This is a genomic window from Saccharopolyspora halophila (assembly GCF_039531955.1).
Lineage (GTDB): Bacteria > Actinomycetota > Actinomycetes > Mycobacteriales > Pseudonocardiaceae > Saccharopolyspora > Saccharopolyspora halophila.
On sequence record NZ_BAAARA010000010.1, the window covers coordinates 282,373 to 339,118 of the forward strand.

Sequence of the window (56,746 nt, forward strand, 5' to 3'; positions counted from 1 at the left end):
CGTGCACCACGACGTCCTCGCGGGTTGCTCCCATGGTGCGGAACGCCCGCGCGACCACCTCGGTCCAGGTCGCCGCGTCGCGGCGCGAGACGCCCACCCAGCTGGGCCTTCCGGTGGTTCCGGTCGAGGCGTGCACCCGGATGATCTCGTCGGTGCCGATCCCGGCGTGCCTGCCCAGCGGTGCCTGGGCGGCCTGCGACGCGCGCAGCATCGGCTTGTCGGTGAACGGGAACTTGCTGAGGTCGTCCAGGGAGTCGAACGCCGCCGGGGTGATCCCGTGCTCGGCGAACAGGTCGGCGTAGAAGGGCGAGCGCGCGCCCAAGCCCTCGAGCTGAGCGCGCAGCAGCTCGTAGACGGGTTCGCGATCCCCGGGCGAGACGAAGCTCGGCGTGGCCACGGAATCCTCCAAATCTCCGGACGCGGCGCGACTGGGCCTGGTCGGGAATGCGGCGGAGCCGCTGTTTCGGGTGTTGGACTCGGCCGGTACCGCAGCGGTCCTCCGCGGCGTCCTGGCCAGTGCGCCGCCACGCCGGCGCGCATCGACGTGCACGAGCGGCGGCGCGGGCCCACTGCTGGACAGCTGCTAGTTCTCGTGCACCACGACACCGCGGATGTTCTTGCCCTCGGCCAAGTCGCGGTAGGCGTCGTTGATCTCGTCGAGCCGGTACTTGCGGGTGATCAGCTCGTCGAGCTTGAGGTCCCCGGAGCGGTAGAGCCCGAACAGCCGCGGGATGTCGTAGAGCGGGTTCGAGTCGCCGAACAGCGCGCCCCGGATCTGGCGCTGGTAGCTGATGGTCTGGCCCGCGTGCACGTGCACGGTGTTCTCGCCGAGCCTGCCGACGGCGGTCATGGTGACCTTGCCGCCCTTGCCGACGACCTGGACGGCGTTGTTGACCACTTCCTCGGTGAGCACCCCGGGAGTGCAGATGGCGTGGTCGGCCAGCTGCCCCCAGGTGGTCTCCACGACGAAGTCGTGGGCCTCCCGCGCGTCCGCGAACACGTGCGTGGCCCCGAAAACCTTGGCCATGTCCCGCTTGAACCCCACCGGATCGACCACGACCACGTTCTTCGCTCCCGCGTAGCGAGCGCCCTGCACGGCGTTGCTGCCCACTCCGCCGGAGCCGTAGATCACCACCGTCTCCCCGGCCCGCACACCCGCCGCGTGCACCGCCGAGCCCCACCCCGTCGGCACCCCGCAGCCGACGAGCGCGGCGATCTCGAACGGGATGTCGTCGGCGAGCGGCACGCAGGCCCACTCGGAGACCACCGCGGACTGCGCGAAGGTGCCCAGGGTGCAGAACCCGCCGAGGTCCTCCTCGCCGAGGTGGAACCGGAAGGTGCCGTCCAGGAACATGCCGGTTCCGGCGTTGAGGCCCTTGACGCACATGTTCTGGTGCCCGGTCGAGCACGGCCTGCATGCCCCGCACGCGGGGATGTAGGAGCACACGACGCGGTCACCGGGTTTCACCCGGCGCACGTCCGGTCCGACCGATTCGACGACGCCCGCGCCCTCGTGCCCGCCGACGACCGGGAAGCGCACCGGGGCGTCGCCCTCGGTGATGTGGGCGTCGGAGTGACACAGCCCCGCGGCGTGGAACCGCACTCGCACCTCGTGCGATCGGGGTTCGTCGAGGGTCAGTTCGGCCAGTTGCCAACCGGTGTGCGGTTCGCGGGCGATGGCCCCTCGGATGGTGATGGTCATGACGTGACCCCCGTTTCATGCCGGGCCGCACCTTGCACGTGCGGCAGCACCTCGGCGCCGATGAGCGCGATCTGGTCGAGGTCGTGGATGTCGTAGACGTGCAGGTAGACCGTGTCCGCGCCGATCTCGGCGAGTTCACCGATCCCGTCGGTGAGCCGCGCCGGCGTTCCGATGGCGGCGTTGGAGCGCATGAACTCCGACCCGATCACCGCTGCGCGACGGTCGATCTCGGCGCGGTCGGTGCCGCAGGCGACCGGCAGCACCGCGGAATAGCGCGGCTCCGCGGGGTCGCGGCCGATCGCCTCGCAGGCCCGGCCGAAGATCGCGTAGCGCTCGCCGAGATCACCGCCCAGCGCCCCGTTGAACTCGGCGGCGTAGCGGGCGGCGATGGCCGGGGTGCGCTTGGGCCCGGCCCCACCGATGATGATCGGCGGGTGCGGGTGCTGCGCGGTGCGCGGCGGTGTCCGGTTGTCCTCGACGCGGAAGTGCGTTCCGGTGAAGCTGAATCCGGGATCTGCCCCCGGTTCACCGGTCCACAGCCCGGTGAGCACGGCCAGCACCTCTTCGAACCGGTCGAAGCGCTGCCCGGTGGACGGGAAATCGATGCCGAATGCCTCGTGCTCGCGGCCGTACCAGCCGGTTCCGATGCCCAGCTCCACCCGTCCACCGCTCATCTCGTCGGCCGTGGCGACGATCGCGGCGAGCAACCCCGGCGGCCGGAAGGTTCCCGCGGTCACCAGCGACCCGAGCCGCACCCGGCCGGTCTCGCGAGCGAGACCCGCGAGGGTCGTCCAGCAGTCGGTGGGCAGGTACTCCGGGTCGGAGGGGTCCACGCCGAGCAGGTGGTCGGAGCGGAAGAACGCCTCGAAACCCGCGTCCTCGGTCGCGCGGGCCAGGGCCAGGACGTCGTCGTAGCGGGCTCCGTGCCGCGGCTCCATGAGCACCCGCACGCGCAACCCGCGGCCCTCACGCGGCGCCACGGAGCGCCACCGTCTTGACCTGGGTGTAGTCCTGCACGGCGTCGGCGCCCATGGTGCGGCCGAAACCGCTGCGCTTGTAGCCGCCGAACGGTCCGCCGATGACTCCGGCACCGAGCGCCGCGTTGACCGCGACCTGCCCGGCCTGCAACCCGCGCGACATCCGCACCGCCCGGCCCACGTCCGCGGTCCACACCGAGGCGACCAATCCGTAGTCCGTGCCGTTGGCGACCTCCAGCGCCTCCTGCTCGCCGTCGACCGGGACGACCGACAGCACCGGCCCGAAGATCTCCTCCTGCGCGATGCGCATGTCCGGCCGCACCCGGTCGAACAGGGTGGGTTGCACGAAGTAGCCGCGTTCGAGCCCGTCCGGAATCCCGCCGCCGACGACGAGTTCGGCGCCCTCCTCGCACCCGCTCCGCACGTAGTCCAGGACCCGCCGGTGCTGGGCGGCGTTGATCAGCGGCCCCATCCGCACCTTCTGGTGCCACGGTCCGATCGAGACCTGCCGCATCTCCTCGGCGAGGCGGCGCACCACCTCGTCGTGCATCGAGCGCTGCACGACCACGCGAGAGCCCGCGGCGCAGATCTGGCCGGTGTTGAGGGTGATCCCGCTGACCATCTGCGGGATGGCGCTGTCCAGGTCCGCGTCGTCGAAGACGACCTGCGGGGACTTGCCGCCGAGCTCCAGGTGCAGCGGTATCAGGTTGCGCGCGCAGGCCCGCATCACCGCGGAACCGGTGGCCGGCGATCCGGTGAAGCTCATCCGGCGAATGCCCGGGTGCTCCGGGATCGCGGCCCCCGCTTCGGTGCCGTAACCGGTGACGACGTTGACCACGCCCGGTGGGATTCCCGCCCGCTCGGCGAGCCGGGCCAGCAGCAGCGGGGTCAGCGGGGCGTCCTCGGCGGGCTTGATGACGATGGTGTTGCCCGCGGCGATCGCCGCGCCGACGTCGTTGACGAACATCGGGCCGGGCGCGTTCCACGGGATCACGCTGCCGACCACGCCGTAGGGCTCGCGCAGCGTCAGGCCGATGGAGTCGGACGTGTGGGTCGGCAGCGACAGGCCCGCGACCTTGTCGGCCTGACCGGCGATGAACTTCAGGATGCGCGCCATCGGTGGCGGTCCCCAGTGCGGGCGGCCGACCTCGCGGGATTCGAGCTCGTCGATGTCGGTCTCGTGCTGCTCGATCAGCCGCGCCCAGGCGGTGATCAGCTCACCGCGCGCGGTCGCGCTGAGCTCCCGCCACTCCGGCAGGGCGGCTTCGGCGGCCTGCACGGCCCGGTCCACGTCGGCCGCACCACCGCGCGGCACCCGGGCGAGCACCTCGCAGCTGGCCGGATCGATCACCTCCACGTGCTCGCCGCCGGCCGCGGGCTGCCACTGCCCTCCGATCAAGCAGGATTCGGCGGGCAGCAGGGCGCCGGGATCATTCGGGGCAATCGTCATCGATCCACTCCTCGCTTCGCGTTCAGAGACCGTGGACGACGACGCCGCGCACGTTCTTGCCGTCCAACATGTCCTGGTAGCCCTGGTTGACGTCCTCCAGGCGGTACTTGCGGGTGATCAGCTCGTCGAGCTTGAGGTCGCCGGAGCAGTAGAGACCGAGCAGCCGGGGCACGTCGTGCAGCGGGTTGCAGGCGCCGAAGATGGCGCCCTGCACGCGCCGCTGGTAGCCGATGAACATCCCGGCGGGCGCGTCGACGGATCCGTCGCCGACGGCGGTGACAGTCACCTGCCCGCTCTTGCCGACCACCTGCAGAGCCCGGTCGATGACCTCGTCGTGCAGCACGCCGACGGTGATGATGGCGTGGTCGGCCAGCTCGCCCCAGGTGGTCTCCACGACGAAGTCGTGGGCCTCCCGCGCGTCCGCGAACACGTGCGTGGCCCCGAAAACCTTGGCCATGTCGCGCTTGAACTCCACCGGATCGACCACCACGACGTTCTTGGCACCGGCCAGCCGGGCGCCCTGCACGGCGTTGCTGCCGACCCCGCCGGAGCCGTAGATCACCACGGTGTCTCCCGCCCGCACACCCGCCGCGTGCACCGCCGAGCCCCACCCCGTCGGCACCCCGCAGCTGACCAGCGCGGCCACCTCGAACGGGATCTCCTCGGCGATCTTGATGCAGGAGTACTCGGAGATCACGGCGTATTCGGCGAAGGTGCCCAGCACGCACAGACCGCCGAGATCGGCCCCCTCGTGGTGGAACCGGAACGTCCCGTCGGGGAACTCGCCGGTGGCGGCGTTCTTGCCCGCGTCGCAGAGGTTCTGCCGCCCGGTGGAGCAGTAGCGGCAGGACCCGCAGGCCGGGATGAACGAGCACACCACGTGGTCGCCCGGCGACACTCGCGTCACGCCGGCACCCACCGCGTCCACCACACCGGCGCCCTCGTGCCCGCCGACCACGGGAAAGCGCATGAACGCGTCGCCCTTCTGGATGTGATCGTCGGAGTGGCACAGTCCCGCAGCGTGGAACCGCACCCGCACCTCGTTGGCCTTCGGTTCGTCCAGCTCGACCTCCGTGATCTCCCACGGGCGACCGGGCTCCCGGCAGATTGCGGCACGCGTGGACATGCTCATGTGGGCCCCGTTCCTCGGCGATCGGCACGACGCATCCGCGGGGACCTCGCGCACCTCGGGAGGTGACCGCGCTCACCCGCAGCACGATTCACGATGCCCCGCCGACGACCACCGCGGCGAGACTGCTTTCACCGCGCGGAACGTCGGCCTCCGGTGGAACTGGTCGGGCGCGAAAAAGACCGGGACCGCGCGAAAAACGAGCGGTCCCGGTCCGGCTGGCGCCGTTATCAGGCGTTGTTTCGGCAAGCGGCGGTAGCCGCTGTTTCAGGTGGGGACTCAGCACGCAGCGCTGCCCAGGTCGCTGCTCGGGCCGGTACCGCAGTCCGACGGCGTCCGAGGTTCCGCTTCCGGCACCGCCACGCGCACCGCAAACCGATCTCCCTAGCCCGGGTCGACGTACTCCGCGTTGCGGTCGACGGAGCGGTAGATGTCTCCGGCGACCGGATCGCGCATCTCCTCGGCGATGTGGCCGAGCAGTCCCGCCGCGCGGGCGAGCAGGGCGTAGCCGCGGAGCAGCTCCGCGGGAAGCCCGAGGTCGGCGAGCGCCGCGCCGCAGACTCCCGCGCCGTTGAGCGGCAACGTCTTGCCGAGCACCTCCGGCGCCACACGCCCGATCGCTTCGAACAGCGCCAGATGCGCGCCGTAGGTGCCGGACTCGCGGGCGATGCGGATCAGCACCGGTGTGCGGGGATCCTGCTGCTTGTGCACCGGGTGGCCGAGTCCGGGCACGAACCCGCCCGCTTCGCGCCTGCGCCGCACGGCCTCCCGAGCCAGGTCGTTCCAGCCCGGTTCGTCCGAAGGCGTCTCGGACTCGGCGAGGACTTCGGCGAGGAACCCGGCGGTGTCCTCGGTGACGCCGAGGAACCGGGAACCACCGCCGAGCAGACCCGCGGCCATCGCGCCCTGGACCGATTCCGGCGCCGAGTGCAGGGTCAGCCGGGACGCGATCGCGGTCGGGGTGAAGCCGTGGTCGGCCAGCGCCACCAGAACCGCCTCGAAGACCTTGAGCTGCCCGGGTGTGGGCGTGCGCCGGGTGGTCAGGCGGAAGGCGAGTTCACCGAAGGAGATCTCGCCCATCAGTTCCCCGGCCAAGTCCTGGCCGAGGAGGGTGATCGTCGTCGGGTCGGAGGTACCGATCGAGGTGGGGTATCGCGGTTGTTCATCGCTCACGCCGCACTGCTCCTGGTCGTCTCGACGCTGCTCGCGCTTCCGAGGCTTTCACGTCGAATAGTCGGGATGGGGCAGCTCGTGGTGCCCGAGCGCGTCGGCGTAGGCGCGCTGGTAGCTCAGCGGTTCGGGGTGGTCGCGCTCGTACAGGGCGATGAACAGCGTCAGGGTCAGGAACGGGTGGGCGCCGGGCTCGACGAGCTTGACGTGGTCGTGGGTGGCGAGCGCCTCGCGCTCGGCAGCGGTGAACGACAACCAGCTGCTGCGCTCCGCCGAGTGGCAGCCGAGGATCGCGTTGGCGCGCTCGCTCTCCCACCACCGCACGGTGCCGCGCGGGTCCGCGCGGTAGCTCTCGACGAGGTCCGGGTCGCGATCAACCGTGTAGAGGAACTTGTTCAGCAGGTACTTGCTCACGCTCCCTCCCCGTTCGGGTACCAGGTGAAGTACGCCTCCATGGTGTGGAACAGGTCCAGGTCGTCGGCGTAGTCCGCGGGCACCGCGCCCGCCATGCCCATCATGAGCATGAAGTCCATGAAGCCGTGCGTGGCGTTGCCCGGCCCGTGCAGGCTCTCCAGCGTCACCTCCCGCAGGCAGCCCTCCAGGTCGCCCTTCCCGATCCACTCCACGGCCTTGGCGGCGAACTCCGGATCCGGCCCGTGCGGCCCGAACTGCCTGGGTCCGCCCAGCTCCAGCGACAGGTGCCCGGTGCCCGATCGCGGCGACCCGCAGGTCCGCGGGCCACGACTCGATGAGTTCCCGCAGCGTCCTGCCCAGCTGCACGAACCGCTCGGGGCGCGGCAGCGGCGGGGCGAAGATGTTGGTGTGGCCCGGCACGATCGGAAGGTCGTTCGCCGGCCGCACGGTGAAGATCGGGCAGGTGATGCTGTGATCGACGCGCAGCTCGTTGGTGAAGGCCAGGTCGAATCCCGCGTCGATGCCGCCGCGCAGGATGTGCGCCGCGAAGCCCTCGTGCCCCTGCAGCACCAGCCTCGGCAGTCCGAATTCGCGCTGCTCGTTGTAGTAGTTCGCGTCGTAGAACGGCGCCTTGCCGACCAGGAACTGCGGCATGTTTTCCAGCCACAGCTGGTGGAAGTGGTCGGCTCCGACCATCACCAGCACGTCCGGGCGCGCCCGCGTGAGCGTTTCGCGATACGCCTCGACCTTGCGCACCCACACGGCGGCGAACTCGGGGCGGTCCTGCTCCGGCATCGTGCTGGTTCGGTAGTAGAACGGGTGATGGGTCGTGGCCAGCACGGCCACCAGTTTCGCCATACCTGCGCTCCCGCCCCGACGGGAACGGCCGAGATTCACGTTCGTCTGATGAACATCCGGGTGTCAACGCCACTTCCGCGCTACGAACGTGGTCGGCACGGATACCGCGTTGGTTCAGGAGCGTGAATTGGGCGAGCAGCGAGCGAATCAGGATTTCCGGCCCGGTCGCCCGGTGCTGTTCCGCGGCGCGACCGTGCTGACCATGGACCCCGCCCACGGCGTCGTCGAAGGCGGTGACGTGCTGGTGCGCGGCGAGAGCATCGAGGCGGTCGGCACCGGGCTGGTAGCACCGCAGGACGCACTCGTGATCGACGCAGCGGGCGGGATCCTGCTGCCGGGCATGATCGACACGCATCGGCACATGTGGCAGACGGCGATGCGCGGGTTCGGCGCGGATTGGACGCTGTCGCAGTACTTCGTCTTCTACTACCTCAACTGGGGCAAGAGCTTCCGCCCGGAGGACGTCGGCACCGGCAACCTGCTATCGGCCATCGAGGCCCTCGACGCGGGCGTGACCACCAGCGTCGACTGGTCGCACGGCCTGCGCACCGTCGATCACGGCGAGGCCGCGCTGCAGGCGCTGCGAGAGGTCCCGGGCCGGTACGTGCTCGCCTACGGCAACATCTTCGACGCCCCGTGGAACTGGGCGAACGCACCGGAGTTCCGCGACTTCGTCACCCGCAACTTCAACGCGCCCGACGAGAAGGTCCGGCTGCAACTGGCCTTCGACGTCACCGGGGACGAGCGATTCCCGGAGAAGGCCGCGTTCGAGGCCGCCCGCGAGCTGGCCGTCCCGGTGACCACGCACGCCGGCGTGTGGGGCGCGACCGGCGACGACGGCATCCGGTTGATGTGGGACCACGGGTTCATGGACCCGACGGTCACCTACGTGCACGCCGCGACGCTGTCGACCGACTCCTACCAGCGCATCGCCGCCTCCGGCGGGACCGCGTCGGTGTCCACCGAGAGCGAGCAGAACGCCGGGCAGGGCTACCCGCCCACCTGGCGGCTCCGCAAGCACGGCATCGAGGTCTCGCTGTCGATGGACACCGGGGCGTGGTGGAGCGCGGACCTGTTCTCGGCGATGCGCGCGACGCTCTCGGCCGACCGCGCGCGGGAGCACTTGCAGGCGCACGCCGCCGGTGAAACGGTGGTGCACAACAGGCTTCGCGCCCGCGACGTGGTGGAGTGGGCGACCATCGGCGGCGCCCGCGCGCTCGGCATCGACGATCTGACCGGATCGCTGACACCGGGCAAGCAGGCCGATCTGGTACTGCTCAAGAACGAGCACGGCCCCGCCATGTTCCCGATCCTCAACCCGTTCGGTCACGTGGTGTTCCAAGCCGGGCGCGGTGACGTGCACACCGTGCTGGTCGGCGGCAGGCCGGCGAAGTACCGGCACGAGCTGGTCGGCATCGACCTCGAGCGCGCCCGCCGCGCCTCCGAGTCCACTGTGGAGCACCTGCGCGACGCGCTGGGCGAGCAGGCCTGGCAGGACAACCTCTCCCCCGAGATCCCCGCCGAAGAACCGATTCCCAATCCCTACACCTACACCGAACCGACGTCCTGACGGCTACTGCCGGTGCCGAGCGTTGGTCAGCCGCGAAGCCAGCGGCGGATCTCGGCACCGTGCTCGTCCAGATCAGGTGGCGGCAGCTGGTGGCCCGAAGGGGTGGCGCTGAAGCCGATCGGGTTGCGGATCATCGGGACCGCGTCGGCGCCCTCGCCGACTTGCACGACCGGGTCCAGGCCGAGCTCGTCGGCAACGGCCACGCCGCCGTCGACCGTGTTGATCGGGCCGCACGCGACCCCGGCCGCGCTGAGCTCTCGCCACCACTCGAGGGCGCCGCGCTGCGCGAGCTCGGCCACCAGCAGCGGGCGCAGCTGGTCGCGGTTGGCGGTGCGGTCGGCGTTGTGCCGGAAGCGCTCGTCGTCGGCCAGCTCCGGCACGCCCAGCGCCGCGCACAGCGCGCGGAACTGGGCATCGTTGGCCGCGATGACGATCAGGTCGTTGTCGGCGGTGGGCAGCGGCTCGTACGGGAACACGCTCGGGTGCGCGTTCCCCATCCGGTAGGGCACGGTGTCGCCCGCGACGTAGCCCGTGCTGTGGTTGACCAGCCCGGACAACGCCGAGGACAGCAGGTTCACCTCGACGTGCTGGCCCTGGCCGGTGCTGCCGCGGTGCTGCAGCGCCGACAGGATGCCGATGGCCGCGTGCATGCCGGTCATGATGTCGAACACCGAGATGCCCGCCCGGTAGGCGGGCCCATCGGCACCACCGGTCAGGCTCATCAGCCCGGACATGGCCTGCACCAGCAGGTCGTAGCCCGCCAACGACTTGCCCTGCGCGGTGCCGAACCCGCTGATCGAGGCGTAGATCAAACCGGGGTTGGCCGAACTGGCGGTGTCGTAGTCCAGCCCGAACCGGACCAGGCCCCCGGGCTTGAAGTTCTCGATCATCACATCCGCCCGGCGCGCGAGCTCCTGCGCGGTCGCCAGGTCCTCCGGGTCCTTGAGATCCAGCGCGATCGATCGCTTGTTGCGGTTGATCGCCAGGTAGTAGGTGGAAACGCCATCGCGATCCGGTGGGGTCCACGAGCGCGTGTCGTCCCCGCCGGGACTCTCCACCTTGATCACCTCGGCCCCCAGGTCGGCCAGCAGCATGGTCGCGTAGGGGCCCGCGAGGATCCGGGAGAAATCGGCGATCACCAACCCGGCCAGCGGACCGGAGTTCTCGGTGTTGGCACTGCCCACGAACATCACCCCGACGGTTCGCGATCCGATCTGGCCGTCATCGACTGTGGTCCGCCCGACACGGGGTGTCAACGCCGCCTCCGCCTGGCGGACGGCCCCGCCGCCACCCGAGCGCGGCCCGGTAACCTGGGGCGACGGATTCTCGATGGCGGGAGTGGCAACGTATGGCAGCGAGCGAGTGGCTGCTCCGGTACGCGCGCGTACCGTTCGCCGCCGACCCGGAGCACGTCCAGGAACAGTTGTGCGCGCCGCACCCCTACTCGTTCTGGCTGGACAGCAGCCGGACCATGCCGGGAACGGGCCGCTTCTCCTTCCTCGGATTCCCAGGTGGCGCGCACGGCGAGGTGCTGCGCTACCGGGTCGGTTCCGGCGCCGTGCAGGTCCTCGACGGCGCGGGCGAATCCGCAGGTGAACTTCCCGGCGACATCTTCGCGGCGCTCCGCCGCAGGCTCGCCGAGCGGCACGTCTCCGCCGCGGAGCTGCCCTTCGATCTCAAGGGCGGCTACGTCGGCTACTTCGGTTACGAGCTCAAGGGCGACTGCGGTTCCCCGAGCACCCACCGCTCCCCCACTCCGGATGCGGTGTGGGTCGCGGCCACCCGCATGGTGGCCATCGATCACGAGCTGGGCGAGACCTGGTTGGTGGCGTTGTGCCGCGACGACGAGGCCGAGGCGCGGCGCTGGCTGGCCACCACCAGCGACCACCTCGCGGGCCAGGCGCCACCCGCACGTCCCGATGCGGCCGAGGAACTCGACTTCTCCGATCTCCTGCGGGTGTCCCGGGACGACTACCTGGCCGATGTCGAGTCCTGCCTGGAACAGCTGCGCGCGGGCGAGAGCTACGAGATCTGCCTGACCAACGAGGTCGCCCTCGGCTTCGCCGGGGACCCCGCCGCCGCGTACCGGCGGCAGCGCAGGCACAATCCCGCGCCGTACGCTGCCTACCTCGGTCTCGGCGACGTGCAGGTGCTGTGCTCGTCACCGGAGCGGTTCCTGCGCGTGCGGGAGGACGGGACCTGCGAGTCCCGGCCGATCAAGGGCACGGCGCCGCGCCAGGACGACCCGGCGGCCGACGACGTGGTCCGCAAGGAGCTCGCGGCCTCGGAGAAGACCCGCGCCGAGAACGTGATGATCGTGGACCTGCTGCGCAACGACTTCGGCCGCGTCTGCCGGATGGGCAGCGTGCACGTTCCCTCGTTCCTGGCCGTGGAGAGCTACGCGACCGTGCACCAGCTGGTGTCCACCGTGCGCGGGCGGTTGCCCGCGGGCACCGACGCGGTCGAGCTGACCCGCGCGTGCTTTCCCGGCGGGTCGATGACCGGGGCACCCAAGCCGCGCACGATGGAGATCATCGACGAGCTCGAGGACCGCCCGCGCGGCGTGTACTCCGGGGCGCTGGGCTACTTCGGGCTCAGCGGGGCCGCGGACCTCAACATCGTCATCCGCACCGCGGTCGCCCAGGACGGCGAACTCCGCGTCGGGGCCGGTGGTGCGATCGTGCTCGACTCGGACCCGGTCGAGGAGTACGAGGAGATGCTGCTCAAGCTGCACGCCCCGCTGCGCGGGCTCACCACCGACGACCTCGGCTGACGCGCCGCCGCGGTCAGGAACGCAGGTCGCGGCGCTCCAGCGCCCAGCCCGCCAACGCCGCCAGGAGCAGGCTCGCGCCCCACAGCGCGGCGAGTCCGGGCAGGTCCCAGCCGTCCTTGAGCGGCGTCCCGTTCCAGGCCCACGCGTACGGCGAGAGCACGCGCAGCCATTCGACATCGGGAGCCTGGTTGGCGACCGCGTTGAAGGCGTACCCGGCCACGGCGACCAGCGCGCCCCCGGCGGTGGCCCAGGTATTCCTGCCCGTCGCCGCACCGACGGCCAGCGAGGTCGTCCCGGCCAGCAGGCCCAGTCCGGCCAGCGCAGCACCGGCGGCGACCACGTTGCTCGCGGCCAGCCCCAGCTCGGACGGCCCGTTGAGCGCGAGCACCAGCAGCACGGCCAGCAACACCAGCGCGACCACCCGCACCAGCAGCGACAGCGCCGCCTCGACCACCTGGCGAGTGCGGCTGACGCCGTGCGCCAGGGTCAGCTCCAGGGAACCGGACTCCTCGGCTCCTGCGATCGCGGCCGCGCCCCAGGTCACGGCTGCGATGGTGACCAGCACGAACGCCATCAGACCGAAGTAGGTGCTCTGGGTGTACCCGGCGCCGGAGACGATGTCCTCGTAGCCGAGGGTCTTGACCAGCGCGGGCGGCAGGTTGTCCATGAGCTCGGCGAACTGGCTGTTCGCGCCCCCGAAGGTCGGGAACAGCGGGAGGTACAGCAAGGCGACCGCGGTCAGGCCGATCGCCCAGCCGAGCAGGCCCCGCCAGGATTCGAGGACGCTGCGGCGGAACAGCGGCAGCGCGCTAGGCATGATCGGCCTCCGGCCCGTAGAGCGCGAGCACGGACTCCTCCAAGTCCGGTTCCTCGACGACGAGATCCAGAACGCGGTGCTCGGCCAGCACCTTCAGCAGCGGATCCGGCGAACCGTCCAGCACGGCCGAAAACCGCCCGCTGTCGGCCACTTCCAGCTCGCGCACCTGCGGCAGCGCGTCCAACTCCGCCTTCAGTTCCCGGGCGGTGGCGGAGTCGACGGCTCCCCGGACGTGCCGCACCGCGGTCAGGCGCAGATCCGCCACGCTGCCCTCGGCGACCACGCTTCCCGCCGAGAGCACCGCGACCCTGTCGGCCGCCTGCTGGATCTCGCTGAGCACGTGCGAACTCAGCAGCACCGTTTGGCCCGCGTCCCGCGCTTCGCGGACCAGCTGCAGGAACTCCCGCTGCACCAGCGGGTCCAGCCCGCTGGTGGGTTCGTCGAGCACCAGGAGCTCCGGCCGGTGCATGAAGGCCTGCACCAGTCCCAGCTTCTGCTTGTTGCCCTTCGACAGCGCCCGGACGGGACGGGTGAGGTCCAGATCGAGGCGCCCGGCGAACTCCTCCGCGGCGCCCGGCGCGACCACTCCGCTGATCTCGGCGTAGTGCCGCAGCAGGTTCCGACCGGTGACGCGCCCTTCGAGCCGCAGCTCACCGGGCAGGTACCCGATCCGGCGCCGCAACCCGGGTCCGCCGCGACGCGGGCTGCTGCCGAGCACCCGGATCTCGCCCGAGGTCGGGCGGATGATGTCCAGCAGCATCCGCAGGGTGGTCGTCTTGCCCGCACCGTTCGGGCCGATCAGGCCGTGCACGGTGCCGGGCTCGACGGCCAGGTTCAGCCCGCGCACCGCGGTGCGCCGGCCGTAGTCCTTGCGCAGCGCGTCCGTTCGAACGGCAGGCGTCATCGCCCCGTCATCAGCCGAGAGCACGAACGGGACGATACACATGATCGCCTCAACCCGTGACCTCTCCCGTGATGCAGGTGACCGTACCGCCGCCGACCCAGACCGTGCCGTCGTCGTCGTTGCTGATGTGCACCCGGCCGTTGCGGCCGAGCGCGGTGCCCTGCCGAGCCGTGTAGGGGGCCTGCGCGCGGCCGCTGCCCAGCAGCCATTGCGCCAGCGAGGCGTTGAAGCTGCCCGTGACCGGGTCCTCGGTGCAGCTGCCTCCGCCCAGTGGCGCGAAGGCGCGGACCTCGTAGTCGGCGGGCCCGCCCGCCGGGTGGGGTCCGGCGACGCCGATCTTGAGGTCCTCCGAGTAGGCCGGCGCGAGCGAGAGGACGGCCTCGGCGTCGGCGAGCAGCACTGCCACCCAGCCCGGCCCGTTGTCGGCCCACTGCGCGTCGACGATCTCGTCGCCGTCGATCCCGAGCGCCCGCGCGAGCCGTTCGCGCAGCTCGGGGTCAATGTCTCCGGAGCGCAGCAGCGGTGGCGCGGCGAAGGCGAGTCCGTTCTCCCGGCGGCGGATGGAGATCAGCCCGGCACCGCATTCCTGCACCACCTCGTCGCGCTCCTGTCCGCGCAACCAGGCGTGGCAGGTACCGAGGGTGGGGTGCCCGGCGAAGGGCAGTTCCTCACCAGGGGTGAAGATCCGGACCCGGTAGTCGGCCCCCGGCCGGGTCGGGGGCAGCACGAAGGTCGTCTCGGAGAGGTTCGTCCAGGCGGCGAAGCGCCGCATCTCCTCGTCGGAGAGTCCTTCGGCGTCCAGGACGACCGCGACCGGGTTGCCCCGGAAGGGCTCGGTGGTGAACACGTCGATCTGCTGGAACTCGCGCATGCCCGCAAGCCTATGCCGCGGCCCCGCGGGGAACGAGATCCGATCCGGACACCGCGGACCTCTCCACTGTGGAGCGGTGTGTGCCGGAGAGCACCGAATCGAAAGGTGTCGAGCTGGAATGCTGCTCGCCCGCCGCTGGTTGTGATCAATATGCGAGTCATTGGCGTCACCGAGTTCGGCGATCCGGAAGTCCTGCGCGTGCACGAGGTGCCGGCGCAGCACGCGGCGGCCGGCGAGGTGCGGCTGCGCGTGGAGGCCGCCACCGTGAACCCGACCGACACGGCACTGCGCGCCGGCTGGTTCAAGGAGCGGCAGGAGGGTTACGAGCCCCCGTACGTTCCGGGCATGGACGCGGCCGGTGTGGTCGACGAGATCGGGCCGGGCACCGAAACCGACCTCGAGGTCGGCGACCGGGTGATGGCCATCGTGGTGCCGCGGGGTGACTACGGCGCCTACTCCGAGCACTTGGTGCTGCCCGCCGCGTCGGTCGTCCGAGTGCCTTCGGGCGTGGACACCGCGACCGCCTCGACGCTGCCGATGAACGGCCTGACCGCGCGTCTCGCGCTCGACGAGCTCGCCCTCGAGCCAGGCTCGACCCTCGCGGTGACCGGCGCAGCCGGTGCACTCGGCGGTTACGTGATCCAGTTGGCGAAGGCCGATGGCCTGCGAGTCATCGCCGACGCGGCCGACCGCGACCGCGAGCTCGTCGAGTCGCTGGGCGCGGACGTCGTCGTGGCCCGCGGTGACGATTTCGCCGTCCGGGTCCGCGAGGTCGAGCCCGGAGGCGTGCACGGCGCGGTGGACGCGGCGCTGCTCAACGACAAGGTCGAGCCCGCGGTCCGCGACGGCGGCGGCATCGCCACCGTCCGAGGCTTCTCCACCGACGCGGAGCGCGGTCTGCGCTACTTCCCCGTGCTGGTGGTCAACTACGCGGAGGAGAAGGCCAAGCTGGATCGGCTCCGCGAGCAGGTCGAGGACGACACGCTCACGTTGCGGGTGGCCGACACCTATCCAGCCGAGCGTGCTTCCGAGGCGCACCGGCGGCTCGAGGCCGGCGGCGTCCGAGGCCGCCTGGTGCTCACCTTCTGACACCCTTTCGCGCGTGCGGGACACCGAGCTGGGTGTCCCGCACCACCGCTACTTGCGCAGCCGCAACGCCTGCATCCCGCCGTCGACCGCGAGCGAGGTGCCGGTGGTGGCCCCGGATTCCGGACCGGCCAGGTAGGCGATCGCTCCCGCGACCTCTGCTGCGGTGACGAGACGGCCCGACGGCTGCCGGGCGTTGAGCGCCTCGAGTTCCCGATCGGGATCCTCGGCCGTCGCCAGCAGGCGCCGGATCCACGGGGTGTCCGCAGTACCGGGGTTGACGCAGTTGACGCGGATCCCCTCCGCGAGGTGGTCTGCGGCCATGGCCTGGGTCAGCGACAGCACCGCACCCTTGCTCGCGCTGTAGAGCGCGCGATCCGGGAGCCCGGCGGTGGCCGCGATCGAGCAGGTGTTGACGATCGCCGCAGCGGCCGAACGGCGCAGCAGCGGCAGCGCGGCCCTGGTCACGCGAACGATGCCGATGACGTTGACGTCGAAGACCCCGTGCCACTCGTCGTAGGAGTTGGTCTCCACCGTTCCCTGAGCGCCGATGCCCGCGTTGTTGATCACGATGTCCACGCCGTCATGGCGGTTGCCCGCCTGCCGCACGGCTTCCCGCACCGAGTCCTCGTCGGTGACATCGCACCGCAGGCCGAGGAGCTCCGCCGGAACGCCGCTCGGATCGAGGTCGAGACAGGCGACCCGGGCCCCGCGTTCGGCCAGCGTCGTCGCCGCCGCGAGACCGATCCCCGATCCACCACCGGTCACGACAGCGGAAAGACCCTCGTATTCCGTTGTGCTCACGCGTCCGCCCTTCATCGCCGGAACTGCCCAGGCCGTGCTAGCAGCCCGAACGCACGCGTGCCAAGGCTCGCCGCCCGCGCGGCCTACTCGCCGGGTTCGCGGCGCTGCCGCGGGATCTCCGAGCCGGGACCGCTCAGCACCTCGCCGTCGATCACGGTCGGGGTGATCGTCTCGAACCACGGGAACCCGGTCGCAGGAGCGGCTTCGGCTCGCGGACGGTTGCGAAGCCCGCGGGCGGACGGCAACGCCGACGGGGCGCGTCTGCTCGGCGACGTCGGATCGAACACGCTCGCTCCGTGGGTTTGCGGTACTGGGGCGCGATTCGGTTGAAGCGATGTTGATCTTAAGCGCGCGCGGGTTGCGAGCTTTGGGCGGGTTGCGGTTTCAGCCCGAACGCCGCGCCGACGGGACACGCGGCCCGTCGCGCCCGGTGGGGGCACGAAAAACCGGGGGCGACGCGGATTTCCGCGTCGCCCCCGGCTCGAGAGAGCCGAGGAGAGCGAAGGATCAGCTCATTTCCTCGAGCGTGCGCCCCTTCGTCTCCGGGATCCACTTCCACACGAAGTAGATCGACAAGGCGGCGAACGCGGTGTAGCCGATGTAGGCACCGGTCAGGCTCAGCTCCGACAGGCTCGGGAAGCTGACGGTCACCAGCCAGTTGGTCAGCCACTGGGCGGCGGCGGCCACCGCCAGCGCGGCGGCGCGAATGCGGTTCGGGAACATCTCGCCGAGCAACACCCACACGACCGGACCCCACGAGATCGCGAAGAAGAACACGAAGGCGTGCGCGGAGACCAGCGCGATCATGCCGTACGGGTCGGGCATGGCGGGCTCGCCGTTGACCACGCCCGCGTGGCTGAAGGCGAAGGCCGCGGCTCCCAGCGTCAGGGTCATGCCTACCGAGCCGGTCAGCAGCAGCGGACGACGGCCGGCGCGGTCCAGCAGCGCCAGAGCGACCAGGGTGCCCGCGATGTTGAAGACCTGAGTGGACAGGCTCAGCAGCAGCGAGCTGTCCTCGTTGATGCCGACGGACTGCCACAGCGCCGACGAGTAGTAGAAGATCACGTTGATGCCGACCAGCTGCTGCAGCATCGACAGCACGATCCCGATCCACACCAGCGGCAGCAGCACCGTCGCCTTGTTCCGCAGGTCGGCCAACCGCGGCTTGCGCTCGCGGTCGAGCGAGTCCTGGATCTCCGACAGGCGCAGCTCCGCGTCATCGGGCTCGATCGAGCGCAGGATGGCGTGCGCGTCCTCGCTCTTGCCGTTGGCAACCAGGTGTCGCGGCGACTCCGGGATCGTGAAGGTGAGGACCCCGAAGATGATGGCGGGAACGGCCTCAGCCAGCAGCATCCACTGCCAGGCGTCCAGCGGCCCCAGCGCCGACCCGGCGCCACCGGCGGCACGCGCGATCGCCCAGTTGGCGACCTGGGACAGCGCGATGCCCAGCACGATCGCGAGCTGCTGCAAGGTGCCGAGGCGACCGCGCCGCTCGGCGGGCGCGATCTCGGCGATGTAGGCCGGGGCGATCACCGATGCCATGCCGACGGCCACACCGCCGACCAGGCGCCACCAGCTCATGTCCCATGCGGTGAACGGCACGGCCGAGCCGATCGCGCTCACTAAGAACAGGATCGCCGCCAGGCGCATCGCGAAAAGTCGGCCGAACCTGTCGGCCAGCGTGCCCGCCCACCAGGCACCGGCGGCCGATCCCAGCAGTGCGATCGCCACGGTCACACCAGTGGCGACTGCATCGATCTGGAAGTGCTCCTGAATCGCGGTCACGGCGCCGTTGATCACGGCCGTGTCGTAACCGAAGAGGAAGCCGCCCAATGCCGCGACGGACGCGAAGTGAAGTGCCTTCAGACGCCCCGGACCAGCTCTTTTGCCGCTGCCGTGGATAGCAGCATTGGCACTTTCTGACATGCCTTGCTCCGTTGCAGTGCGTTGACTCTTGCGCCGCTCGCCGCGGCGCGGTTAGTAAAGGGGACATACGAACTGACCGTCAAGGGAGACGGCGATAAAAATGGACACAAACCTGCAACGGCATACTTCACGTGTGTCCCCGACAGGCCCGCAGATGGTGCGCCAGCTCAACCGCCGGCTCGTGCTGGATCTGTTCCGCGACGGCGAGGAGCGCTCGCGCGCTGACATCGCCAGGCAAACCGGCCTGACCAAGCCGTCGGCTTCGGCCATCACCGACGAACTGCTCGCCGAGGAGCTGCTCGTCCCGACCGGGGTCGGTTCGGTCGGTGCCACCGGCGGTCGCCGCCCGAACCTGCTGCGCTACAACTCGCGCTGTCGCGCCTACGTCGGTGTCTACTTCGGGGTGCAGCGCACGGTGGTGTCCATCGCCGACGCGCTCGGCCGCCCGCTCGCGCGAGCGGCCGCGGCCAGCTCGGTGGGTGATCCCGAGCGCGGCGTGCGCGCAGTGCGGGCCCTGGTCACGCGAGCGAGCGCGCGGGCCGAGATCTCCCTGGAGCGGCTGGCTTCGGTCGGTGTCGCGGTCGCCGGGCTGGTGGACCACCGGTCCGGGACCTGCCTGCTGGCGCCGAACCTGGGATGGCGCGACGTCGCGCTCCGGGAACGGGTCGAGGAGCTGCTCGGCGCCCCGACCACGGTGTACAACGAGGCGCACGCGGGCGCCCTGGCCGAGCGGCACTCCGGGGTCGCCACCGAGGTGGATTCATTCGTACGGCTCACCATCGGAACCGGCGTCGGCTCCGGAGTCGTGGTCGATTCCCAGCTCTTCGCCGGTAGCACCGGAATCGCGGGCGAGGTCGGCCACTGCCGCGTCGAGGACGACGGGCTCGACTGCGCCTGCGGCAACACCGGCTGCCTGGAGACCGTGGCGAGCGCACCGGCGATCACCAGAGCGGTCGACGAAGCTCTCGAGCGCGGGGAAATCAGCTCATTGCGTCCGGGCAGTCACGTCCGGCTGATCGTCGATTCCGCCCGGCAGGGCGACGATCCGGCGCGCGCCGCCCTCACCCGGGCCGGTCACGGCTTGGCACGGGGAATTTCCTACTTGCTCAACGTGCTCAACCCGGAGCTCATCGTCATCGGCGGGGCGGTGCAGGACGCGGGCGGTTTGCTGCTGGATCCGATCCAGGAGGAACTTCCGCGCTCGTCCTTGCCGCAGAATCGCGGGTGCGAAATCGTGATGAGCTCGCTACCGGACGCCGAGCTGGACGGTGCCGTGCTGCTGGCGCGGCGGCTCGACGAAGCGGCCACCCAGGCCGGATGAGGGGACCTGCCCAGATGAAGCGACCGACGATCAACGACATCGCCGCCGAGGTCGGCGTGTCCAAGGCCGCCGTCTCGTACGCGCTCAACGGGCGCGGCGGGGTCTCGCAGGAGACCCGCGAGCGCATCCTGGAAATCGCCGCCGAGATGGGTTGGCGGGCCAGCAGCGCCGCCCGCGCGCTCTCCCGGGACCGCGCGGCCACCGTCGGCGTGGTCATCGCCCGCTCCCCCGAGGTGCTGCGCACCGAGCCGTTCTTCATGCAGGTCGTCGCCGGGCTGGAGCAAACCCTGTCCGCGCACGGGATCTCGCTGCAGCTCGCGCTGGCGAGCGACCCGGAGACCGAGCTGGAGACCTACCGGCTGTGGTGGGCCGAGCGGCGCGTCGACGGCGTGCTGCTGACCGACCTGCGGGTCGACGACCCGCGCCCCACGCTGCTGCGCGAGTTGCGCATTCCCGCGGTGTTCTTCGGCACCGAACGACCCGTCGCCGGGGTACCGGTCCTGTGGGTCGACGAGCACGACATCGCCGACACGGCGCTGGCGCACCTGGTCGAACTCGGTCACCGCCGGATCGGTCACGTGCAGGGCCCACCGCAGCTGCGGCACACCCACCGCCGCGACCGGGAACTGCGCCGGGCCGCGGGCTCGGCACCGGGCGTGTCCCTGGTGCACGCCTCCGGCGACTACAGCGAAGAGGACGGCGTGGCCGCCACCGGGCGGCTGCTCGCGCTCGACGATCCGCCGACCGCGATCATCTACGACAACGACGTGATGGCCGTGGCCTCGGTTTCGCGCGCGGACGAGCTCGGAGTGCGGGTGCCGCAGGACCTCTCGGTGATCGCCTGGGACGATTCCATGCTGTGCCGGGTGGTTCGTCCAGCCCTGACCGCGTTCTCGCACGACATCGTCTCCGCCTCGTCGACGGCCGCGCTGATGCTGCTGGAGCTCATCGAGACCGGGGTGGCCGACGACGCGGAGTTCCTGCCGCGCCAGCTCGTCTCCCGGGACAGCACCGCACCCGCGCCGAGTCGTCGCTGACTGCGCCACCCGGAGCAACCGCACTGCGACCTTCCGTAACGAATCGATTACGCACCCTGCGGCAGCTCTTCTGGTGAACCGGTTAAGTCCTTAGCTTGAGCCGCGAGTCCAACGACGGGCTCGGGAGAGGCCGAGGAGTCGTTTCGTGTTCAAACGCTCACTCGCGGCGATGACGGCGATCGCCGCTCTGCTCACCGGAATGCTCACGGGCTGCGGGACATCGGCCGAGGACCGCAACACCATCACCTACTGGGCCAGCAATCAGGGCAAGAGCCCCGCGCAGGACATGGAGATCCTGCGGCCGCAGCTGGAGCAGTTCACCCGCGAGACGGGCATCGAGGTGAACGTGGAGGTCATCGGCTGGTCCGATCTGCTCAACCGGATCCTCGGCGCGGCCACCTCCGGCGTGGGACCGGACGTGGTGAACCTGGGCAACACCTGGGCGGCCTCGCTGCAGGCGACGGGCGCGTTCGTGCCCTTCGACGACCGGCTCATGCAACGCTTCGGGGGCCGGGAGCGGTTCTTGGAGTCGAGCATGAGCTCGACCGGGATGGCGGGCGAGGTCCCCACTTCGCTACCGCTGTACGGCCTGAGCTACGGAGTCTTCTACAACAAGGAGCTCTTCGCCGAAGCGGGGGTGCGTCCCCCGCAGACCTGGCAGGAGTTCGTCCGGGTCGCCAAGCGGCTGACCAAGCCGGACGAGAACCAGTGGGGCGTAACCCTCGCGGGCGCCAGCTACACCGAGAACTCGCACTTCGCCTTCATGTTCTCCCGCTGGGAGGGCACCCACCTGGTCGGCCGGAACGGACCCGACTTCGACTCCCCGGAGGCGGTCACCGCCGTCAAGCGCTACCTGGACCTGATGGCCGAACACCAGGTCGCCAGCCCCGGTGACGCCGAGCAGGGCGAGACCTCCGAAGCCGCGGCGAAGTTCACCGATGGCGACGCCGCGATGCTGATCGGGCAGAACAGCGTCATCCCCACGCTGCGGGAGAACGGCATGCCGGACGAGGAGTGGGGCGTCTTCCGGCTGCCCGCGCCCAGCCCGCTGCCCGCCAACGCCCGGCCGGTGGCCACCCACGTGGCCGGCTCGAACATCGCGGTCTTCAAGGACAGCCCGCAGCAGGAGGAGGCGCTGCAGCTGGTCCGGTTCTTGACCGGCAAGAAGGCGCAAGCGGCGTTGAACAAGCAGTACGGCACGCTCCCGGTGGTCAAGGACGCCTACGACGACCCCGCCTTCCACACGCCGAAGAACGAGGTGTTCGCCGAGGTTCTGACCCACTACTCGGAACCGGCTCCGATGATTCCCACCGAGGCGCACTTCGAAACCACGGTGGGCTCGGCGATGCGCGATCTGTTCGCGCGAATCGCCACCGGGCGCGAAGTCACCGAATCCGACGTCCGCGAGGCGCTGACCGACGCCGAACAGAAGATGAAGGGAACCGGCGGATGACCACCACCGCTGCCCCACCGGCGCCCGGCGCGCCGCGAACCGCCCCGCGACGCCGCAAGTGGACGCCCAGCCGCAGCAAGCTGCCCTACCTCCTGGTGCTGCCGGCCCTGATCTTCGAACTGCTGGTGCACCTGATCCCGATGCTCGGCGGGCTCTACATGAGCGTGCTGCGCCTGACGCAGTTCTTCCTCCGGGACTGGCTCAACGCCCCGTTCGCGGGCCTGGACAACTTCGCCTTCGCGCTCGACCTAGACAGCGCGGTCGGCTCGGCACTGCTGAAGTCCTTCGCGGTCACCGCGGCGTTCACCGTGGTGACCGTGGGCGCCTCCTGGGCGCTGGGCGTGTTCGCCGCGGTGCTGCTGAACAAGAGCTTCCGCGGTCGCGCGGTGCTGCGAGCGCTGTTCCTGGTGCCCTACGCGCTGCCGATCTACACCACGGCGATGGTCTGGAAGTTCATGCTCGACCAGGGCGACGGCCTGGTGAACACCACGCTCGGCGCGATGGGCGTCACCGACGGCGAGACGTTCTGGCTGCTGGGCAACAACGCGTTCCTGTCGATCGTGATCACCCAGGTCTGGCGGCTGTGGCCGTTCGCGTTCCTGGTGCTGATGGCCGGCCTGCAGTCCATCCCGGCCGATGTGTACGAATCGGCCACCGTGGACGGTGCGGGCATCTGGCAGCAGTTCAAGTCGATCACGCTGCCGATGCTGCGGCCGGTCAACCAGGTGCTGGTGCTGGTGCTCTTTCTCTGGACCTTCAACGACTTCAACGTCCCGTACCTGCTGTTCGACCAGTCGGTCCCGAACTCGGCCAACCTGCTGTCGATTCACATCTACAACAACTCGTTCATCACCTGGAACTTCGGGCTCGGATCGGCGATGTCGACCCTGCTGCTGGTGTTCCTGCTGCTGGTCACGGCCGGATATCTGGCCTTCACGTCGCGGAGGATGAAGGATGCATGAGCCGACGTGGTTCCGCGTCCTGCGGGTCGTGGGCCTGGTGTTGCTGACCCTGTTCGTGGTGGTGCCGCTGTACGTGATGGCCACCTCGGCGATGAAGCCGCTCGGCGAGGTGACCGACACCTTCGAGTGGGTTCCCGGGAACCTCACCCTCCAGCCGTTCCTGGACATGTGGTCGACGATCGACCTGGCGGCCTACTTCCTCAACAGCGCCATCGTGTCCGTGGGCGCCGCTGTGGTGTCCGTGCTGCTGGCGATCCTGGCGGCCTACGCGATCAGCCGGTACGAGTTCCGCGGCCGCAACGCCTTTCGGATCACCGTGCTGTCCACCCAGATGTTCCCCGGCATCCTGTTCCTGCTCCCGCTGTACCTGCTCTACGCCACCCTCGGGCAGGCGACCGGGATCGTGCTCTACGGGAGCAAGCTGGGCCTGATCATCACCTACCTGACGTTCTCGCTGCCGTTCGCGATCTGGATGCTGGTCGGCTACTTCGACACCATCCCGCGCGATCTCGACGAGGCGGCGCTGATCGACGGGGCGCACCCGCTCACCGCCCTGTGGAAGGTGGTGCTGCCCGCAGCTCGGCCTGGCATCGCCGCCGTGTTCATCTACGCGTTCATGACCGCCTGGGGCGAGACGCTGTTCGCCTCGATCATGACGGATTCGGATTCGCGCACGCTGGCGGTCGGGTTGCGCGAGTACTCCACCCAGACCTCGGTCGCCTGGAACGAGGTGATGGCCGCCTCGCTGACCGTCAGCATCCCGGTCGTCATCGGGTTCCTGCTGCTGCAGCGCTACCTCGCCCAGGGCCTGACGGCAGGCGCCGTGAAGTAGCGCGAGATGTCCAGCACGAGGTCAACGCTCTGAAAGGGTTCTCATGCGACGCAATTCCGCCAAGGTGACGGTGGCCGGCGAGCCGCAGGTCTGGCTCGGTGCCAACTTCTGGTCCCGCACCGGCGGTCCGCTGATGTGGCGCGACTACTCCCCCGAGGTGGTGCGCGAGGAACTGCGCGTGCTCCACGACCACGGACTGCGGCAGACCCGGTCGTTCTTCTACTGGCCGGATTTCATGCCCGCCCCGGACACCGTCGACGAGACCAAGGTCGAGCACTTCCGCGACTTCCTGGACGCGCACACCGAGATCGGCATGAGCTCGATCCCGACGTTCATCGTCGGGCACATGTCCGGGGACAACTGGGACCCGGCGTGGCGCAACGGCCGCGATCTCTACGCCGACGTCTGGCTGGTGTCCCAGCAGGCGTGGTTCGTGCGGCGAATGACGGAGCACTTCGCCGACCACCCGGCCGTTGCAGGCTGGCTGATGAGCAACGAGATGCCCATCTACGGCAGGCTGCGGCACGAACCCGAGGCACCGGTCGAGCACGTCAACGCCTGGGCGCGCCTGATGGTGCAGGCGGTGCGCGCGGGCGGTGGTAGCCAACCGGTGTCGCTGGGCGACGGCGCCTGGGGCATCGAGGTCACCGGGGTGGACAACGGGTTCTCGGTGCGCGACACCGGCGCGATGGTCGACTTCGTCGGCCCGCACGTCTACCGCATCGACAACGACCTGATCCGCCAGCACCTCAAATCGGCCTTCATCTGCGAACTCTCGGCGGTGGCGGGCAAACCGGTGGTGCTCGAGGAGTTCGGCCTCTCCAGCGACCAGGTCTCGCCGGACAACGCCGGGCACTACTACCGGCAGCAGCTGCACAACTCGCTGCTGGCCGGGTCCACCGGCTGGATCGCCTGGAACAACACCGATTACGACCAGCAGATCGCGCAGGGTCCGTACTCGCACCACCCGTTCGAGATGCACTTCGGCATCACCGACCACACCGGCAGGCCGAAGCCGCCGCTGCACGAACTGGCCGCGTTCAGCGAGGTCCTGCGGCAGGTGGACTTCGCCAACTGCCGCAGGACCGACGCCCGGGCGGCGCTGGTGGTCACCGAGTACCTGGAGCGCGGCTATCCGCTCACCCAGGACGACGATCGGCCGCTGATCTTCAACACGCTGCAGCAGGGCTACGTGGCTGCTCGCGAGGCGGACCTGCCGGTCGGTTTCACGCGCGAGCGCGACGGGATCGACGAGGACGTCGATCTCTACCTGCTGCCCTGCGTCAAGCAGATCCAGGGTCCGACCTGGCAGGAGCTGCGCGGCCGGGTCGAGCGGGGTGCCGTGCTGTACCTGTCCTACACCGCGGGCGAGGTCGGCCATCACCGGCAACCGTGGATCCCGTACTTCGACGAGACCTTCGGCGTGCGCAAGCAGATCACCTACGGCGTGGTCGACGAGGTCACCGGTTCGGAGGTGGAGTTCACCTTCAGCGGGGACTTCGGCGCGATCGCGGCCGGCGAGGTGCTGCGGTTCAGGGTCGCGGGCAACGAGCACAGCCGCGCGTTCCTGCCGGTGGTGCCCGACGGCGCGACCGTGGTGGCCACCGACGCGCAGGGCAACCCGGCGCTGCTGCGCCACGCCGCCGGCGACGGCGAGGCAGTTCTGTGCACCTACCCGATCGAGCTCTTCGCGGCCAACACCAGCAGGGTCAACCCGGACGACAGCCACCGCATCTACGCGGCGCTGGCCGAGATCTCCGGCGTGCCGAGGGAGATCACCGTCGACGACCCGAAGGTCTTCGCCGACACCCTGGTGCACGCCGACGGCCGCCGCTTCGCCTGGCTGGTCAGCCAGCACGACCGAGAGGTCGAGGTCACCCCCACCACCCGAGCCCGACTCGCCACCCTCGAGAACGAACCCGCCGAGGCGGTAACCCTCCACCCCTACGGAGTTCAGATCCTCCAGCTGAAGCACTAACCGCACCGCAAACCCCGGTGCTGGGCAGCGTTGACAGTTTTGCCTATAACTGTACGGACATTTCGGGCACGGGAGTCTCACAGTTATAGGCAAAACTGTCGGGCGCAGCGCCCGCACCGCGCTCGGCGGGCACTCATCCGATTCGGACGAGTGCCCGCCGAGCGGACAGCGGTGGCGGCCCGCTCAGTGCGCCGTGCCGCTGATGTTCTTGCGAGGCCCTCGGAAAAGCCCGTCTTCTTCGGGAAGTCGGGGTTCCGAACGGCCGCCGGTCAACGAAGTTCGTTCATTTGCCCGCACCGGCCGTGAGCCCGGCGACCAGGAGCCTGCGGCCGAGGATGTAGAGCACCAGGACCGGCAACGCCGAGAGCACGACCGCGGCCATGATCGCCGGAACGTTGGTGGTGTACTGGCCCTGGAAGTTCCACAGCATCAGCGGCAGCATCGAGGCCTCTTCCCGCTGGGTCAGGATCAGCGGGAACAGCAGTCCGTTCCAGACCTGCAGCGCCTGGTAGATGCCCACCGCCAGCAGCGCGGGCTTGGACAGCGGCAGCACCAGGTGCAGCAGCACCCGGAACTGCCCCGCACCGTCCAGGCACATCGACTCGTAGAGCTCCTCCGGGATATCGCGCAGGAAGTTGCTCAGGATCAGCACCGACAACGGCATCGCGAACGCGATCGAGGGCAGCACGATGGCCAGCAGGCTGTCGTAGAGGCCCATCTGCACCAGGATCACGTACACGGGAATGATCGTGGCCTGCAGCGGAATCGCCAAGCCCGCCAAGAACATCTGGAACAGCACCCGGTTGCGGCGGCGCCTGCCGCGCACCACCACGTAGGCGGCCATCAGCGCCACCAGCAGCACCACGACCACGGTCAGACCGGTCGCCAGCACGCTGTTGAACAGATACATCAGGAACCCGTTGCCGAAGACGTCGGCGTAGTTGCCCAGCGTCGGCGACGAGGGCAGCGACAGCGGGTTCGCCCCGGTCACGTCGTCGGCCGTGCGCAGGCTCGTGACCACCACGTAGTACAGCGGGATGGCCACGATCAGGGTCCAGAAGATCGCACCGAGATTGGGCAGCACGCCCCGGAAATTCCGCATCACGCGCCCTCCTGCTCACTGCGCATCCGGGCGAAGCCCGAGTACTTGGTCAAGCCCACCGACAGCGCCGTACCGACCGCGACCAGGATCAGCGCGACCGCGCTGGCGTAGCCCAGCTCGTACTGCTCGAAACCGATCACGTACATGTTCACCGGCAGGATCCGGGTGGCATCGCCAGGACCGCCTTCGGCGAGCACGTAGAACAGGTCGAAGTAGGTCAGCGACCCGACCAGCATCAGCGTGCTCGAGGTGATGATGGTGTTGCGCAGCTGCGGCAGGGTGATGGTGAAGAACTTCTGCACCGGGCTCGCCCCGTCGATCTCAGCGGCCTCGTAGAGCTGCTTGGGGATCTGCCGCACGCCGGCTTGGTAGAGCAGCGTGTGGAACGGGATGAACTGCCAGCTCACCACGAAGATGAGCACGTACAGCGCGCGGTCGGTGTCGCCGAGCAGGTTGATCCCCGGCAGGCCGAGCGCGGCCAGCACGCCGAAGTCCGGGTCGAGCAGGTTGCGCCACACGATGCCGATACCCGTCGAGGACAGCACCAGCGGCAGGAAGAACAGCGAGGCCAGCACGGCTCGGCTGCGCTGCTGCCCGGCGACGTAGACGCCGAGCAGCATGCTGATCGGGGTCTGCATGACCCAGCACAGCACCATCACCAGCAGCGACACCCAGATCGAGTGCCACATGCCGGGGTCGGTGACCAGCTCGCTCCAGTTGCCGCCGTAGTTGAACGCCGGCGCCGACAGACCGTTCCAGTCGGTCATCGACAGCACCAGCACGACGACGATCGGCACGATCACGAATGCTCCGAAGAACACCAGCGCGGGTGCGGCGAACCAGGTCGACGGTTCGGTCCAGTGCCGCCGCGGGGCGCGGCGGGGTTTCCCGGCGGGGGTTTGCGCCGCAGGGCGAATCGCCTCGGTCGCGGTCATCGCGAAACCTCCTCCATCGCCTGGGAGAACTCGACCGGAGTGATCTGCTTGAGGAAGAGCTTCTGCAGGTTGACCAGGACCTCCTGTGCCGGGCGGGGTGCCAGCGCCTGGTCCCAGGACTGCTGGAAGTGCGGTGCCCGCTCGGTCAGCTCGTAGACGTCGGTGAGGAACTCGCGGTCCTCGGACTGCTGCAACTCGTCCTCGATGCCGCGAACCGGCGGGACGTCGCCGCGTTCGAGCCTTCCCCGCACGAACCGATCGCTGGAGAGCTCCTCGCGCAGGAAGTCGATGGCCTCCTGCTGCTGCGGTCCCGCGGTGGCCGACATGAAGGTGGTCGGGTTGCCGACCAGGTTGCGCGGATCGCCCTTGCCGCCTTCGACCGCCGGGAACGCCGACCAGCCGAGGTTTCCTTCGCGCACCCACTGCTCGTCGTCACCGAGCAGCTCGGAGTAGGCCGAGCCGAGGTGGAGCATCATGGCCGCCTTGCCGCTGTTCAACAGCGCGCGCTGGGTGCCGAGCTCGGCGCTGGTGGAGGAGAACGAGTTGCCGAAGGCACCCATGTCCACCAGGTCCTGCAGCATCCGGTTCGCCTTGATGATGTCCGGGTTCATCCACGCACCCGGCTTTCCGTCGAGCACGTCCTGGAAGGCCTGCGCGCCCGCGACGCGGTCCACGATGGCCTCTTCCCACATCAGGTAGGTCCAGGAATCGGCCCCGCCCAGCGAAATCGGCAGCACGCCGGCTTCCTTGAACTTCGGGATCAGGTCGATCAGCTCGCCCCAGGTCTTGGGCGGCCGGACGCCGACCTGCTCGAAGACCTCCTTGTTGTGGAACATCAGGACGGGCTGGATGCCCCCGACGGGCACCCCGTAGGTGCCGCCCTGCAATTCCACCGGGCTCATGACGCTGGGCAGGAACTTCTCGCGCCACTCGGGATGCTTCTTCATCTCCGGGCCCAGGTCGACGGCCTTGCCCGCGTCGATGAACGCCTCCAGCGCTCCCCCGCCCCAACCGAAGAAGGTGTCCGGCGGGTTGCCCGAGCCCATCGAGACCCAGAGCTTGTTCTTGTAGGGGTCGTTCTGGAAGAACTGAGTTCTCATCTGCCTGCCGGTGCGCTCCTCGAACGCCTCGGCCTCGGCGGGCATCAGCTCTTCTTCACCGCCACCGCTGATCGCCCAGGTCGTCAGCGACCCGGCGCTGCCTTCGCTCGGCGGTAACAGCGCGGCACACCCGCTGGCCACCAGCGACACCGAAAGCGTCGCTCCGATCGCGCACAGGCGGCGCAGCCTTCCACGCATCGTCACTCCCACGTCTTCGCACCATTGCGGACTCTCCGGAGCCCCAACGGCCGGGATCACCGGCCTTTGGACGGCGAGACCGTACCCCAGCCGGAGAGAAACGGACAAGACGCGTTTCAAAAACTTTCGTCGTCCGGAGGCCGCACACATTTCCGCCGCTCAGCCAAGACTTTTCCGGTTTCGTGTGGAAACCTGATGGTCCGCACAGCCGCGCACCCCGGTCTTGTTGCTGAAATTTTCTGAAACTAAGCTTCGGGTGGAGAACAACCCATCACGACGGGAGTCACCGCACATGCCGCAGTCGCGCCCGACCGAGCAGAACCCGCCCTACCGCGACCGGTCGCTGCCGGCCGACCAGCGGGTCGCCGATCTCGTCTCGCGCATGACACTGGAGGAAAAGCTCAACCAGCTGGTCGGGATGTGGATCTACGTCTCCGGCGCGGAGGAGCGCGTCGCCCCGCACCAGGAGGACTTCGCCGAGGACACCCCGCCGTGGGAGGAGATGATCTCCAACGGACTGGGCCAGCTCACCCGGGTGTTCGGCAGCGCGCCGATCGAGCCGAAGAAGGGCGCGGCGGCGCTGACCCGGTTGCAGCGCCAGATCACCGATGCCAACCGCTTCGGCATCCCCGCCGTGGCCCACGAGGAATGCCTCGCCGGGTTCACCGCCTGGGGCGCCACCGCCTATCCGGTCCCGCTGGCCTGGGGCGCCTCGTTCGACCCGGCACTCGCCGGCGAGATCGCCACCGCCATCGGCGGCGACATGCGCGCGGTGGGCGTGCACCAGGGGCTCGCACCGGTGCTGGACGTGGTGCGCGACCTGCGCTGGGGACGGGTCGAGGAGACCATCGGCGAGGATCCCTACTTGATCGGCGAGGTCGCCTCGGCCTACGTCGACGGTCTCGAGTCCAGCGGGATCGTGGCCACCCTCAAGCACTTCGCCGGTTATTCGGCCTCCCGCGCGGGTCGCAACCTGGCACCGGTGAGCATGGGCCCGCGCGAATTCGCCGACCTGATCCTGCCGCCGTTCGAGATGGCGCTGCGGCACGGAGGCGCCCGCTCGGTGATGCACTCCTACACCGACATCGACGGGATGCCCTCGGCCGCCGACGAGGCGCTGCTGACCGACCTGCTGCGCGACGAGCTGGGTTTCGACGGCACCGTGGTCGCCGACTACTTCGGCGTGTCGTTCCTGCACAAGCTGCACAACGTGGCCGCGGACCCGGGCGAGGCGGGCGCGAAGGCGCTGCGCGCGGGCGTGGACGTGGAGCTGCCCAACGCGCGCTGCTACCTCGATCCGCTGATCGAGCGGATCCGCGACGGTCGCGTCGAGGAGTCCTACGTCGACCGCGCGCTGGGCAGGGTGCTCGCGCAGAAGTGCGAGCTGGGGCTGCTCGACGCCGAGTGGGACCCGGAGGTCAACGACGCTCCGGAGAGCCTGGACTCCGAGCACAACCGCGAGCTGGCGAGCAGGCTCGCCGCCGAGTCCCTGGTGCTGGTGCACAACGACGGCACGCTGCCGGTGCGCGAGCCCGGCAAGATCGCCCTGGTCGGGCCGCTCGCCGACGACCCGTTCGCGTTGCTGGGCTGCTACTCCTTCCCGGCGCACATCGGTGTTTCCTACCCGGACTGGCCCAACGGCATCGACCTGCCGACCTTCCGCGACGAACTGACCCGGGTCGCCGATGAGCTGACCTGCCTCAAGGGCTGCGACCTGCCGGACGGCCCGGCGGACCTGACCGGCGCTCGCGCGGCCGCCGAGGACTCGGACCTGGTGGTGGCCGTGGTCGGTGACCGCGCGGGCCTGTTCGGACGCGGCACCTCCGGCGAGGGCTGCGACGCCACCGATCTCGAACTGCCCGGCGAGCAGCGCGCCCTGGTCGAGGAACTGCTCGGCACCGGCAAGCCGGTGGTGCTGGTGGTCTGCAGCGGCAGGCCGTACGCGCTGGGCGGGATCGCCGAGCGCTGCGCCGCCGTGGTGCAGGCGTTCTTCCCGGGCGAAGCGGGCGCGGCGGCGTTGACCGGCGTGCTCACCGGCGAGGTCAATCCGTCCGGCAGGCTGCCCGTGTCGATCCCGGCGCTGGCGGGCGGCAACCCGGGCACCTATCTCACCGCTCCGCTCGGTGCCCGCAGCGAGGTCAGCTCGCTGGACCCGACCGCGCTGTTCCCGTTCGGGCACGGCCTGTCCTACACCACGTTCACCTACTCCGACCTGAGCGTCGGCGCCGAGCAGGTCGCCACCGATGGCGAGGTGGAGATCTCGGCGACGGTGACCAACACCGGTGACCGGGACGGAGCGGAGGTGGTGCAGCTCTACCTCGCCGACCCGGTGGCAGAAGTGGCCCGCCCGGTCCGGATGCTGGCCGGTTTCAGCCGGATTCCGGTTCCAGCGGGCGAATCGCGCCGGGTCACCTTCGCGCTGCACGCCGACCGCACCGCCTACACCGGTGCGCGCAGGCAGCGGATCGTCGACGCGGGCCGCATCGAGGTGCACGTCGGCGGCGACAGCGCGCGGGCCGAGCTCTCCGGTGCCTTCGAGCTGGTCGGCCCGACCCGCGCGGTCGGCGCGGATCGGGTGCTGACCACGCCGGTGACCGTCGCGGAGGCGTAGCCGGGATTCAGGTGTGGGCGGCGACCCTGAAACTTTCAGGTACGGTGACGTGGGTTGACCAACGGGGAGGCACGTTGACCGAGGCGAAGAAGAACCGAGTGACCATCAGCGACATCGCTCAGGAAGCCGGTGTCTCGGTGCCGACCGTCTCGAAGGTCCTCAACGGACGCCCGGAAGTCGCCGCCCACACCAGGGACCGCGTCGAGAAGCTCATCTCGCGCTACAACTACTCGCGCCGCACCAGCCACGGCTCCGAGCGCGCGGGCTTGATCGACCTGGTGTTCCACACGCTGGACAACGAGTGGGTGCTGGAAATAGTGCGCGGCGTGGAGAGCGTCACGCACGACGCGGGCGTCGGCATGGTCGTCTCAGCCGTGCACGACGGCCGCAAGACCGAGCGGGCGTGGCTGGACAACCTCACCTCGCGCCGTTCGGACGGCATCATCCTCGCGGTCACCGAGCTCGGTCCCCGGCACGCGGAGCAACTGCACGGTCTGGGCGTCCCGGTGATGATCATCGACTCGCTCGGCCAGCCCGACCCGAGGGTGGCCTCGGTGGGCGCGACCAACTGGAGCGGTGCCCGCACGGCGGTGGAGCACCTCGTCGACAACGGTCACGAGCGCATCGGCTTCATCGGTGGTCCCCCGCAGCTGCAGTGCAGCACCGCGCGGCTCGACGGCTACCGCTCGGCGCTGATGGCCGCGGGCATCGCGGTGGAGGACGAGCTCGTCACCGACGGCGATTTCACCCACGACCGGGGACGCGAGGCCGCCGGCGAGCTGCTCGACCTGCCCGCGGCACCGACGGCGATCTTCGCCGCCAACGACCAGCAGGCCCTCGGCGCATACCGGGTCTGCGAACAGCGCGGCCTGCGCATCCCGGACGACATCAGCATCGTCGGCTTCGACAACCTCCCGATGGCCGAATGGATCTCGCCAGGGCTGACCACCATCGATCAGCCGGTCGCGACGATGGCCGCGGAGGCCGCGCGGATGGTGCTGCGGCACTCCGAGACCGGACGCTTCGAGACCAACCGGGTCGAGCTCGCCACCGAGCTGGTCGTGCGCGGCAGCACCGGCCCCGCCCCGAAGCGCTGAGCGGCCCACGTCACTTCTCGAGCGGAAATAAGCCGTCCGGGACGCGCGTTGGTCCCGGTTGGTGGGGCGCGGTGCCCCGGTTTCGTGGCGTTCTGGAAAGGCTGTGTCTGTGGTGTCTGTCGCTCTGTCCGTCCTGGATCTTGCCCACATCGGCGACGGAGAGACCGCCGCGGACAGCTTCGCCAACAGCGTCAAGCTCGCGCAGCACGCCGAGCGGTGGGGCTACGAGCGGATCTGGTACGCCGAGCACCACAACATGCCGACGATCGCCTCCTCGGCCACGAGCGTGCTGATCGGCCACGTCGCCGCGCAGACCACCTCGATCCGGCTCGGCGCGGGCGGCATCATGCTGCCCAACCACGCGCCGCTGACCATCGCCGAGCAGTTCGGCACGCTGGAGACGCTGTTCCCGGGGCGCATCGATCTCGGGCTCGGCCGGGCGCCGGGCAGCGATCAGCGCACCCTGCGCGCGCTCCGCCGGGAGCCGACCTCTGCGGACTCGTTCCCGCAGGACGTGCTCGAGCTGCAGGGCTACCTGGCGGGCGAGACCCGGATCTCCGGGGTCAACGCGACTCCGGGGTACGGCACGAACGTCCCGCTGTTCATCCTGGGCTCGTCGATGTTCGGCGCGCAGCTGGCCGCCCTGCTGGGCCTGCCGTACGCATTCGCCTCGCACTTCGCGCCGGATGCTCTGGAAGCCGCGGTGGCGACCTACCGCAAGGAGTTCAAGCCCTCCGAGCAGCTCGCCGAGCCGTACGTCATCGCGGGCGTGAACGTGATCGCCGCGGACACCACCGAGTACGCCCAGCGGCAGGCGCTCGAGGCCAAGCGCTACCGCGCGGGCCGCATCATCGCGCAGGGCAAGAACCTCACCACCGAGCAGATCGACGCCCTGCTCGAGTCCCCCGCGGGCGCCCAGGTCAACAACATGACCAAGTACACCGCCGTGGGCACGCCCGCCGAGGTCGACGAGTACCTCGACGGCTTCGCCAAGCAGGCGCAGGCCGACGAGCTCATGGTCGTCTCCTCGGCCACCGACCGCACCGCGTGGCTGCGCAGCCTCGAGCTGCTGGCTGACGTGCGCGATCTGAACGGCTGACCGCCTCGGGGCGGCTCAGTCCCCGGGCGGCAGCAGCGGTCCGCCCTCCCAGCGCTGGAACACCAGGTTGGTGTGCACCAGGGCCACCTCGTCGCGCGCGGTGAGCTCGTCGAGCACCAGCCGCTGGAGTTCCTGCGCGTTCGCCGCGGCGACGTGCACCAGGAAGTCATCGGGGCCGGTGAGGTGGTACAGCTCGCGGGTCTCCGGCTGCGCGAGGACGTGCTCGACGAACGGCTCGACCAGCGGCCGCCGATGCGGCTGCACGCGGACGTAGAGCAACGCCTCCAGCGGGCGCCCCAGCTTCGCCGGTTCCACCTTGAGCCCGTAACCGAGGATCACGCCGGCCTCGCGCAGCCGGTTCATCCGGTCCAGGCAGGTCGAGGCGGCGATGCCGACCGTCTCGGCCAGCGCCTTGTTGGACATCCGGGCGTTGTTCTGCAGCGCGGTCAGCATCCGCAGGTCGACCGGATCCAGTTCGATCGATCCAGGCATTCGGCGAACGATAACCGAGGACCGACCGGCGCGGGCGGAATTTCGCGCACGCTCCGGTGCATGATCGACCAAGTTCCGCTGTTCATCGGGACCACGCTGCTGGTGCTGGCCATCCCAGGGCCCGACTTCGTGGTCGTCACCCGCAACACCCTGTCCGGGACGCGCCGCCGCGGGTATCTGACGGTGCTCGGCATCTGCGGTGGGCTCACGTTCCTCACGGTGCTCACCGCCGCCGGGGTGGCCGCGCTGATCACCTCGCACCCGGCGATGCTCGGCGCGCTGCGCCTCACCGGCGGTGGCTATCTGGTGCTGCTGGCAGGCGCGATGGCCGTGGCGGCGTGGCGCCGCACGCGCTTCGAGAACGCCGATTCGCAGCCGGGCCGGTTCGCCGGTTCCCCGCTGCGGCAGGGATTCCTCAGCAACGTGCTCAATCCGAAGGCGCTGGTGTTCTACCTGACCTTCATGCCCCAGTTCGTCACGCCCGGCACCTCCGTGCTCGGGCAGACCCTGCTGATGGGGACGCTGGTGGTGCTGTGCGCGGCCGCGTGGTGGACCGCCTACGTCAGCGCCATCGGCGTGCTCGCCCCTGCACTGCGCCGCACCCGGGTGCGCACGGCGATCGACGCGGTAGCGGCCACCGCCCTCGGCGGGCTCGGCGTCTCGACGTTGTTCGGCGGCCCTTGATCACGGGAGCGCGCCTCGAACCGGTCCGGGCGGCGGGAACGGGCTGAACCGGCCGGGATCCGGCGCGCGAGCGACCCGCGCTCGCACCGATGACTTCCCGGACGGACCCGCCGACCCGATCCGGTCGCGGGGGGGGAACGCGCGAGTGGCTGGACGATCGGGATCCGGAACCAGAGAATCAGGCGCACCATCGTCGAGGCTGGGAGTTGATCGAGCGTGCCTACCGCTGAGCTGGGTGATATCCGCGTGCAGTACCGGGTCGCAGGTTCCGGACCCGCCGTGGTGTTCGTGCACGGCCTCGCGGAGGACCATCGCAGCTGGCGGGCCCTGCAGGACGAGTTCACCGGCTTCACGACCTACGCCGTGGACCTGCGCGGACACGGCGGCACCACTGCGGGCCGCCCGGACGGCAGTCTCGCGCAGTTGCGCGACGACCTGCTGGCGTTCCTGGCGGAGGTCGCCGGACCCGCCGCCTGCGTCGGGTTCTCGCTCGGCGGCACGATCGTGCTGGCCGCGGCCGCGCAGCGACCGGATCTGGTGCGCGGCGTGGTGCCGATCGGCACGTCGTCGGTCGTGGGCCGGGCCGCAGTGGACTTCTTCGAGGAGCGGGCGCAGCAGGTGCACGAGGGCGAGACCGAGTCCGCGGCCGAGACGCTGCGCGCCGACACCGCCGGGATGGTGACCGCTCCGGGCGTCGACGTGGAGGCGCTGGTGGCCTATCGCCTCGAGTGCATCGGTGACGGGACCGGGTACGCCAACGCGGCGATGGCGATGGCCGGGCTGCGCGAGGAACCGCTGAGCCCGCTGCTGCCGAAGGTGATCTCGCCGGCGGTGGTCGTGGGCGGCAGCAAGGACGCGTTCTGCCCCCGCAAGGCCGCCGAGATCCTGTTGGACGGACTGCCCGAGGCCAGCTACCGGGAGGTTCCCGGCGCGGGCCACCTGATGCGCGCCGACGCCCCGGATGCCTTCGGCGAGGCCGTGCGCGAGGCGTTGACCGACGTCGGCGTGCGGTGATCTCCCGGCGTTCGAATCCGCGCTCGCGGCAACCGTTCCGGCCCGGATCCGCCGGTGCGCGCACCGGGCGTCGGCGCGCGCACCGGCGCGGCTCAGGCCAGCTGGGCTTGCAGCTGGTCGGCGAGCTTGTTCATGATCCGCGCGTAGCTGGCGTAGCTCAGCGGTGCCACGGCGTCCCATTCGACGAACTTGCCGGCGGAGGCTGCCGCGGTCGCCGCGAACACCGGGTTCTGCTTCATCTGCTCCGGGCGCATCGACGCCGCGCGGGCGTCCCACAGCATGATGTCGGCCGGGTACGCGTCGGCCTTCTCCCACGAGAGCCGCTCGAAGTAGCCTCCGGTGGACTCGTCGGGGTTGTCCGGCGTGATGATGGGCAGTCCGAGTTCGCGCACGTAGTAGTCCAGATCGGGGTTTCGCCCCGGGACGACCGCGAAGAACTCCTGCTTGGTGCCGCCGACGCCGAGGATCGTCCTGCCCTCGGAGCGCATCCGCTCGCCGATCCCGCGCAACCGGTCGGCGGCCGCCTCGAAGGCCCGCCGATCGGCGCGCACGCGTTCGGAGTCGACGTCGCCGCCCAGGGCGCGAGCCAGTCGCTCGTACTTCTCGATCGCCTGGGGCAACGCGAGACCGGACTGCTGCACGCCGACGGTCGGGGCGATCTCGGCGACCTTGCTCTCCTGCTCCTGCACCAGGTGCCACAGACCCTCGTACTCCGCGTACTTGCCGCTGACCACCAGATCCGGGTGCAGAGATGCCAGGCGTTCCAGGTTGACCTGGCCGTAGCCGGACCCGGTGACATCGGTGACCTCGGCCGGGTCCAGCCCGGCGGCCTCGGGTTCGACGGATCCGTCGTCACGGACCAGCGGGCCGAAGGTTCCCGCCACGTCCACGCCGAAGTCCTCGAGCGCAGCGGCCGCGGACACCTGCGCGACGATCCGCTGCGGCTGCTCCGGCCGGGTTACCGTCTTCCCGCGATCGTCCGTGTAGGACCACGCCGCGCCGGATTCAGCCGGTCGCTCTGCGGACCCGCAGGCGCTCAGCGCGCTGACCGCGGCTAACGAGACGACGGCCACCGCGGCGGACCTGAAAGTGTGACGCAAGCCTACCTCCCCTTTGTCATAAGGCTAGGCTAACCTAGCATCGGATCGGGAGGTTCTGAATGGCAGTGGCACAAACCGGGCCAATCGCCCGGCAGCGTACGGAGCCGCGCGCGCAGCGGCCGGTGTTCCGGCTCTTCCCCGTCACCGTGGTGCGGGTGCGACGACTCGGTCCGAGCTTCGTCCGGATCACCTTGGCGGACGAGTGCCTGCGCGGCTTCGGCAACGGCGGCGACGACCAGCGGATCAAGATCGTGCTGCCCAAGCCCGGACGCACCCTCGCGGACTTCCCGGACAGCCCGGACTGGTACCAGCAATGGCAGCAGCTCCCCGAGGAGACCCGGCCCGACCTGCGCACCTACACCGTGCGCGCGTTCCGTCCCGACGAAGCCGAGCTCGACGTCGACTTCGTGCTGCACGGCATCGAGCACGGCCACAGCGGTCCCGCCTCCGGCTGGGCCGCCCACGCCCAACCCGGTGACCGGATCGGCGTGATCGGGCCGGACGCGGACACCGGCAACTGCCGGTCGGGATGCGAGTGGGCACCTCCCGCTCGAGCGAAACGACTGGTGCTGGCCGGGGACGAGACGGCCGTGCCCGCGGTCGCGGCCATCGTCGAGTCGCTGCCGGCGGACTCGCGCGGCGTGGTGTGCCTGGAGGTCCCCGAGCGGGACGACCGGCAGGAGTGGGCGGCACCCGCCGGGGTCGAGGTGCGCTGGTTCGCGCGCTGCGGCGCCACCCCGCACGGCAAGCTGCTCGAGGAGGGCGTGGCAGAAGCGCTGCTGGAGCTGCCCGCGCTGTCCACCGAACCGGAAGTCGAACCCGACGACCTCGGCGAGGACGACATCGTATGGGAGATTCCCGAGCGCTCCAGCGGCTCCGTCTACGGCTGGCTCGCGGGCGAGGCCTCCGTGATCAAGCGGCTGCGGCGGTTGCTGGTCAACGAGCACGGATTTCCCAAGCAAGCGGTGGCGTTCATGGGCTACTGGCGCGAAGGTCGGTCCTGACTCGACTCCGTCTCTTCTGTCAGAGAGCTGGGCTACTGTCATCGGAGTCGGGTCACACCATCCGAGCCGAGGAGAGCGCCCATGGCGACACCGACCGCCCCATCGACCACCGATGAGTTCAGCGCGCAGGCCGATCCCTACCGCCGAGAACTGCTGGCGCACTGCTACCGGATGCTCGGCTCGCTGCACGAGGCGGAAGACCTCGTGCAGGAGACCTACCTGCGCGCCTGGCGCGCCTACGAGAAGTTCGAGGGCCGCAGTTCGCTGCGCACCTGGCTGCACAAGATCGCCACGACCACCTGCCTGACCGCGCTGGAGAACCGCAACCGGCGGCCGCTGCCCAGCGGCCTGGGAGCGCCCGCCGACGACGTGCCCGAGGAGAAGATCCTCGAGTCGGCCGAGGTCCCCTGGCTGGAACCGTTCCCGGACTCGCTGCTGCCCGAGTCGGTCAGCGACCCGGCCACCATCGTCGGGCAGCGCGAGAGCACCCGGCTGGCCTTCATCGCCGCGCTGCAGTACCTGCCCGCGCGGCAGCGGGCCGTGCTGCTGCTGCGCGACGTCCTCAAGTGGCGCGCCACCGAGGTCGCCGAGGCGCTCGAGATCAGCACGGCCGCGGTCAACAGCGTGCTGCAGCGCGCCCGAGCCCAGCTCGAGCGAGCGGCCCCCTCGCAGGAGGATCGACCGCCCGAGCTGACCGCCGAGCAGGAGAGGTTGCTGGAGCGCTACGTGGCGGCCTTCGAGTCCAAGAACGTCCCGGCCATCGTCGAGCTGTTCACCGCCGAGGCGAGCTGGGAGATGCCGCCATTTCGGCTGTGGGTCGTCGGTGGCGAGCGGATCGCGCAGCTGCGGACCCGCCAGTGCCCGGCGGGCGCGGACGGTTTGCGGCTGCGGCCGACCCGGGCCAACGGCCGGCCCGCCTTCGGGATGTACCTGCGCGATGCCGACGGGGTGTTCCGCTCCTTCCAGCTCAACGTCCTCGAGCTGGACGGCAATCTGGTGCGACGGGTGGTCGCGTTCTTCGACGTCGACTTCACCAAGTTCGGCCTGCCGGTGATCTGCCCGGAGTGACTGCGAGCGCTACAGTCGGCGACGGAGACGTCAGGGTGCCTGGTGGCCCCCACGGCCTTCAAAGCCGATGGCGCCGAGCAACTCGGCGCGGCGGGTTCGATTCCCGTCCGTCTCCGCCAAAGCTCCCCCACCGCAACGGGATGGCCGATGACCAGCCTGGACACGCCGCGCCTGACCCAGTACGCGCACGGCGGCGGTTGCGCCTGCAAGATCCCACCGGGAGAGCTCGAAGGCGTGCTCGCCGGGCTGCAACCGGACATGACCCGACCGCACGCCGAGCTGCTGGTCGGGCACGACACCGGCGATGACGCCGCCGTCGTGCGGACCGCAGACGGCACCGGGCTGATCGCCACCACCGACTTCTTCACCCCGGTCGTCGACGACCCGCACGATTGGGGCCGAATCGCCGCGGCCAACGCGCTGTCCGACGTCTACGCCATGGGCGGAACGCCCGCGCTGGCGGTGAACCTGCTCGGCTGGCCCCGCGAGGTGCTGCCCCTCGAACTGGCCGCCGAGGTGCTGCGCGGCGGCGCCGAGGTCGCCGCCGACGCGGGCTGCCACGTCGGCGGCGGGCACAGCGTGGACGACCCCGAGCCCAAGTACGGGCTCGCGGTCACCGGCGTGGTCGATCCGGAACGCTTGCTGCGCAACGACACCGCGACCCCGGGCGTCCCGCTGTCGTTGACCAAACCGCTGGGCATCGGAGTGCTCAACACCCGGCACAAGCGGACCGGCGAACGCTTCCCGCAGGCGATCGCGACGATGACCGAGCTCAACCGGGACGCCGCGCAGGCCGCGCTCCGCGCCGGGGCGACCTGCGCGACCGACGTGACCGGTTTCGGACTGCTCGGCCACCTGTTCAAGATGATGCGCTCCTCCGGCACGGCCGCCGAGGTCGACACCGCCGCGGTCCCCTACCTGGAGGGCGCGCGGGAAGCGGTGCGGGACGGGTACGTCAGCGGCGGCACCCGCCGCAACCTCGATTGGGTCGAACCCCACCTGGATGCCGACGACGTTAGCGAGGACGACCGCCTGCTGCTCGCCGACGCGCAGACCTCCGGCGGTCTGCTGGTCGCCGGGCACGTGCCGGGCGCACCGGTGATCGGCCGGGTCGTACCCGTCCGCCCGGACGAGGCGACCATCGCGCTCCGCTAATGCCCCGGGCCCGCCGCTCGCTGACGGCGATGATGGTGAACATGGCCTCCGCACCGGGACGGCCCGGCAGCGTGGCGCTGCTGGTAGGGGCCGGGGTCGAAGGCCTGGGCTTCCTCCCTCGACCCGCGTCTGCGCAGGATGAGCCGCTCGCCAGGAGATGTCGCGTTGCCCGCGGCTGCGAAAGGATCCGCCGATGAGCAGGCCGCCCGAGCTCTCCGCGCTCGATCTCGGAGGCACAGTCGTCGATTCGGTGTTGCGGACCAGTGCGAAATCGGTCCTGGCCACGGGACATCACGGCAACCAGCGGGTGATCATCAAGACCGCGCGGGGCACCGCGGACTTCTGGACCGCGAAGCTCGCCCACGAGGCCAGGCTCTACCAGGCGTTTTCCGAGAGCCCACCGCCAGTGCGGGTACCGCGGCCGGTGCACACCGACGCCCACCGGGTTCTGGTGATCGAACACGTGCTGGGCGCGGTGGTCGACACCGAGCGGTATCCCGAACAACCGCTCGACGAGGCGACCGTGGACAGCGTGCTGTCCGCTGTCACCGGGTTCGCCCACTGGACGCCGCCACCAGGTGTGCTGCAACCGATGTTCGACCTACCCGGCCGCGTGGAGCGCTACCACCACCAAGGATGGTTCGCCGCCGCTGACCGCGACGCGCTGCACGGGCTGCTGCGGCAGCTACCAGCACCGGCCACCCCAGCGCACGGCGACCCGCTGCCGACCAACCTGCTGCTCGACGAGACCGGCATCGTGCTGCTGGATTTCGAGTTCACCGGGCTGTTCCTCCCGGGATTCGATCTGGCGATGCTGCACACCCTGCTGGCCGCCACCCCAGGTGCGCAGCAGCGCATCGAACAGCTGGTCGCCGAGCAGGGAATCCGGACGGCGTTCGCGGTCAACAAGGCCATGGTGTTGGCCCGCGAACTGCGGCTGCACACCGAACTTCCTCCGGGCGAGCTCCGCGAGAAGCGCCTGGAAATCCTGCGCCCGGAATGGGAACGCGCCCGGCAGCGCCTGCACGCTCGCCTGCCGCGCACCTGACCCCACGTACCAGACGACCTGGGACCTGGTTGAAAATGCGCGAGCAGACCCGTTCCTCCACTGGCTCGCCGACGAGTTCGGCTCGACACCTGCGAAAGCGCGTCTGGCCGGGTCGGCTCGGGAATGCCGCGGCATCGCCGGGTCGATCCGTCCCCAACGGTTCTCAGCCGCGGCCGATGTAGGGCATCGCGGTCGCGGTGATCGTCAGGAACTGAACGTTGGCCGACAGCGGTAGCTCGGCCATGTAGACCACCGCGTCAGCGACGTGCGCCGGGTCGAAGGTCGGTTCCGGGCTCGTCGTGCCGTCGGCCTGGACCGCCCCGGTGGCGATGCCCGCGGTCATTTCCGTGGCGGCGTTGCCGATGTCGATCTGGCCGCAGGCGACGTCGTGCGCCCGGCCGTCCAGGGAGATCGACTTGGTCAGTCCCGTGATCGCGTGCTTGGTCGCGGTGTAGGCGACGCTGCGCGGGCGCGGGCTGTGCGCGGCGATCGAGCCGTTGTTGATGATCCGGCCCCCGCGCGGGTCCTGCTCCTTCATCGCGTTGAACGCGTGCTGGGCGCACAGGAAGGAACCGGTCAGGTTCGCCTGAACCACCGCGTTCCAGTCCGCGGCCGGGAGTTCGCCCACGTCACCGGAGGGGCCGAAGGTGCCCGCGTTGTTGACCAGCAGATCGACCCTGCCGAACTGCTCGCGCACCTGGTCGAACAGCGCGGCCACGGAAGCTTCGTCGGTGACGTCGGTGGGAATCACGCGGGCGGCCGGAATCTCCCCGGCGACCTCGCGCAGCGGTTCCGCGCGGCGCCCGGCCAGCGCGACCCGGTGCTGCCGCCCGAGCAGCGCCTGCGCGATCGCCCTGCCCACTCCGGAACCCGCACCCGTCACAACCGCCACCGGCATGTCAGCCATCGAAACCTCCCGCCCACGTGAATGCACCACGACAGGTTATCGCCGACTCAGAAGCCCCAGCCGCCACCGAAGCCCCAGCGCCATGCATCGGGGGACATCGAGCACTCTCACCTCCCCGGTTCACCGCGGTCGCTCTCGGCGGAGCCGACACCATCACACGGGCGCGGCTTGGCGATACCGCCTCCCGGAGGGACGCTAGCGATCGAAGTGCGGATTCTCCAGTCCTGCGTAGTCTCGAACCGCGGGAGGGAGTTGTCCGCGATGCGCCGTTTGCGTGCGCTGTTCGCAGCGCTGATGGTCCTCGTGGTGTTCGGGGCGACCGGCTGCGGCCTGTTCTCCTCTGCGCCGCAGAGCGGCGATCCGGCCACCCCGCCACCTGGCAGCGGACCGAGCGCCCCGAACGGAGCGCCAGTGCTGGCCGTCAAGATCGACAACGTCGCGGAGGGTCGGCCACCTGTCGGCCTGGCCGCGGCCGAGATGGTCTTCGCCGAGCCGGTCGAGGGTGGTTTCAGCCGCCTCCTGGCGATCTTCGGGCAGCACAAGCCACCGCTGATCGGCCCGGTGCGCAGCGCCCGCGAGACCGATGCCGAGATCCTTCCGCAGTTCGGCCGCCCGGTGCTGGCCTACTCCGGTGTCGCACCGGAGATCCGGCAGACCATCGACGCGGCACCGATCATCGACGGCTCCGACGGGGCGGTGCCGCAGGCGTACTCGCGCGATTCCACGCGGCCGGTACCGCACAACCTCCTCGTGGATCCGGCGAAGCTGCCCGCCGGCGAGCCCTGGCCCGCGGCCGCCCGCCCGCTGATCGGCGATCTTCCCGAGGGCGGTGCGCCCACCGAGAACTACGAGGTGCGCTATCCGTCGGCCCGGATCGGGTTCTTCTACAACCACGAGCGCGGGCTCTGGAACGTCTCGATGGATGGCGACCCGTACGCCACCCTGCACACCGGCCGCGTCGGCGCTTCCACGGTGATCATCCAGAAGGTCGGAGTGCACGACTCGGTGGTGCGCGATGCCGCGGGCAACCCCTCGCCGGTGGCCGAGACCGTCGGCGAGGGATCGGTGCTGATGCTCCGCGACGGCCAGAGCTTCGAGGGGCGCTGGTCGCGCCCCACTCCGTCCGACCCGACCCGCTACACGGATCCGGCCGGTGCGCCGCTTCCCGCGGCGCCCGGCCAGATCTGGGTAGTGCTGACGGAAGGGGAATGACTCGCTCAGAACTGGTCGACGAGCAGCGCGATCGAGAAGTAGCCGTAGAAGGCGACCGCCACGAGCATCATCACCAGGCGCCAGCCGCCCAGCCGGATGGATTTGGGCAGGAACTTGCGGTTGGTGACGATGAGCATCATCGAGTACAGGAACATCACCACGCCGCCTGCCGACGAGGAGATCAGGATCAGCGCTAGCGGTTCCTCGGCACCGGAGAGCAGGATGCCCGAACCGGCGACGATCATCAGCCAGATCACCGCGAAGTAGATGCGGCTCTCGGTGACCTTCGTGCTCGTGCGGAAGAAGGTCACCTTCACCGAGTCCGCGGCCAGCCTGCTGACCCAGTCCATGATGCCCAGCTGAGTCGAGAACAGCGCAGTCGCACCGGCGCACCAGAACGCGAGCTGGAACGCCCGGCCGAAGCGCTCGCCGAACACCTCGCCCTCGACGCGGATGAACGCGAAGTCGTCATCGGGCAGGTTCATGCCGAAAACGGTGGCGTAGGCCAGCACCGACATGATCGCCAAGGTGGTCACGCCGAGCACGAAGAAGGTGCCGAACTGCTCGGCGTTGGCGACCCGCCACCAGCCCTTCCAGCGACGCCGGTTCTCCTCGTTGTCCAGGAACATGTGGCCGGTGCCCGCCACGGCCTCGTCCTGCCCGGTGAACGGCGAGGTCACCCGGGGCATGTGCGCGCCCATGCCCATCTGCTTGTCCCGCGCCCAGTTGCTCTGCACCAGGTTGTTGCCGCCGCCCGCGCCGGCGAAGGCGATCGCGCCCAGCAGCGCGGCCACGCCGCCGACCGCCGACATCGGGGGCAGCTGCCCGGTGTGCGAGAAGCTGGCACCGAAGGCGGCCCAGTCGGACAACCCGGTTCCCACGAACAGCGCTACGACGAGGAATACCGAAATCCCGCCGACCAGTACCATCTCGACGCGTTCCACGGTCTTGTAGACCACTTTGGACAGCGTGAGCGCGCACCCGATCGCGACCATGGCCACGATCGCGATGGGCACCGGTGACCCGCCCCCCGCGACGTAGGTGACGATGTTGGCCGCACCGGTCGCCCAGCCCGGCCACATGTTGGGGATGACGGCGATGACGGTGATCAGCATGCCCAGCGGCGCCCAGATGCGGGTGAAGCCGGTGACCGCGGTTTCACCGGTGGCGAGCGTGTACCGCTCGATTTCCATGTTGAGGATGTACTGCATGAAGAAGCCCAGCACCGCGGCCCACATCAGGACCAGGCCGACCTGGCTGGTGATGTAGGGCCAGAGCACGAACTCACCGGAACCGATCGCCGTGGCGGTGAGGATGATGCTGGCGCCGAAGATCTGCTTGAACCCGCGCGGTTCGGGCAGGTCGCGGTACTTGGCGGCGGGGAGGAACCTGCTGGGCAGCTCGTGCGCGACAGCCCCGTCGCGTGGTGTGTCGTGATCCTGGATGGCCACGTTGCCTCCTAGGGCGCGATTACGGCCGATCAGGTGTACCAAGGCGAACGAGACAAGTGAACCAACTCACACATCTGAATCCATCCCGGATGTCCGAAATGGGGATTGCGCGCGGTGGGGGGCCAGCGCGGCGAAGGCGGATTTCGAGGCAAGACTCGGGTAAAGTGATCGTTTCTTGCCGCTTGCACGAAGGGACCCGCTCCGATGCCCAAGTTCTCCTGGCACACCGACGCCGTTCCGGCGGGACTGGCGGTGCGGCAGGTTTACGGGTTCCTGTTCGTGCCGGACGGTCGGCTGCTGATCCGGGTGGACGGAAGCAAGCACACCCTGCCGGGAGGCCGCCCCGAACCGGGCGAGATCGCATACGCCGACATCCTGCGGCGGGAGTCGATGGAGGAGGTCACCGTCGACATCCACGAGCCGCACTACCTCGGCTACCAGTGCGTCGACGACGGCATCTCGCCGTACGCGCAGGTCCGGATGGCGGCGGTGATCAGTCGCGTGCACCCCGGCGCGCCGGACCCGGACAGCGGGCGCACCTATCGACGGCTGCTCGTGCACCCCAGCAAGGCGGGCGACCTGCTGGCGTGGGGCGAGACCGGATATCTGCAGGCCACCGCCGCGGCCGAGGCCGCCGTCGAGGTGCTCGGCCTGCCCTCCGACAGCCTCCCGCCGAGCGGCGACCTCCCCATCGGCACCGCGTAGGAAGACCTCCCACCAGCACAAATCATCCCGGCTCAAGCTTGACCCGGGATGACCGCTGCCCTAATGTTCTGTTCGCACAAAGCACATCTGTTCACTATGCGAACACCGGGGAGTGGTCTGGTTGGCACGGATCCTGCGTCTGGACGAAGCCGTGGCCGAGCTGGTGCACGACGGGGACACCGTCGCCCTGGAGGGTTTCACCCACCTGATCCCGGTCGCGGCTGGCCACGAGATCATCCGGCAGCGCCGCAAGGACCTCACCCTGGTGCGCATGACCCCGGACATCGTCTACGACCAGATGATCGGCGCCGGTTGCGCGCGCAAGCTGATCTTCTCCTGGGGCGGCAATCCCGGAGTGGGATCGCTGCACCGCTTCCGGGACGCGATCCAGAACTCGTGGCCGGTTCCGCTGGAGATCGAGGAGCACAGCCACGCCGGGATGGCCAACCGCTACGCGGCGGGCGCCTCCGGGCTGCCGTTCGCCGTGCTGCGCGGCTACACCGGCACGGACCTGCCCGGCCAGACCGACAACATCAAGCCCATCGAGTGCCCGTTCACCGGTGAGCGCCTCACCGCCGTGCCCGCGGTGAACCCGGACGTCGGCATCATCCACGCCCAGCGCGCCGACCGCGCCGGCAACGTGCAGATGTGGGGCATCACGGGCGTGCAGAAGGAGACCGTGCTCGCCTCGGCGCGCTCGCTGGTCACCGTCGAGGAGGTCGTCGACGAACTGCCCCCGGTCGCCGGTGGTGTCGTGCTGCCGCAGTGGGCCGTCACCGCCGTCGCCCAGGTGCCCCGCGGTGCGCACCCGTCGTACGCGCAGGACTACTACGAGCGGGACAACGACTACTACCAGCGATGGGACCCGATCGCGCGGGAGCGCGACACGTTCGAGCAGTGGCTCAACGACGAGGTCTACGCGGTCGAGGGGAGCCTTCGATGAGTCAGGAGTTCACCGCCGACGAGATGATGACCGTCGCGGCCGCCCGGTCGCTCAACGACGGCGCGAAGTGCTTCGTGGGCATCGGACTGCCCAGCACGGCGGCCAACCTCGCGCGCCGCACCCACGCACCGGACCTGTCGCTGATCTACGAGTCCGGCACGCTCGGCGCCAAACCGGATCGGCTGCCGCTGTCCATCGGCGACGGCGTGCTGTCCGAGACGGCGGATTCGGTCATCAGCGTGCCCGAGATCTTCAACTACTGGTTGCAGCCCGGTCGCATCGACATCGGCTTCCTCGGCGGCGCGCAGGTCGACCGGTTCGGCAACATCAACACCACCGTGATCGGCGGCGACTACACCAACCCGAAGGTGCGGCTGCCCGGCGCGGGTGGTGCGCCCGAGATCGCCGCGTCGTGCCGCGAGGTGCTGATCGTGATGCGGATGAGCCCGCGCAGCTTCGTCGACAAGCTGGACTTCATCACCTCGGTCGGCTACGGCGCGGGCAAGGGCGACCGCGAGCGGCTCGGACTGCGCGGCCGCGGCCCGGTCAAGGTGATCACCGATCTCGGCGTGCTGCGCCCGGATCCGGAGACCTGCGAGCTGACCTTGACCACGCTCAGCCCCGGGGCCACGGTCGAACAAGCCTGGGATTCGGTGGGCTGGGGGCTCAAGGTCGCCGACGAGCTCGACGACCAGGCTCCGCCGACCGACGAGGAGCTGCGCGTGCTGCGCGAACTCAAGGCCGCCACCTGATTCTTCCGGCAGGTTCCCGAGACACCGGTGCACAAGGAGCTGCTATGACGATCAACGAGACGCGCTCCGGGCTGATGCTGCCCGAGTTCGCGCGCGACGAGGCGTCCCACCCGCCCCTGGACTCCCCCGCCTATCACTCCTCCGCGCTGCGTCACCCCAAGCAGCCGCTGCAATACCTGCCGCACTACCTGACCGAGGTCACCGGGCCGCTGCTGGGCCAGGACCGGTGCGGCGAGCACGACCACGATCTGACCGCGCAGCACGACGACGAGCCGCTGGGCGAACGCATCATCGTCAGCGGCAAGGTGCTGGACTCCAACGGCAAACCGGTGCCGAACACCCTCGTGGAGGTGTGGCAAGCCAACGCGGCGGGCCGCTACCTGCACCACGGAGACCGGCATCCGGCACCGCTGGACCCGAACTTCTCCGGCACCGGCCGGTGCATGACCGATGCCGAGGGAAACTACCGGTTCGTGACCATCAAGCCCGGCGCCTACCCGTGGAAGAACCACGACAACGCCTGGCGTCCGGCGCACATCCACTTCTCGCTGTTCGGGCAGTCGTTCACGCAGCGGCTGATCACCCAGATGTACTTCCCCGGCGACCCGCTGTTCTACCAGGACCCGATCTTCAACTCGGTGCGCGACGAAGCCGCGCGGGAGCGGATGATCTGCGACTTCGATCTGGAGAGCACGGTGCCGGAGTGGGCGCTGAGCTACAAGTGGGACATCGTGCTGCGCGGCCCGCAGGCCACCGTGTTCGAGGACGACGAGGAGGACGACGACTGATGGGCACTCCCGCCACCACCCCGTCGCAGACGGTCGGTCCGTTCTTCGCGCTGCCGAACGGCATGCTGTGGGAGGACGGTGCGCAGGTCGTCGGCGCGGACCGCGAAGGCTCGTTCCTGCTGCGCGGCCGGCTCACCGACGGAAACGGCGACCCGGTCCCGGACGGGGTGATCGAGATCTGGCAGGCCGACGAGCAGGGCCGCTTCGACCACCCGCAGGACCCGCGCCCGGACTCCTCCGGGTGGCAGGGCTTCGGCCGCTGCCCCACCGACGCCGACGGCCGCTTCTGGTTCCGCACCGTCAAGCCGGGTCCGCTGCCGACCCCTTCCGGCGAGTCCGAGGCCCCGCACATCAACGTCACGGTCCTCGCCCGCGGGATGCTCAACCGGGTGGTCACCAGGATCTACTTCCCGGACGAGCCGGCCAACGCCACCGACCCGATCCTGACCCGCGTCCCCGAGGATCGCCGCTCCACTCTCACCGCGGTCCCCGACGACGAGGGCCTCCGCTTCGACATCCACCTCCAAGGCCCCACCGAAACAGTCTTCTTCGAGGTCTAATGGCACCGGAATTCACTGGAATTCGGGGTCTCGTTTTCGAGGGTTTTCAGGTGGTTCGGCTTATCGGGTGAGTCGGCGGTCGGCGTGTTGAGGTTGTGCTTCACTGCAGTCGCCGGTTCGGTGCTAGGAGGTTGAGTGTTCGGGTCGATGTTCAGCACCCCGCAGGCGACGGCGCGCACCGGACCGGACGGATGGTTGCAGGCGATGCTGGACTTCGAGGCCGCCCTGGCGCGGGCCGAGGCCGACGCCGGTGTCGTGCCACGGGAAGCCGCCGACGACATCGCCGCGCGTTGCCGCGCCGAGCTCTTCGACGCCGAGTCCATCGCCGAGCGCGCGGCGCGCTCGGCCACGCCCGTGATCGCGCTCGTCAGCGACCTGGGCGAGCTGGTGGACCCGGCGAGCAGGCCGTTCGTGCACCGGGGCGCGACCAGCCAGGACACCATCGACACGGCCGCGATGCTGATCAGCCGCGAGGTCCTCGACCTCGTGCTCGCCGATCTGCGGGCGGCGGCCGGGGAATGCGCGCGACTGGCCCGCCAGCACCGCACGACGGTGCTCATCGCGCGCTCGTTGCTCCAGCAGGCCGCGCCGACGACCTTCGGATTGCGCTGCGCGGGATGGCTGACCTCGCTGGACGAGTCGATCGCCGCGCTGGAGCGGATTCGGCGGGAGCGGCTCGCCGTCCAGTTCGGCGGCGCCGCGGGCACGCTCGCCCCGCTGAGCGAGAAAGGCCCGCGCGTGCTGACCGCGCTGGCCGACCGGCTCGGGCTGCCCGAGCCGGTCCTGCCCTGGCACACCGACCGCACCCGCATCGCCGAGCTGGCCGGCGCGCTGGGATCCGCCGCGGGTGCGCTGGGCAAGATCGCGCTGGACGTGCAGCTGCACGCCCAGACCGAGATCGGCGAGCTGACCGAAGGCGAGCCGGGCGGTTCGTCGGCGATGCCGCACAAGCAGAACCCGGTGTCCTCGGTGCTGATCAGCGCGGCGACCGACCGGGTTCCCGGGCTGGTGAGCACCCTGCTCGCGGCGATGCCGCAGCCCTACGAACGGGCCGCGGGCGCCTGGCAGTCCGAGTGGGAACCGCTCGGCGAACTGCTGCGCCTGATCTCGGCCGCCTCCGCGCAGGCTCGCGGCATGCTGGCCGATCTGCGCGTGCACCCCGACAGGATGACCGCCAACCTCGAGCTGACCGGCGGCCTGGTGCTGGCCGAGAACGCCGCCGGAAAGCTCATGGACGAGCTGGGACGCGCCGGCGCTCAGCGACTCGTCGCCGAGATGTGCGAGCGCGCGGTGCGGAACGGCACCGCGTTGCGCGCGGAACTGCTGGCCGAACCGAGGGTCCGAGCCGTGCTGTCCGCCGACGAGGTGCACGCGGCCACCGACCCCGGCGACTACCTCGGCTCGGCCGGGGACTTCCTGGACCGAGCCCTGGCCGCACACGCTGAACAGGAGGATCGTTGAAGGTCGACTACGAGCTCACCGGCCCCGCCGACGCACCCGTGGTGGTGCTGTCCAACTCGCTGGGCAACGACCGGACGTTGTGGGACGCCCAGGTTCCCGCGCTCGCCGAGCGGTTCCGCGTGCTGCGCTACGACCAGCGCGGCCACGGCGCCACCGAGCCCGCGCCGGGCCCCTACGGCCTGGCCGATCTCGGCGGCGACGTCGTCGAGCTGCTGGACCGCTTGGACATCGACCGGGCCCACTTCGCCGGGGTGTCGCTGGGCGGCATGACCGGCATGTGGCTGGCGGAGAACGCGCCGGAGCGCATCGAGCGCCTCGTGCCGATCTGCACCTCGGCCAACCTCACCCCGCCGCAGGCCTGGCGCGAGCGTGCCGCGGCGGTGCGCGAGCACGGCACGGCGTCGATGTTCGAGGCCACCCTGCCGCGCTGGTTCACCCCCGCGCTGGCCGATGATCCGGGTGTGCGCGCGAAGTACAGCGACATGCTGGCCGCCACCGACGATGAGAGCTACGCGGCCTGCTGCGAGGCGATCGCCACCATGGACATCCTCGACCGGCTCCCGGAGATCACCGCTCCCACCCTGGTCATCGCCGGAGCCGAGGACTCGGCCACTCCCCCGCCGCACGCCGAGCAGATCGCCGCCTCCGTTCCCGGCGCCGAGGTCGAGGTGATCGCCGAGGCCGCGCACCTGGCCAACGCCGAACAGCCCGAAGCGGTCAACCGGTTGCTGCTCGAGCACTTCGGCGGTGCGCGATGAGCTACGACGAAGGGATGCGGGTGCGCCGCGAGGTCCTCGGCGACGCCCACGTCGATCGCGCCAACGCCAAGAAGACCCCGTTCACCGAGGGGTTCCAGGACTTCATCACCCGCTACGCGTGGGGCGAGGTCTGGTCCGGTGACGGAGTCGATCGGCAGACGCGCAGCATGCTGACCCTGGCGCTGCTGGCCGCGACCGGCTGCGAGGACGAGTTCGCGATGCACGTGCGGGCGGCGCTCCGCAACGAGGTGCCGCCGGAGGCCATCCGCGAGGTGCTGATGCACGTGGCCGTCTACGCGGGGGTGCCGAAAGCGAACACGGCGTTCGGCATCGCCAATACCATCATCGCGGAGGAGCAGACCGACCGAACCGAATGAGGGGGACACGTGGAGCCCGATTCCGACACCGGAGCCGGCTACGTGCAGTCGCTGGCGCGCGGGCTGACGGTGATCCGCGCCTTCGACGAGTCGCGCCCGGAGATGACGCTGTCCGAGGTCGCCCGCTCCACGAACCTCTCCCGAGCCGCGGCGCGGCGGTTCCTGCACACCCTGGTGCAGCTGGGCTACGTCTGGACCGACGGCCGCGTTTTCGCCCTCACGCCCCGGGTGCTGGAGCTGGGGTTCGCCTACCTCTCCAGCGTGTCGCTGCCCGAGATCGCCCAGCCCTACCTCGAGCAGCTGGTCTCCGAAGTGCACGAGTCGGCGTCGGTCTCGGTGCTGGACGGCAGCGACATCGTCTACGTCGCCCGCGTGCCCACCTCGCGGATCATGACGGTCTCGATCAACATCGGCACGCGCTTCCCGGCCTACGCCACGTCGATGGGACGGGTGCTGCTGGCCGATCTGCCCGCCGGGAAGCTGCGGTCCTACCTCGACGAGGCCGAGCTCGCCCCGCTCGGTCCGCGCACCATCACCGACCGCGCCGAACTCGTCGCCGAGCTGGAGCGCATCCGGGAACAGGGCTGGGCGCTGGTCGATCAGGAGCTCGAGGCCGGCCTGCGGTCCATCTCGGTGCCCATCCGGGACCGCTACGGCCGGGTGGTCGCCGCGGCGAACATCTCCTCGCACGCCAGCCGCACCAGCTCGCAGGACGCGCAGCAGAACCTGTTGCCGCCGCTGCTGGAAACGGCCGCCAAGATCGCATCGGACCTGGCGGTCTCCCCGCAGTCGAGGGCCGTGGTGCGCTGACCGCGCCCGCTCGCCCGGCAGCTATCCGGGAGCGGCCTCGTCCAGCGGCGCGCGCTGCGAACGGATCCTAGAGCTCGTCGGCCCAGCCGTGCCGGTAGAACGACCGGATGTGCGCCTCGGTGCACGACTCGGCCCCGTCGGCATCCCCGTCGAGCAGGGCCCGGTAGATGCTGCGGTGGTCGGCGCGCAGGTCGTCGGCGATCGCGAACCAGTCGTCCCCCAGCCGGTCGAAGACCTCCAGCAGGGGTTTGCGCATCGACTCGCGGATCGCGATGGTCATGTCCGCGACCAGTCGGTTGCCCCCGGCCTCGGCGATGCGGACGTGGAACTCGGTGTCCAGGTCGTTGAAGCGCTGCCGATCGCAGTCGGGGTCGTCCATGGCGTCGAGCAGCTCGCCCAGCCGCTCCAGGTCCTCGGCCCGGGCGCGAGCGGCCGCCCGGCGCGCGCTCTCGCGCTCCAGCATGATGCGCGCGCGGACCACGTCGGCGACCGGGAAGTTCGCCAGCGCGACGTGCAGGCGCAACAGCCGCGTCAGCGCCGGGCTGGGCAACGCGGCGACCGTGGTGCCCGAGTCCGGCCCGGTGCCCACGCCCATGCGCAGCACGCCCTGGGCCTCCAGGGCGCGGAACGCCTCGCGCACCGCGGCTCGGCTGACGTCGAGCATCTTGGCCAGATCGCGCTCGGCCGGCAGCCGGTCACCGACCCTGAGGCCGCCGGTCAAGATCTGCTCCTCCACGCGGTCGATGACCAGCTCGTAGGTGCGGGCGCGCGCAACGGGGCGCCACGACGTGCTGTCCTCGTCCGAGTCGAACTCGACCAATCGGCTCCCCTTTACACGCGCGTACGGCACTGCCTAGGGTAAGGCCTGCCTTTGGTCAGACCATAGAATGGTCCTCCAGCCGAGTGGCGGGCGCACCGGGATGCGCGAGGATCAGGCTGACCCGGACGGAAAGGACCGGTGATGCGGCCATGAGGGTTGCGCTGTTCGCGACCTGCCTGGGCGACACGATGTTCCCGGAGGCGCCGAAGGCCACCCTGCGGGTGCTGGAAAGACTGGGCTGCCAGGTGGAGTTCCCGATGCGGCAGACCTGCTGCGGGCAGATGCACACCAACACCGGCTACCGGCGGGAGGCGAAGTCCTCGGTCCGGACCTTCGTCGACGCCTTCGCCGACTACGACGCCGTCGTGGCCCCCTCGGGCTCCTGCGTGGCCTCCGTGCGCCACCAGCACGCCCAGGTCGCCGACGGCGACGAGCGGCTCTCCCGCGCGGTCGCGCGCACCGCGCCGAAGGTCCACGAGCTCTCCGAGTTCCTCGTCGACGTGCTCGGGGTCGAGGACACCGGGGCGTACTTCCCGCACCGCGTGACCTACCACCCGACCTGCCACTCCTCGCGGCTGCTGCGCGTCGGAGACCGGCCGTTGCGGCTGCTGCGCAACGTGCGCTCGCTGGATCTCGTGGAGCTGCCCGCCGCGGACCAGTGCTGCGGTTTCGGCGGGACGTTCGCGCTGAAGAACGCGGACGTGTCGGTGGCGATGGGCGCCGACAAGGCGCGGCACGTGCGCGAGACCGATGCCGAGGTGCTGTGCGCGGGCGACAACTCCTGCCTGATGCACATCGGCGGGCTGCTCTCCCGCCAGCGGTCCGGGGTCCGAGTGCTGCACCTGGCCGAAATCCTGGCGAGCGCGGAAGGAGACGACCAGTGAGCACCACGCACCTGGGCATGCCCGATTTTCCCACCGCGGCCCGGCACGAGCTCGCCGATTCGCAGCTGCGGCACAACCTGGCGAACGCGACCGCCACGATCCGGCGCAAGCGCGGCGAGGTCGTCGAGGAGCTCGACGACTGGGCGCAGCTGCGCGAGGCGGGCGCTGCGCTGAAGGCGCACACGCTGTCCAATCTGGACACCTATCTCGAGCGGTTCGAGGCCGCGGTGACCGAAGCTGGCGGGACGGTGCACTGGGCGCGCGACGCCGCCGAGGCCAACCGGATCGTGACCGACCTGGTCCGCGCGACCGAGGAGCGCGAGGTCGTCAAGGTCAAGTCGATGGCCACCCAGGAGATCGAGCTCAACGAAGCCCTGGCCGAAGCGGGCATCGACGCCTGGGAGACCGACCTCGCCGAACTGATCGTCCAGCTCGGCGACGACGCGCCGAGCCACATCCTGGTTCCGGCGATCCACCGCAACCGGGCGGAGATCCGCGAGATCTTCCGGCGCGAGATGGGCAAGGTCGGCGCACCGGCCCCCGAGGACCTCACCGACGAACCCGCGAAGCTCGCCGAGGCCGCGCGGCAGCACCTCCGGGAGAAGTTCCTGCGATCCAAGGTGGCGATCTCCGGAGCGAACTTCGCGGTCGCCGATAGCGGAACGCTGGTGGTCGTCGAGTCCGAGGGCAACGGGCGGATGTGCCTGACCCTGCCGGAGACGCTGATCAGCGTCGTGGGCATCGAGAAGGTCGTGCCCAGCTGGCAGGACCTGGAGGTGTTCCTGCAGCTGCTGCCGCGTTCGAGCACCGGCGAGCGGATGAACCCCTACACCTCCACCTGGACGGGGGTCACCGCGGGCGACGGCCCGCAGGACTTCCACGTGGTGCTGCTGGACAACGGTCGCACCAACGCGCTCGCCGACGAGGTCGGACGGCAAGCGCTGCGCTGCATCCGCTGCTCGGCTTGCCTGAACGTGTGCCCGGTGTACGAGCGCACCGGCGGCCACGCCTACGGCTCGGTGTACCCGGGACCGATCGGCGCGGTGCTGAACCCGCAGCTGCACGGGACCGAGTCCGACATGGACAAGTCGTTGCCGTACGCGTCCTCGCTGTGCGGGGCGTGCTACGACGTGTGCCCGGTCGCCATCGACATCCCGGACCTGCTGGTGCACCTGCGAACCCGGGTCGTCGAGGAGCACGAGCGCAAGACACCGCTGGATGTGCTGATGAAGATGGCCTCCTGGGTGCTCGGCGATGCGAAACGCTTGACCGCAGCGCAGAAGATGGCGTCGTGGAGCCGGAAGGTGCTCGGCCGCAGCGGAACCATCGGGAGACTTCCCGCCCCGCTGTCGCGGTGGACCGATGCGCGCGACGCGCCCGCACCTGCGCAGGAATCCTTCCGCGCCTGGTGGCAACGCACCCGAGGAGGCGACCGATGAGCGACGCCCGAGAGGCCGTGCTGGGCCGGGTTCGCGCCGCCCTGCACAGCACCGAACGCAGCTCGCTGCACGACGTCCCGCGCGACTACCGCACCGAGCGTCCGGCCGAGGACCTGGTGGAGCTCTTCCGCGAGCACGTCACCGACTACCAGGCGAGCGTGCAGCGGGTCAGCGCCGACGCGATCCCGTCGGAGATCGCCGACGCGGCGCGCAGCGCGGGAGCCGCCAAGGTCCTGATCCCGGACGGGGCACCACAGGTGTGGTGCGACCGGGTGCGGCAGGACTTCGAGCTCGTCGCCGCCGACGCGGGCACCGCCGAGTTGGAGCAGGTCGACGCGGTGATCACCACGGCTGCGGTGGGCATCGCCTCGACCGGCACCATCGTGCTCGACCACGGGCCGGGCCAGGGACGTCGCGCCGCCACGCTGGTCCCGGACGTGCACGTGTGCGTGGTCGCCGAGCACCAGGTGGTCGACGACGTGCCCGCGGCGCTGTCGCGCCTGGACCCGGTGCGACCGATGACCTTCATCAGCGGCCCGTCCGCGACCAGCGACATCGAGCTCAACCGGGTCGAGGGCGTGCACGGCCCTCGCACCCTGCACGTACTGGTCGTTCCGGACGTTTAGGAGATGTGTTTCAGTTTGTGGTGTGCGTGGCAGCGCGGGTGGCCGAACTTCGGACACCGTCGGGCTGCGGGATCCGCGACTTGAGCAGTGACCTGCGCGGGTTCTCGGACGTCCTCGGGCGAGGGTGTCCGAGAACCCGCGGTGGTGCGAGCTGAGTCCCACACCGCATGCGGCTGCCACCGCACACCGAAAGGACCCCGCTCAGGGGTCGCTCACCGAGCCAGGCGCACGAGGAGGAGCCGCGACATGGTGGCGGAAACCGAGCCCGCGGACGAGTTCATCGCCGCCGCCCGCGATCTGCGCGCGCTGCTGGCGGGCGAGCGCGACGAAGGCGAGCGGGAGCGCAGGCTCACCGACGCGGCGCTGCGGGCGATGCGGGACGCGGGGCTGTTCCGGGCGTGGGTGCCGCACCGGTTCGGCGGCGCCGAGCACGACCTCGCGACCATGATGGCCGCGACCGCCGAGGTCACCCGCGGTGATCCTTCGGCTGGATGGCTGGCGCTGATCCTGGG

The 56,746-nt window shown here is 70.1% G+C and carries 55 protein-coding genes, 1 tRNA gene and 1 pseudogene (2 of these 57 running past the window's edge); 33 read left to right on the top strand and 24 right to left on the bottom strand.

What is annotated here, in order from left to right; translation table 11 throughout:
• From ABD289_RS17010 to ABD289_RS17050, 9 genes and pseudogenes are all read right to left on the bottom strand, one after another.
• Positions 1-397, bottom strand: the 5' portion of a protein-coding gene (locus ABD289_RS17010) for a phenylacetate--CoA ligase family protein (protein WP_344133244.1). The gene continues 890 nt to the left of window position 1, outside the view; 397 of the gene's 1,287 nt are visible here — the first part of the coding sequence; it begins with the start codon at positions 395-397; its stop codon lies beyond the left edge, outside the window.
• A gap of 186 nt (positions 398-583) precedes the next feature.
• A complete protein-coding gene (locus ABD289_RS17015) occupies positions 584-1,702 on the bottom strand; it encodes an NDMA-dependent alcohol dehydrogenase (RefSeq protein ID WP_344133247.1) in 1,119 nt (372 codons plus the stop codon).
• Positions 1,699-2,640 carry a TIGR03560 family F420-dependent LLM class oxidoreductase gene (locus ABD289_RS17020; RefSeq protein WP_344133657.1) on the bottom strand — a complete coding sequence of 314 codons (942 nt, stop codon included), beginning with the start codon at positions 2,638-2,640 and terminating at the stop codon, positions 1,699-1,701. Before ABD289_RS17020 ends, ABD289_RS17015 begins: the two co-directional genes overlap by 4 nt.
• Positions 2,641-2,668: 28 nt before the next feature.
• On the bottom strand, positions 2,669-4,129 hold the full coding sequence (locus tag ABD289_RS17025) for an aldehyde dehydrogenase family protein (RefSeq protein ID WP_344133250.1): 1,461 nt from the start codon (positions 4,127-4,129) through the stop codon (positions 2,669-2,671).
• Between the two features lie 22 nt (positions 4,130-4,151).
• Positions 4,152-5,261: an NDMA-dependent alcohol dehydrogenase gene (locus ABD289_RS17030; protein ID WP_344133253.1), complete on the bottom strand. Its 1,110-nt coding sequence runs from the start codon at positions 5,259-5,261 to the stop codon at positions 4,152-4,154.
• A 381-nt stretch (positions 5,262-5,642) separates the two neighbouring features.
• Positions 5,643-6,431 (bottom strand): citryl-CoA lyase, encoded by a 789-nt coding sequence (locus tag ABD289_RS17035; protein WP_344133256.1) that lies wholly within the window; start codon positions 6,429-6,431, stop codon positions 5,643-5,645.
• 48 nt (positions 6,432-6,479) lie between these two features.
• A complete protein-coding gene (locus ABD289_RS17040) occupies positions 6,480-6,842 on the bottom strand; it encodes a hypothetical protein (RefSeq protein WP_344133660.1) in 363 nt (120 codons plus the stop codon).
• Positions 6,839-7,054, bottom strand: a complete 216-nt coding sequence (locus ABD289_RS17045) for a hypothetical protein (RefSeq protein WP_344133685.1) — start codon at positions 7,052-7,054, stop codon at positions 6,839-6,841. Before ABD289_RS17045 ends, ABD289_RS17040 begins: the two co-directional genes overlap by 4 nt.
• Before the next feature lie 142 nt (positions 7,055-7,196).
• A pseudogene (locus tag ABD289_RS17050) lies at positions 7,197-7,700 on the bottom strand (DODA-type extradiol aromatic ring-opening family dioxygenase); the annotation flags it as partial.
• 202 nt (positions 7,701-7,902) lie between these two features.
• Between ABD289_RS17050 and ABD289_RS17055 the strand changes: the two are divergent.
• A complete protein-coding gene (locus ABD289_RS17055; RefSeq protein ID WP_344133663.1) occupies positions 7,903-9,270 on the top strand; it encodes an amidohydrolase family protein in 1,368 nt (455 codons plus the stop codon).
• A gap of 26 nt (positions 9,271-9,296) precedes the next feature.
• On the opposite strand, the gene ABD289_RS17060 is transcribed toward ABD289_RS17055, so the two are convergent.
• Positions 9,297-10,454, bottom strand: coding sequence for a CaiB/BaiF CoA transferase family protein (locus tag ABD289_RS17060; RefSeq protein ID WP_344133259.1), 1,158 nt, complete (start codon positions 10,452-10,454; stop codon positions 9,297-9,299).
• A gap of 164 nt (positions 10,455-10,618) precedes the next feature.
• On the opposite strand from ABD289_RS17060, the gene pabB reads away from it, so the two are divergent.
• Entirely contained in the window at positions 10,619-12,043 is a 1,425-nt protein-coding gene (gene pabB, locus ABD289_RS17065) for an aminodeoxychorismate synthase component I (RefSeq protein WP_344133262.1), read from the top strand.
• A gap of 13 nt (positions 12,044-12,056) precedes the next feature.
• Here pabB and ABD289_RS17070 read toward each other — a convergent pair whose 3' ends face one another.
• From ABD289_RS17070 to ABD289_RS17080, 3 genes are read right to left on the bottom strand one after another with little or no spacing between them, the layout of a single operon-like run.
• Positions 12,057-12,860, bottom strand: a complete 804-nt coding sequence (locus ABD289_RS17070; protein WP_344133266.1) for an ABC transporter permease subunit — start codon at positions 12,858-12,860, stop codon at positions 12,057-12,059.
• Complete coding sequence (locus tag ABD289_RS17075; protein ID WP_344133269.1) at positions 12,853-13,788, bottom strand: ABC transporter ATP-binding protein; 936 nt, start codon at positions 13,786-13,788, stop codon at positions 12,853-12,855. The genes ABD289_RS17070 and ABD289_RS17075 overlap by 8 nt, the downstream gene beginning before the upstream one ends.
• 25 nt (positions 13,789-13,813) lie before the next feature.
• On the bottom strand, positions 13,814-14,635 hold the full coding sequence (locus ABD289_RS17080) for a PhzF family phenazine biosynthesis protein (protein ID WP_344133272.1): 822 nt from the start codon (positions 14,633-14,635) through the stop codon (positions 13,814-13,816).
• Positions 14,636-14,785: 150 nt separating this feature from the next.
• Between ABD289_RS17080 and ABD289_RS17085 the strand changes: the two genes are divergently transcribed.
• Complete coding sequence (locus ABD289_RS17085) at positions 14,786-15,724, top strand: NADP-dependent oxidoreductase (RefSeq protein ID WP_344133281.1); 939 nt, start codon at positions 14,786-14,788, stop codon at positions 15,722-15,724.
• Positions 15,725-15,772: 48 nt separating this feature from the next.
• Here ABD289_RS17085 and ABD289_RS17090 read toward each other — a convergent pair whose 3' ends face one another.
• From ABD289_RS17090 to ABD289_RS17100, 3 genes are all read right to left on the bottom strand, one after another.
• A complete protein-coding gene (locus ABD289_RS17090; protein ID WP_344133283.1) occupies positions 15,773-16,525 on the bottom strand; it encodes an SDR family NAD(P)-dependent oxidoreductase in 753 nt (250 codons plus the stop codon).
• Positions 16,526-16,608: 83 nt separating this feature from the next.
• Positions 16,609-16,812, bottom strand: a complete 204-nt coding sequence (locus ABD289_RS17095; protein ID WP_344133285.1) for a hypothetical protein — start codon at positions 16,810-16,812, stop codon at positions 16,609-16,611.
• Positions 16,813-17,032: 220 nt separating this feature from the next.
• On the bottom strand, positions 17,033-18,451 hold the full coding sequence (locus ABD289_RS17100; protein WP_344133287.1) for a sugar porter family MFS transporter: 1,419 nt from the start codon (positions 18,449-18,451) through the stop codon (positions 17,033-17,035).
• 133 nt (positions 18,452-18,584) lie between these two features.
• Here ABD289_RS17100 and ABD289_RS17105 point away from each other — a divergent pair, with 133 nt between their 5' ends.
• The 6 genes from ABD289_RS17105 to ABD289_RS17130 all read left to right on the top strand — a co-directional run bounded on the left by ABD289_RS17105 (position 18,585) and on the right by ABD289_RS17130 (position 26,034).
• On the top strand, positions 18,585-19,772 hold the full coding sequence (locus ABD289_RS17105; RefSeq protein ID WP_344133288.1) for an ROK family protein: 1,188 nt from the start codon (positions 18,585-18,587) through the stop codon (positions 19,770-19,772).
• Positions 19,773-19,786: 14 nt separating this feature from the next.
• On the top strand, positions 19,787-20,809 hold the full coding sequence (locus tag ABD289_RS17110; RefSeq protein WP_344133289.1) for a LacI family DNA-binding transcriptional regulator: 1,023 nt from the start codon (positions 19,787-19,789) through the stop codon (positions 20,807-20,809).
• Positions 20,810-20,954: 145 nt separating this feature from the next.
• Positions 20,955-22,262 (top strand): extracellular solute-binding protein, encoded by a 1,308-nt coding sequence (locus tag ABD289_RS17115; protein ID WP_344133290.1) that lies wholly within the window; start codon positions 20,955-20,957, stop codon positions 22,260-22,262.
• Positions 22,259-23,224 (top strand): carbohydrate ABC transporter permease, encoded by a 966-nt coding sequence (locus ABD289_RS17120; protein WP_344133291.1) that lies wholly within the window; start codon positions 22,259-22,261, stop codon positions 23,222-23,224. Before ABD289_RS17115 ends, ABD289_RS17120 begins: the two co-directional genes overlap by 4 nt.
• The gene (locus ABD289_RS17125) at positions 23,217-24,056 is read left to right on the top strand and encodes a carbohydrate ABC transporter permease (RefSeq protein WP_344133292.1); all 840 of its coding nucleotides are present in this window, start codon (positions 23,217-23,219) and stop codon (positions 24,054-24,056) included. Before ABD289_RS17120 ends, ABD289_RS17125 begins: the two co-directional genes overlap by 8 nt.
• A 43-nt stretch (positions 24,057-24,099) precedes the next feature.
• Positions 24,100-26,034, top strand: coding sequence for a cellulase family glycosylhydrolase (locus ABD289_RS17130; RefSeq protein WP_344133295.1), 1,935 nt, complete (start codon positions 24,100-24,102; stop codon positions 26,032-26,034).
• Between the two features lie 283 nt (positions 26,035-26,317).
• On the opposite strand, the gene ABD289_RS17135 is transcribed toward ABD289_RS17130, so the two are convergent.
• The 3 genes from ABD289_RS17135 to ABD289_RS17145 are packed head-to-tail and all read right to left on the bottom strand — an operon-like array spanning position 26,318 to position 29,369.
• Positions 26,318-27,136, bottom strand: a complete 819-nt coding sequence (locus ABD289_RS17135) for a carbohydrate ABC transporter permease (protein ID WP_344133298.1) — start codon at positions 27,134-27,136, stop codon at positions 26,318-26,320.
• Positions 27,136-28,071, bottom strand: coding sequence for a carbohydrate ABC transporter permease (locus tag ABD289_RS17140; RefSeq protein WP_344133301.1), 936 nt, complete (start codon positions 28,069-28,071; stop codon positions 27,136-27,138). Before ABD289_RS17140 ends, ABD289_RS17135 begins: the two co-directional genes overlap by 1 nt.
• Complete coding sequence (locus ABD289_RS17145; RefSeq protein ID WP_344133303.1) at positions 28,068-29,369, bottom strand: ABC transporter substrate-binding protein; 1,302 nt, start codon at positions 29,367-29,369, stop codon at positions 28,068-28,070. The genes ABD289_RS17140 and ABD289_RS17145 overlap by 4 nt, the downstream gene beginning before the upstream one ends.
• Positions 29,370-29,661: 292 nt before the next feature.
• On the opposite strand from ABD289_RS17145, the gene ABD289_RS17150 reads away from it, so the two are divergent.
• The 3 genes from ABD289_RS17150 (at position 29,662) to ABD289_RS17160 (ending at position 34,176) form a co-directional block, all read left to right on the top strand.
• Positions 29,662-31,980: a beta-xylosidase/alpha-l-arabinosidase gene (locus ABD289_RS17150; RefSeq protein WP_344133305.1), complete on the top strand. Its 2,319-nt coding sequence runs from the start codon at positions 29,662-29,664 to the stop codon at positions 31,978-31,980.
• A gap of 74 nt (positions 31,981-32,054) precedes the next feature.
• Positions 32,055-33,077, top strand: a complete 1,023-nt coding sequence (locus ABD289_RS17155; protein WP_344133306.1) for a LacI family DNA-binding transcriptional regulator — start codon at positions 32,055-32,057, stop codon at positions 33,075-33,077.
• A gap of 112 nt (positions 33,078-33,189) precedes the next feature.
• Positions 33,190-34,176, top strand: a complete 987-nt coding sequence (locus ABD289_RS17160) for an LLM class flavin-dependent oxidoreductase (protein WP_344133667.1) — start codon at positions 33,190-33,192, stop codon at positions 34,174-34,176.
• A 15-nt stretch (positions 34,177-34,191) separates the two neighbouring features.
• On the opposite strand, the gene ABD289_RS17165 is transcribed toward ABD289_RS17160, so the two are convergent.
• A complete protein-coding gene (locus ABD289_RS17165) occupies positions 34,192-34,668 on the bottom strand; it encodes an Lrp/AsnC family transcriptional regulator (protein ID WP_344133307.1) in 477 nt (158 codons plus the stop codon).
• Between the two features lie 60 nt (positions 34,669-34,728).
• Here ABD289_RS17165 and ABD289_RS17170 point away from each other — a divergent pair, with 60 nt between their 5' ends.
• Positions 34,729-35,352 carry a LysE family translocator gene (locus tag ABD289_RS17170; protein WP_344133308.1) on the top strand — a complete coding sequence of 208 codons (624 nt, stop codon included), beginning with the start codon at positions 34,729-34,731 and terminating at the stop codon, positions 35,350-35,352.
• Between the two features lie 216 nt (positions 35,353-35,568).
• A complete protein-coding gene (locus tag ABD289_RS17175) occupies positions 35,569-36,366 on the top strand; it encodes an alpha/beta fold hydrolase (RefSeq protein ID WP_344133309.1) in 798 nt (265 codons plus the stop codon).
• 92 nt (positions 36,367-36,458) lie between these two features.
• On the opposite strand, the gene ABD289_RS17180 is transcribed toward ABD289_RS17175, so the two are convergent.
• Complete coding sequence (locus ABD289_RS17180) at positions 36,459-37,466, bottom strand: ABC transporter substrate-binding protein (protein ID WP_344133310.1); 1,008 nt, start codon at positions 37,464-37,466, stop codon at positions 36,459-36,461.
• 59 nt (positions 37,467-37,525) lie between these two features.
• Between ABD289_RS17180 and ABD289_RS17185 the strand changes: the two genes are divergently transcribed.
• From ABD289_RS17185 to ABD289_RS17205, 5 genes are all read left to right on the top strand, one after another.
• Positions 37,526-38,470 carry a siderophore-interacting protein gene (locus ABD289_RS17185; RefSeq protein WP_344133311.1) on the top strand — a complete coding sequence of 315 codons (945 nt, stop codon included), beginning with the start codon at positions 37,526-37,528 and terminating at the stop codon, positions 38,468-38,470.
• An 81-nt stretch (positions 38,471-38,551) separates the two neighbouring features.
• A complete protein-coding gene (locus ABD289_RS17190; RefSeq protein WP_344133312.1) occupies positions 38,552-39,538 on the top strand; it encodes a sigma-70 family RNA polymerase sigma factor in 987 nt (328 codons plus the stop codon).
• A 23-nt stretch (positions 39,539-39,561) separates the two neighbouring features.
• Positions 39,562-39,657 (top strand) — tRNA-Sec (locus tag ABD289_RS17195).
• Between the two features lie 28 nt (positions 39,658-39,685).
• Positions 39,686-40,693 (top strand): selenide, water dikinase SelD, encoded by a 1,008-nt coding sequence (gene selD, locus ABD289_RS17200; protein ID WP_344133313.1) that lies wholly within the window; start codon positions 39,686-39,688, stop codon positions 40,691-40,693.
• A gap of 193 nt (positions 40,694-40,886) precedes the next feature.
• Positions 40,887-41,741, top strand: coding sequence for a phosphotransferase family protein (locus ABD289_RS17205; protein WP_344133314.1), 855 nt, complete (start codon positions 40,887-40,889; stop codon positions 41,739-41,741).
• Positions 41,742-41,904: 163 nt separating this feature from the next.
• Here the strand turns inward: ABD289_RS17205 and ABD289_RS17210 are convergent, their stop codons facing one another.
• Positions 41,905-42,648 (bottom strand): SDR family oxidoreductase, encoded by a 744-nt coding sequence (locus ABD289_RS17210; RefSeq protein WP_344133315.1) that lies wholly within the window; start codon positions 42,646-42,648, stop codon positions 41,905-41,907.
• Between the two features lie 261 nt (positions 42,649-42,909).
• On the opposite strand from ABD289_RS17210, the gene ABD289_RS17215 reads away from it, so the two are divergent.
• Positions 42,910-43,860 (top strand): DUF3048 domain-containing protein, encoded by a 951-nt coding sequence (locus tag ABD289_RS17215; RefSeq protein WP_344133316.1) that lies wholly within the window; start codon positions 42,910-42,912, stop codon positions 43,858-43,860.
• Positions 43,861-43,865: 5 nt separating this feature from the next.
• Here ABD289_RS17215 and ABD289_RS17220 read toward each other — a convergent pair whose 3' ends face one another.
• Positions 43,866-45,311, bottom strand: coding sequence for an Nramp family divalent metal transporter (locus tag ABD289_RS17220; RefSeq protein ID WP_344133317.1), 1,446 nt, complete (start codon positions 45,309-45,311; stop codon positions 43,866-43,868).
• Between the two features lie 204 nt (positions 45,312-45,515).
• On the opposite strand from ABD289_RS17220, the gene ABD289_RS17225 reads away from it, so the two are divergent.
• The 9 genes from ABD289_RS17225 (at position 45,516) to ABD289_RS17265 (ending at position 52,465) form a co-directional block, all read left to right on the top strand.
• Positions 45,516-46,016, top strand: a complete 501-nt coding sequence (locus ABD289_RS17225; RefSeq protein WP_344133318.1) for an NUDIX domain-containing protein — start codon at positions 45,516-45,518, stop codon at positions 46,014-46,016.
• Between the two features lie 121 nt (positions 46,017-46,137).
• The gene (locus ABD289_RS17230; RefSeq protein WP_344133319.1) at positions 46,138-46,959 is read left to right on the top strand and encodes a CoA transferase subunit A; all 822 of its coding nucleotides are present in this window, start codon (positions 46,138-46,140) and stop codon (positions 46,957-46,959) included.
• Entirely contained in the window at positions 46,956-47,711 is a 756-nt protein-coding gene (locus ABD289_RS17235) for a CoA-transferase subunit beta (RefSeq protein ID WP_344133320.1), read from the top strand. Before ABD289_RS17230 ends, ABD289_RS17235 begins: the two co-directional genes overlap by 4 nt.
• A gap of 44 nt (positions 47,712-47,755) precedes the next feature.
• Complete coding sequence (gene pcaH, locus ABD289_RS17240; protein WP_344133321.1) at positions 47,756-48,499, top strand: protocatechuate 3,4-dioxygenase subunit beta; 744 nt, start codon at positions 47,756-47,758, stop codon at positions 48,497-48,499.
• Entirely contained in the window at positions 48,499-49,059 is a 561-nt protein-coding gene (gene pcaG / locus ABD289_RS17245) for a protocatechuate 3,4-dioxygenase subunit alpha (protein ID WP_344133322.1), read from the top strand. Before pcaH ends, pcaG begins: the two co-directional genes overlap by 1 nt.
• 135 nt (positions 49,060-49,194) lie before the next feature.
• Complete coding sequence (pcaB, locus tag ABD289_RS17250) at positions 49,195-50,520, top strand: 3-carboxy-cis,cis-muconate cycloisomerase (protein WP_344133323.1); 1,326 nt, start codon at positions 49,195-49,197, stop codon at positions 50,518-50,520.
• Entirely contained in the window at positions 50,517-51,278 is a 762-nt protein-coding gene (gene pcaD, locus ABD289_RS17255) for a 3-oxoadipate enol-lactonase (RefSeq protein WP_344133324.1), read from the top strand. The genes pcaB and pcaD overlap by 4 nt, the downstream gene beginning before the upstream one ends.
• Entirely contained in the window at positions 51,275-51,655 is a 381-nt protein-coding gene (gene pcaC / locus ABD289_RS17260; protein WP_344133326.1) for a 4-carboxymuconolactone decarboxylase, read from the top strand. The genes pcaD and pcaC overlap by 4 nt, the downstream gene beginning before the upstream one ends.
• A 9-nt stretch (positions 51,656-51,664) precedes the next feature.
• The gene (locus ABD289_RS17265) at positions 51,665-52,465 is read left to right on the top strand and encodes an IclR family transcriptional regulator (RefSeq protein WP_344133329.1); all 801 of its coding nucleotides are present in this window, start codon (positions 51,665-51,667) and stop codon (positions 52,463-52,465) included.
• A gap of 67 nt (positions 52,466-52,532) precedes the next feature.
• Here the strand turns inward: ABD289_RS17265 and ABD289_RS17270 are convergent, their stop codons facing one another.
• Positions 52,533-53,285, bottom strand: a complete 753-nt coding sequence (locus ABD289_RS17270; RefSeq protein WP_344133331.1) for a FadR/GntR family transcriptional regulator — start codon at positions 53,283-53,285, stop codon at positions 52,533-52,535.
• 149 nt (positions 53,286-53,434) lie between these two features.
• On the opposite strand from ABD289_RS17270, the gene ABD289_RS17275 reads away from it, so the two are divergent.
• From ABD289_RS17275 to ABD289_RS17290, 4 genes are all read left to right on the top strand, one after another.
• Positions 53,435-54,169, top strand: a complete 735-nt coding sequence (locus tag ABD289_RS17275; protein ID WP_344133333.1) for a (Fe-S)-binding protein — start codon at positions 53,435-53,437, stop codon at positions 54,167-54,169.
• Between the two features lie 17 nt (positions 54,170-54,186).
• Positions 54,187-55,608 (top strand): LutB/LldF family L-lactate oxidation iron-sulfur protein, encoded by a 1,422-nt coding sequence (locus tag ABD289_RS17280; protein WP_425564716.1) that lies wholly within the window; start codon positions 54,187-54,189, stop codon positions 55,606-55,608.
• Complete coding sequence (locus tag ABD289_RS17285; RefSeq protein WP_344133337.1) at positions 55,605-56,234, top strand: LutC/YkgG family protein; 630 nt, start codon at positions 55,605-55,607, stop codon at positions 56,232-56,234. The genes ABD289_RS17280 and ABD289_RS17285 overlap by 4 nt, the downstream gene beginning before the upstream one ends.
• A gap of 246 nt (positions 56,235-56,480) precedes the next feature.
• Positions 56,481-56,746 carry the 5' portion of an acyl-CoA dehydrogenase family protein gene (locus ABD289_RS17290; RefSeq protein WP_344133340.1) on the top strand. 901 nt of this gene lie beyond the right edge of the window, so only the first 266 of its 1,167 coding nucleotides appear in the window; it begins with the start codon at positions 56,481-56,483; its stop codon lies off the right edge, out of view.

Coding starts and splice junctions, on each gene's coding strand:
- ABD289_RS17285 (WP_344133337.1), top strand. CDS start 55,605: ATGAGCGACGCCCGAGAGGCCGTGCTGGGCCGGGTTCGCGCCGCCCTG.
- selD (WP_344133313.1), top strand. CDS start 39,686: ATGACCAGCCTGGACACGCCGCGCCTGACCCAGTACGCGCACGGCGGC.
- ABD289_RS17190 (WP_344133312.1), top strand. CDS start 38,552: ATGGCGACACCGACCGCCCCATCGACCACCGATGAGTTCAGCGCGCAG.
- pcaG (WP_344133322.1), top strand. CDS start 48,499: ATGGGCACTCCCGCCACCACCCCGTCGCAGACGGTCGGTCCGTTCTTC.
- ABD289_RS17140 (WP_344133301.1), bottom strand. CDS start 28,071: ATGACCGCGACCGAGGCGATTCGCCCTGCGGCGCAAACCCCCGCCGGG.
- ABD289_RS17120 (WP_344133291.1), top strand. CDS start 22,259: ATGACCACCACCGCTGCCCCACCGGCGCCCGGCGCGCCGCGAACCGCC.
- ABD289_RS17205 (WP_344133314.1), top strand. CDS start 40,887: ATGAGCAGGCCGCCCGAGCTCTCCGCGCTCGATCTCGGAGGCACAGTC.
- ABD289_RS17130 (WP_344133295.1), top strand. CDS start 24,100: ATGCGACGCAATTCCGCCAAGGTGACGGTGGCCGGCGAGCCGCAGGTC.
- pcaC (WP_344133326.1), top strand. CDS start 51,275: ATGAGCTACGACGAAGGGATGCGGGTGCGCCGCGAGGTCCTCGGCGAC.
- ABD289_RS17055 (WP_344133663.1), top strand. CDS start 7,903: ATGGACCCCGCCCACGGCGTCGTCGAAGGCGGTGACGTGCTGGTGCGC.
- ABD289_RS17030 (WP_344133253.1), bottom strand. CDS start 5,261: ATGAGCATGTCCACGCGTGCCGCAATCTGCCGGGAGCCCGGTCGCCCG.
- ABD289_RS17275 (WP_344133333.1), top strand. CDS start 53,435: ATGAGGGTTGCGCTGTTCGCGACCTGCCTGGGCGACACGATGTTCCCG.
- ABD289_RS17135 (WP_344133298.1), bottom strand. CDS start 27,136: ATGCGGAATTTCCGGGGCGTGCTGCCCAATCTCGGTGCGATCTTCTGG.
- ABD289_RS17210 (WP_344133315.1), bottom strand. CDS start 42,648: ATGGCTGACATGCCGGTGGCGGTTGTGACGGGTGCGGGTTCCGGAGTG.
- ABD289_RS17215 (WP_344133316.1), top strand. CDS start 42,910: ATGCGCCGTTTGCGTGCGCTGTTCGCAGCGCTGATGGTCCTCGTGGTG.
- ABD289_RS17015 (WP_344133247.1), bottom strand. CDS start 1,702: ATGACCATCACCATCCGAGGGGCCATCGCCCGCGAACCGCACACCGGT.
- ABD289_RS17125 (WP_344133292.1), top strand. CDS start 23,217: ATGCATGAGCCGACGTGGTTCCGCGTCCTGCGGGTCGTGGGCCTGGTG.
- ABD289_RS17165 (WP_344133307.1), bottom strand. CDS start 34,668: ATGCCTGGATCGATCGAACTGGATCCGGTCGACCTGCGGATGCTGACC.
- ABD289_RS17235 (WP_344133320.1), top strand. CDS start 46,956: ATGAGTCAGGAGTTCACCGCCGACGAGATGATGACCGTCGCGGCCGCC.
- ABD289_RS17020 (WP_344133657.1), bottom strand. CDS start 2,640: ATGGAGCCGCGGCACGGAGCCCGCTACGACGACGTCCTGGCCCTGGCC.
- ABD289_RS17085 (WP_344133281.1), top strand. CDS start 14,786: ATGCGAGTCATTGGCGTCACCGAGTTCGGCGATCCGGAAGTCCTGCGC.
- ABD289_RS17185 (WP_344133311.1), top strand. CDS start 37,526: ATGGCAGTGGCACAAACCGGGCCAATCGCCCGGCAGCGTACGGAGCCG.
- ABD289_RS17080 (WP_344133272.1), bottom strand. CDS start 14,635: ATGCGCGAGTTCCAGCAGATCGACGTGTTCACCACCGAGCCCTTCCGG.
- ABD289_RS17280 (WP_425564716.1), top strand. CDS start 54,187: ATGCCCGATTTTCCCACCGCGGCCCGGCACGAGCTCGCCGATTCGCAG.
- ABD289_RS17100 (WP_344133287.1), bottom strand. CDS start 18,451: ATGTCAGAAAGTGCCAATGCTGCTATCCACGGCAGCGGCAAAAGAGCT.
- ABD289_RS17225 (WP_344133318.1), top strand. CDS start 45,516: ATGCCCAAGTTCTCCTGGCACACCGACGCCGTTCCGGCGGGACTGGCG.
- pcaH (WP_344133321.1), top strand. CDS start 47,756: ATGACGATCAACGAGACGCGCTCCGGGCTGATGCTGCCCGAGTTCGCG.
- pabB (WP_344133262.1), top strand. CDS start 10,619: ATGGCAGCGAGCGAGTGGCTGCTCCGGTACGCGCGCGTACCGTTCGCC.
- ABD289_RS17145 (WP_344133303.1), bottom strand. CDS start 29,369: ATGCGTGGAAGGCTGCGCCGCCTGTGCGCGATCGGAGCGACGCTTTCG.
- ABD289_RS17025 (WP_344133250.1), bottom strand. CDS start 4,129: ATGACGATTGCCCCGAATGATCCCGGCGCCCTGCTGCCCGCCGAATCC.
- ABD289_RS17070 (WP_344133266.1), bottom strand. CDS start 12,860: ATGCCTAGCGCGCTGCCGCTGTTCCGCCGCAGCGTCCTCGAATCCTGG.
- ABD289_RS17110 (WP_344133289.1), top strand. CDS start 19,787: ATGAAGCGACCGACGATCAACGACATCGCCGCCGAGGTCGGCGTGTCC.
- ABD289_RS17170 (WP_344133308.1), top strand. CDS start 34,729: ATGATCGACCAAGTTCCGCTGTTCATCGGGACCACGCTGCTGGTGCTG.
- ABD289_RS17150 (WP_344133305.1), top strand. CDS start 29,662: ATGCCGCAGTCGCGCCCGACCGAGCAGAACCCGCCCTACCGCGACCGG.